This window comes from Paraburkholderia hayleyella (assembly GCF_009455685.1).
Lineage (GTDB): Bacteria > Pseudomonadota > Gammaproteobacteria > Burkholderiales > Burkholderiaceae > Paraburkholderia > Paraburkholderia hayleyella.
Genome location: NZ_QPES01000002.1, coordinates 519,044 through 576,714, shown reverse-complemented (window position 1 = coordinate 576,714; position 57,671 = coordinate 519,044). Strand labels below are relative to the sequence as shown.

Annotated in this window: 51 protein-coding genes, 1 tRNA gene and 2 pseudogenes (2 of these 54 running past the window's edge); 46 read left to right on the top strand and 8 right to left on the bottom strand. The window is 58.0% G+C overall.

Features of this window, described 5'->3' with window-relative positions:
- Positions 1–7: the 3' portion of a methylglyoxal synthase gene (locus GH657_RS16895; RefSeq protein WP_153102173.1), read on the top strand. It extends 383 nt beyond the left edge of the window; only the last 7 of its 390 coding nucleotides appear in the window; the start codon falls outside the window, past its left edge; it ends in the stop codon at positions 5–7.
- 93 nt (positions 8–100) lie between these two features.
- Positions 101–1,075 (top strand): quinone oxidoreductase family protein, encoded by a 975-nt coding sequence (locus GH657_RS16890; RefSeq protein WP_153102172.1) that lies wholly within the window; start codon positions 101–103, stop codon positions 1,073–1,075.
- Positions 1,076–1,108: 33 nt separating this feature from the next.
- Here the strand turns inward: GH657_RS16890 and GH657_RS16885 are convergent, their stop codons facing one another.
- The gene (locus tag GH657_RS16885; protein WP_174770014.1) at positions 1,109–1,789 is read right to left on the bottom strand and encodes an ankyrin repeat domain-containing protein; all 681 of its coding nucleotides are present in this window, start codon (positions 1,787–1,789) and stop codon (positions 1,109–1,111) included.
- 241 nt (positions 1,790–2,030) lie between these two features.
- On the opposite strand from GH657_RS16885, the gene GH657_RS16880 reads away from it, so the two are divergent.
- From GH657_RS16880 to GH657_RS16815, 14 genes and pseudogenes are all read left to right on the top strand, one after another.
- On the top strand, positions 2,031–3,626 hold the full coding sequence (locus tag GH657_RS16880; RefSeq protein ID WP_153102170.1) for a hypothetical protein: 1,596 nt from the start codon (positions 2,031–2,033) through the stop codon (positions 3,624–3,626).
- A gap of 100 nt (positions 3,627–3,726) precedes the next feature.
- A pseudogene (locus tag GH657_RS16875) lies at positions 3,727–3,979 on the top strand (IS5/IS1182 family transposase); the annotation flags it as partial.
- Positions 3,980–4,449: 470 nt separating this feature from the next.
- Entirely contained in the window at positions 4,450–5,880 is a 1,431-nt protein-coding gene (locus GH657_RS16870; RefSeq protein ID WP_153102169.1) for a hypothetical protein, read from the top strand.
- A gap of 315 nt (positions 5,881–6,195) precedes the next feature.
- Positions 6,196–7,821, top strand: a complete 1,626-nt coding sequence (locus GH657_RS16865; RefSeq protein ID WP_153102168.1) for a hypothetical protein — start codon at positions 6,196–6,198, stop codon at positions 7,819–7,821.
- A gap of 454 nt (positions 7,822–8,275) precedes the next feature.
- Positions 8,276–8,368, top strand: a complete 93-nt coding sequence (kdpF, locus tag GH657_RS16860; protein WP_153102433.1) for a K(+)-transporting ATPase subunit F — start codon at positions 8,276–8,278, stop codon at positions 8,366–8,368.
- Entirely contained in the window at positions 8,365–10,149 is a 1,785-nt protein-coding gene (gene kdpA, locus GH657_RS16855) for a potassium-transporting ATPase subunit KdpA (RefSeq protein ID WP_153102167.1), read from the top strand. Before kdpF ends, kdpA begins: the two co-directional genes overlap by 4 nt.
- 91 nt (positions 10,150–10,240) lie before the next feature.
- Positions 10,241–12,339, top strand: a pseudogene (kdpB, locus tag GH657_RS16850) (potassium-transporting ATPase subunit KdpB).
- 67 nt (positions 12,340–12,406) lie between these two features.
- The gene (gene kdpC / locus GH657_RS16845; RefSeq protein ID WP_153102166.1) at positions 12,407–12,991 is read left to right on the top strand and encodes a potassium-transporting ATPase subunit KdpC; all 585 of its coding nucleotides are present in this window, start codon (positions 12,407–12,409) and stop codon (positions 12,989–12,991) included.
- Positions 12,992–13,137: 146 nt separating this feature from the next.
- Positions 13,138–16,062, top strand: coding sequence for a DUF4118 domain-containing protein (locus GH657_RS16840; protein ID WP_153102165.1), 2,925 nt, complete (start codon positions 13,138–13,140; stop codon positions 16,060–16,062).
- Positions 16,059–16,787 (top strand): two-component system response regulator KdpE, encoded by a 729-nt coding sequence (kdpE, locus tag GH657_RS16835; RefSeq protein ID WP_153102164.1) that lies wholly within the window; start codon positions 16,059–16,061, stop codon positions 16,785–16,787. Before GH657_RS16840 ends, kdpE begins: the two co-directional genes overlap by 4 nt.
- Positions 16,788–17,032: 245 nt before the next feature.
- The gene (gene sugE / locus GH657_RS16830; protein WP_153102163.1) at positions 17,033–17,353 is read left to right on the top strand and encodes a quaternary ammonium compound efflux SMR transporter SugE; all 321 of its coding nucleotides are present in this window, start codon (positions 17,033–17,035) and stop codon (positions 17,351–17,353) included.
- A 202-nt stretch (positions 17,354–17,555) separates the two neighbouring features.
- Positions 17,556–18,167 (top strand): DUF4126 domain-containing protein, encoded by a 612-nt coding sequence (locus tag GH657_RS16825; protein WP_153102162.1) that lies wholly within the window; start codon positions 17,556–17,558, stop codon positions 18,165–18,167.
- Positions 18,168–18,316: 149 nt separating this feature from the next.
- Positions 18,317–20,905, top strand: a complete 2,589-nt coding sequence (locus GH657_RS16820) for an ABC transporter permease (protein ID WP_153102431.1) — start codon at positions 18,317–18,319, stop codon at positions 20,903–20,905.
- Positions 20,906–20,954: 49 nt separating this feature from the next.
- On the top strand, positions 20,955–21,584 hold the full coding sequence (locus GH657_RS16815) for a DUF924 family protein (RefSeq protein WP_153102161.1): 630 nt from the start codon (positions 20,955–20,957) through the stop codon (positions 21,582–21,584).
- A gap of 45 nt (positions 21,585–21,629) precedes the next feature.
- On the opposite strand, the gene GH657_RS16810 is transcribed toward GH657_RS16815, so the two are convergent.
- The 6 genes from GH657_RS16810 to GH657_RS16785 all read right to left on the bottom strand — a co-directional run bounded on the left by GH657_RS16810 (position 21,630) and on the right by GH657_RS16785 (position 25,427).
- On the bottom strand, positions 21,630–22,214 hold the full coding sequence (locus GH657_RS16810; protein WP_153102160.1) for an LOG family protein: 585 nt from the start codon (positions 22,212–22,214) through the stop codon (positions 21,630–21,632).
- Complete coding sequence (locus GH657_RS16805) at positions 22,211–22,966, bottom strand: TetR/AcrR family transcriptional regulator (RefSeq protein ID WP_153102429.1); 756 nt, start codon at positions 22,964–22,966, stop codon at positions 22,211–22,213. The genes GH657_RS16810 and GH657_RS16805 overlap by 4 nt, the downstream gene beginning before the upstream one ends.
- A 209-nt stretch (positions 22,967–23,175) precedes the next feature.
- Positions 23,176–23,703 (bottom strand): RDD family protein, encoded by a 528-nt coding sequence (locus GH657_RS16800; protein WP_281349418.1) that lies wholly within the window; start codon positions 23,701–23,703, stop codon positions 23,176–23,178.
- Positions 23,704–23,709: 6 nt separating this feature from the next.
- Positions 23,710–24,429 (bottom strand): DUF3106 domain-containing protein, encoded by a 720-nt coding sequence (locus GH657_RS16795; RefSeq protein ID WP_153102159.1) that lies wholly within the window; start codon positions 24,427–24,429, stop codon positions 23,710–23,712.
- 21 nt (positions 24,430–24,450) lie between these two features.
- Positions 24,451–24,867, bottom strand: a complete 417-nt coding sequence (locus GH657_RS16790; RefSeq protein WP_153102158.1) for a DUF3619 family protein — start codon at positions 24,865–24,867, stop codon at positions 24,451–24,453.
- Positions 24,864–25,427: an RNA polymerase sigma factor gene (locus GH657_RS16785; protein ID WP_153102157.1), complete on the bottom strand. Its 564-nt coding sequence runs from the start codon at positions 25,425–25,427 to the stop codon at positions 24,864–24,866. The genes GH657_RS16790 and GH657_RS16785 overlap by 4 nt, the downstream gene beginning before the upstream one ends.
- 322 nt (positions 25,428–25,749) lie before the next feature.
- Here GH657_RS16785 and GH657_RS16780 point away from each other — a divergent pair, with 322 nt between their 5' ends.
- The 6 genes from GH657_RS16780 to GH657_RS16755 all read left to right on the top strand — a co-directional run bounded on the left by GH657_RS16780 (position 25,750) and on the right by GH657_RS16755 (position 32,986).
- On the top strand, positions 25,750–27,633 hold the full coding sequence (locus GH657_RS16780) for an acetolactate synthase 3 catalytic subunit (protein WP_425495764.1): 1,884 nt from the start codon (positions 25,750–25,752) through the stop codon (positions 27,631–27,633).
- Positions 27,634–27,722: 89 nt separating this feature from the next.
- A complete protein-coding gene (gene ilvN / locus GH657_RS16775; RefSeq protein ID WP_153102155.1) occupies positions 27,723–28,214 on the top strand; it encodes an acetolactate synthase small subunit in 492 nt (163 codons plus the stop codon).
- 124 nt (positions 28,215–28,338) lie between these two features.
- On the top strand, positions 28,339–29,355 hold the full coding sequence (gene ilvC / locus GH657_RS16770) for a ketol-acid reductoisomerase (protein ID WP_153102154.1): 1,017 nt from the start codon (positions 28,339–28,341) through the stop codon (positions 29,353–29,355).
- Between the two features lie 192 nt (positions 29,356–29,547).
- Positions 29,548–30,186 carry a phosphatidylserine decarboxylase gene (locus tag GH657_RS16765; protein WP_153102153.1) on the top strand — a complete coding sequence of 213 codons (639 nt, stop codon included), beginning with the start codon at positions 29,548–29,550 and terminating at the stop codon, positions 30,184–30,186.
- 20 nt (positions 30,187–30,206) lie between these two features.
- Positions 30,207–31,076 carry a CDP-diacylglycerol--serine O-phosphatidyltransferase gene (gene pssA / locus GH657_RS16760; RefSeq protein WP_153102152.1) on the top strand — a complete coding sequence of 290 codons (870 nt, stop codon included), beginning with the start codon at positions 30,207–30,209 and terminating at the stop codon, positions 31,074–31,076.
- A 365-nt stretch (positions 31,077–31,441) separates the two neighbouring features.
- Entirely contained in the window at positions 31,442–32,986 is a 1,545-nt protein-coding gene (locus GH657_RS16755) for a 2-isopropylmalate synthase (protein WP_153102151.1), read from the top strand.
- Between the two features lie 130 nt (positions 32,987–33,116).
- On the opposite strand, the gene GH657_RS16750 is transcribed toward GH657_RS16755, so the two are convergent.
- Positions 33,117–33,674 (bottom strand): hypothetical protein, encoded by a 558-nt coding sequence (locus tag GH657_RS16750; RefSeq protein WP_153102150.1) that lies wholly within the window; start codon positions 33,672–33,674, stop codon positions 33,117–33,119.
- Positions 33,675–33,961: 287 nt separating this feature from the next.
- Between GH657_RS16750 and GH657_RS16745 the strand changes: the two genes are divergently transcribed.
- From GH657_RS16745 to GH657_RS16630, 24 genes are all read left to right on the top strand, one after another.
- A complete protein-coding gene (locus GH657_RS16745; protein WP_246174236.1) occupies positions 33,962–35,197 on the top strand; it encodes a branched-chain amino acid ABC transporter substrate-binding protein in 1,236 nt (411 codons plus the stop codon).
- 166 nt (positions 35,198–35,363) lie between these two features.
- Complete coding sequence (gene rpsO, locus GH657_RS16740; RefSeq protein WP_153102149.1) at positions 35,364–35,645, top strand: 30S ribosomal protein S15; 282 nt, start codon at positions 35,364–35,366, stop codon at positions 35,643–35,645.
- Between the two features lie 311 nt (positions 35,646–35,956).
- Entirely contained in the window at positions 35,957–38,104 is a 2,148-nt protein-coding gene (gene pnp, locus GH657_RS16735; RefSeq protein WP_153102148.1) for a polyribonucleotide nucleotidyltransferase, read from the top strand.
- Between the two features lie 122 nt (positions 38,105–38,226).
- Positions 38,227–39,240 carry an NAD(P)H-quinone oxidoreductase gene (locus GH657_RS16730; protein ID WP_153102147.1) on the top strand — a complete coding sequence of 338 codons (1,014 nt, stop codon included), beginning with the start codon at positions 38,227–38,229 and terminating at the stop codon, positions 39,238–39,240.
- Positions 39,241–39,377: 137 nt separating this feature from the next.
- Entirely contained in the window at positions 39,378–40,157 is a 780-nt protein-coding gene (gene tpiA / locus GH657_RS16725; RefSeq protein ID WP_153102146.1) for a triose-phosphate isomerase, read from the top strand.
- A gap of 90 nt (positions 40,158–40,247) precedes the next feature.
- The gene (secG, locus tag GH657_RS16720; RefSeq protein ID WP_153102145.1) at positions 40,248–40,616 is read left to right on the top strand and encodes a preprotein translocase subunit SecG; all 369 of its coding nucleotides are present in this window, start codon (positions 40,248–40,250) and stop codon (positions 40,614–40,616) included.
- A 110-nt stretch (positions 40,617–40,726) separates the two neighbouring features.
- A tRNA-Leu gene (locus tag GH657_RS16715) sits at positions 40,727–40,811 on the top strand.
- Between the two features lie 159 nt (positions 40,812–40,970).
- Positions 40,971–41,330 carry an NADH-quinone oxidoreductase subunit A gene (locus GH657_RS16710; protein ID WP_153102144.1) on the top strand — a complete coding sequence of 120 codons (360 nt, stop codon included), beginning with the start codon at positions 40,971–40,973 and terminating at the stop codon, positions 41,328–41,330.
- 64 nt (positions 41,331–41,394) lie between these two features.
- The gene (locus GH657_RS16705; protein ID WP_153102143.1) at positions 41,395–41,874 is read left to right on the top strand and encodes a NuoB/complex I 20 kDa subunit family protein; all 480 of its coding nucleotides are present in this window, start codon (positions 41,395–41,397) and stop codon (positions 41,872–41,874) included.
- Positions 41,875–41,906: 32 nt separating this feature from the next.
- Positions 41,907–42,509 (top strand): NADH-quinone oxidoreductase subunit C, encoded by a 603-nt coding sequence (locus GH657_RS16700; protein ID WP_153102142.1) that lies wholly within the window; start codon positions 41,907–41,909, stop codon positions 42,507–42,509.
- 9 nt (positions 42,510–42,518) lie between these two features.
- Positions 42,519–43,772, top strand: a complete 1,254-nt coding sequence (locus GH657_RS16695; protein ID WP_153102141.1) for an NADH-quinone oxidoreductase subunit D — start codon at positions 42,519–42,521, stop codon at positions 43,770–43,772.
- A 146-nt stretch (positions 43,773–43,918) separates the two neighbouring features.
- Positions 43,919–44,404, top strand: a complete 486-nt coding sequence (nuoE, locus tag GH657_RS16690; RefSeq protein WP_153102140.1) for an NADH-quinone oxidoreductase subunit NuoE — start codon at positions 43,919–43,921, stop codon at positions 44,402–44,404.
- Positions 44,401–45,729, top strand: a complete 1,329-nt coding sequence (gene nuoF, locus GH657_RS16685) for an NADH-quinone oxidoreductase subunit NuoF (protein ID WP_153102139.1) — start codon at positions 44,401–44,403, stop codon at positions 45,727–45,729. Before nuoE ends, nuoF begins: the two co-directional genes overlap by 4 nt.
- Before the next feature lie 132 nt (positions 45,730–45,861).
- Positions 45,862–48,201 carry an NADH-quinone oxidoreductase subunit NuoG gene (gene nuoG, locus GH657_RS16680; protein WP_153102138.1) on the top strand — a complete coding sequence of 780 codons (2,340 nt, stop codon included), beginning with the start codon at positions 45,862–45,864 and terminating at the stop codon, positions 48,199–48,201.
- Positions 48,202–49,266, top strand: coding sequence for an NADH-quinone oxidoreductase subunit NuoH (gene nuoH / locus GH657_RS16675; RefSeq protein WP_153102137.1), 1,065 nt, complete (start codon positions 48,202–48,204; stop codon positions 49,264–49,266).
- Positions 49,267–49,281: 15 nt separating this feature from the next.
- The gene (nuoI, locus tag GH657_RS16670) at positions 49,282–49,770 is read left to right on the top strand and encodes an NADH-quinone oxidoreductase subunit NuoI (RefSeq protein ID WP_153102136.1); all 489 of its coding nucleotides are present in this window, start codon (positions 49,282–49,284) and stop codon (positions 49,768–49,770) included.
- A 145-nt stretch (positions 49,771–49,915) separates the two neighbouring features.
- Positions 49,916–50,572, top strand: coding sequence for an NADH-quinone oxidoreductase subunit J (locus tag GH657_RS16665; protein WP_153102135.1), 657 nt, complete (start codon positions 49,916–49,918; stop codon positions 50,570–50,572).
- Positions 50,573–50,589: 17 nt separating this feature from the next.
- Positions 50,590–50,895: an NADH-quinone oxidoreductase subunit NuoK gene (gene nuoK, locus GH657_RS16660; protein ID WP_153102134.1), complete on the top strand. Its 306-nt coding sequence runs from the start codon at positions 50,590–50,592 to the stop codon at positions 50,893–50,895.
- Positions 50,896–50,912: 17 nt separating this feature from the next.
- Positions 50,913–52,973: an NADH-quinone oxidoreductase subunit L gene (gene nuoL / locus GH657_RS16655; RefSeq protein WP_153102133.1), complete on the top strand. Its 2,061-nt coding sequence runs from the start codon at positions 50,913–50,915 to the stop codon at positions 52,971–52,973.
- A gap of 15 nt (positions 52,974–52,988) precedes the next feature.
- On the top strand, positions 52,989–54,479 hold the full coding sequence (locus tag GH657_RS16650) for an NADH-quinone oxidoreductase subunit M (protein ID WP_153102132.1): 1,491 nt from the start codon (positions 52,989–52,991) through the stop codon (positions 54,477–54,479).
- A gap of 25 nt (positions 54,480–54,504) precedes the next feature.
- Positions 54,505–55,986 carry an NADH-quinone oxidoreductase subunit NuoN gene (gene nuoN, locus GH657_RS16645; RefSeq protein WP_153102131.1) on the top strand — a complete coding sequence of 494 codons (1,482 nt, stop codon included), beginning with the start codon at positions 54,505–54,507 and terminating at the stop codon, positions 55,984–55,986.
- On the top strand, positions 55,986–56,282 hold the full coding sequence (locus GH657_RS16640) for a DUF2818 family protein (RefSeq protein WP_153102130.1): 297 nt from the start codon (positions 55,986–55,988) through the stop codon (positions 56,280–56,282). The genes nuoN and GH657_RS16640 overlap by 1 nt, the downstream gene beginning before the upstream one ends.
- Positions 56,283–56,381: 99 nt before the next feature.
- Positions 56,382–56,966 (top strand): NUDIX domain-containing protein, encoded by a 585-nt coding sequence (locus GH657_RS16635; protein WP_153102129.1) that lies wholly within the window; start codon positions 56,382–56,384, stop codon positions 56,964–56,966.
- 294 nt (positions 56,967–57,260) lie between these two features.
- Positions 57,261–57,671, top strand: the 5' end (the start) of a protein-coding gene (locus GH657_RS16630) for an acyl-CoA dehydrogenase family protein (protein WP_153102128.1). Its footprint extends 786 nt past the window's final position; the window shows 411 of its 1,197 coding nt (coding positions 1–411); it begins with the start codon at positions 57,261–57,263; its stop codon lies off the right edge, out of view.

Below are 57,671 nucleotides of genomic sequence, written 5' to 3'. Positions count from 1 at the left end.
CGCCTGACATCGCGTCTCATGCGGCTGGATGACCGCGCAATCCGCGCAACCTGCGCAATCAGGATAAACAGGATAAACAGGATAAACAGGAGAAACAGGTATGACGAAAGCAATCCGTTTTGACAAAACCGGGGGTCCGGAAGTGATGAAGTGGGTCGATGTCGCCGTAGGTGAACCGGCCGCTGGCGAGATCCGGATTCGCCAGCGCGCGGTGGGCCTGAACTATATCGACGTGTACTTCCGCACGGGGCTGTATCCCCTGCCGTTGCCAGGCGGGCTGGGAATGGAAGCTGCAGGCGAGGTGAGCGCGGTCGGCGAGGGCGTGACGGCGCTGAAGGTGGGCGACCGCGTCGCCTATGTCGCGCGCCCACCGGGCGCTTACGCCGAGGAGCGGGTGCTGCCTGCGGCCCAGGTGGTGCGCGTGCCCGACGGCCTGAGCGACGAGCAGGCGGCTTCGGTGATGCTGCAAGGCTTGACCGCGCAGTATCTGCTGCGCCGCACGTACCGCGTGCAGGCGGGCGACACGATCGTGATTCATGCCGCAGCGGGCGGCGTCGGGCTGCTGGTGTGCCAGTGGGCGAAGGCGCTCGGCGCGACGGTGATCGGCACGGTCGGCAACGACGAAAAAGCGGCGCTGGCTCATGCCCATGGCTGCGATTATCCCGTGGTCTATACCCGCGAAAACCTGGCCAAACGGGTGCGTGAGATTACCCAGGGCGCGGGCGTGCCGGTGGTCTATGACTCGGTAGGCAAGGATACGTATTTCGCCTCGCTCGATTGCCTCGCGCCGCTGGGCATGTTCGTCAGCTTTGGCAATGCCTCAGGGCCGCTGCCACCGCTTGATTCTTCCGAGCTTGCCGGACGCGGCTCGCTCTTTTTCACGCGGCCGACGCTCTTCACGTATATGAGCCGGCGCGAGGATTACGAAGCCATGTCGGCGGAGTTGTTCGAGGTCTTGCTCTCGGGCAAGGTGAAAACCAGCATTAACCAGCGTTATGCGCTGGCGGACGTGAGTCAGGCTCATATCGATCTGGAGGCGCGCCGCACGACAGGCTCGACGGTGCTGTTGCCATAGGCGCGGCCCGGCTGTGGTGTGCCGCGCTGAACGCTAGTGGGAGCCGGGTGAGTGAGGGCCCGGCTGCGTCTGCGTGATGGGCGCTTCAGGCAGGAGCCGGAGCGCCTCGAGGTTAAGCCAGGGGCCGGTGATGCTCCGGTTGCACTGTTTTTCTGAATTTTCCAGCAGGGCGATCAATTTTTCCGCTCGAATGTCTTTTGCATAATCGAGCGCGGTTTTACCTGCGTTGTCGCGTAAAAAAAGATTCGCGCCGCGATAGATGAGCTTCCATGTCAGATATAAATTTCCTCTGATTACCGCGTAATGCATGGCGGTTTTGAGTTCATTGTCCTGGGCGTCAAGCAGCGCGTGGTTGTGGCAAATCAACAGGTCGACCAGTCGAAGATTTTCCCCTTGGTGCAAGACAACGAGATGGAGCGGGCTCCGGCCTTGCGGGTCGATTTGGGGCCGCGCGTTGTGCAATACCGTCCCTGTTTCGTGAGCGGCACCCTGCATGGGGTTCTCGTCGCTGGATTGGCTCTGGATGTGATTATCTGGCTGTATTTCAGCGGTTATAGAAGCTGAAAAATTCTGTTGAGAATAAGCATGATTGCGCGGCATTTCGTTGGCCGGCGAAATTTTGTTTTTTTTATTCTGATATAAATCCGTTGGCAGATGATTTTTTATTGAGATTAAAGAATTTTTTTTCATGTGAAACAGGTGAATAAGCGCCATGGCCGCTATTCTGGACAAGGCGCGTAGGTTGCGGTGAGGATCCTGCGATTTTCGTGATTTTGAAGCTAGGTAACACGTAGTGGAAAAGAGTTCCATTTGATTTTATGGTGCCGGCCAGAATGATTTTGATTCATTGGCCGCGGAACTTTTTTGCCGTGCTAGTTACATATTGCACTCTTTCGGGCTAGTTAAGAAAAAGAGACAAAATTTAAAATCGGTATGTTCAACTCCAACATCTACCATGCTAAATATAATTTTCTGGTTTAAAAAGTGTTTCCAGGGTGACGCGAGTTCCAGTGATAATTTAAATAAAAAAATAAAGCAGGTCAATCAGGATGGCAAGCAGAGAGCAAGGGTCGAAGAAAATAAATTAAATAATCTTCCATTTCATTTGCAAAAGATAATCCTTGGCGAGGTGCTGATCGATCCAGGAGCGGACTGTGAAGAATATTTTTTTAAGAATCTCGCTGAATTTAAATTGCTGTCTAAAAAATTTAATTCTGAATTCAGTAAAAATTTATGGGATGCGAGTGCCAAAGATCAGGTTTGGCATGCGGCGAGTGCTCCCGGTGTAGCGGGAAAATTGAGCGAACAATGCATTGACAGAGAGCTGCGGAAAGGTTTGCCTGAGGCAGAGTTAAGAAAAAATCTTCTGAAAATCATGAAGTTTTTTCCTCATATCAGGATTCGGCTGTCTCCGAAGATGTTAAATCGGCATAGGAAAATTTTGCTGGATTTAATGCTAAATGAAGCCTTTCTGGAGCAGAATAAATTCGAGCTAATAGCCTCGGACGAGCCAGGAGTTATATCATCTATAATCCAGAAGTTGATGAGCTCGAAAACGTTGGTGGAGAGCGGGCGTTTGATCGGTCTTAATCTAACCAGCACCTTACCTCTGGAAAGTCCGGACCTACCGATTCTGAATCCTGTCTGTCTGCTATCTCATAAAAACTTGAGCCCCCTTAATCTGAACAGCGACTCTCCTCTAGGACGTGCGCGCCTACCGATTCTGGATCCTGTCTGGCTGTTATCGCACAAAAATTTGAAAACCCTTAATCTGAAACAGATCGAGTTACGCAAATCCAGTCGAGAACTCGAAGTTCAACCGGATCAGCCCATCGGTTTAGAGAACGTGGATTTATTAGATTGCGTCATGGTGCAAGATGTGGCGACCTGTTTTGCGAAATGTGAAGCGCTCGTTAGTTTTAAGATTTCACGGGTGGTTGTTAGTGAGGTTCTTTTCCTGGGATTAGCTGAAATGAAGAATTTGAAAACTTTATTTATGACTGGATGTTTTTTTAATTGGATAGATTATCAAGTGTGTCATCAAGTGAATCATGGTTTCAGTAGCTTGAATTTTCTGAATGTCAATGCTAGCCTTTTTTGCGCTCGTGCCATGAACGTAATGTTTCGTGGTGCCGCCTTGAAGCATATAAATGCATTGATTTTCAGGGTATTTGATAATAACCCGGGCGATGTAAAAACGTCAGAGGCGTTATTTAATGAAAAGTCAGAGGCGTTATTTAATGAAAATATTGTCGCCATCCTGGCTGATGATGGCTTGAAGTATCTGGAATTTTTTCATATGTTTGGGATCAAAATAACGCAGTCTTGCCTGAGTGGATTAAGTAAATTGAAGCATTTTGAGAAATTAATATCGACCGTGCCGGATACGATTGAAGTCGATGAGATTAAAGGATTTATCGAAAAATCTGAAAACTTAAAAAGTTTGATGATTAATTATTATAAAGATTTGGATCCGGCCAGCCGGACGGAATTATTTAGCTGGTCGACTAGGCTCAGGCCGGGTTTTGAACTGTATTTTTATGGACATTGAGCGATGTCCTCCATATCCTGGCGGCATGACAAGACGAAAAATCAGTAACGAGTTATGGGCCGCCCTGGAGCCGTTGATGCCGGCGTTCACGCCATCGCCCAAGGGCTACGACTTCGCCCGCTGCAGGGCAGTACCTGAAACAGCGTGGGATCACGGCATGCATTGCCCGGCGTGACGTCGAGAGCAAAGAACGGCTGGGCTGGCATCGTTAGGTGGTTGAGGGCGCGCATGCCTGGTTTGCCGGTTTCGGCAAGCTGCGCATGCGCTTAGAGCGGCGTCTCGATATTCATGCGACGTTGCTCTCCCTTGAACCCTGCATGGGGTTCTCGTCGCTGGATTGGCTCTGGATGTGATTGTCTGGCTGTATTTCAGCGGTTATAGAAGCTGAAAAATTCTGTTGAGAATAAGCATGATTGCGCGGCATTTCGTTGGCCGGCGAAATTTTGTTTTTTTATTCTGATATAAACCCGTTGGCAGATGATTTTTTCTTGAGATTAAAGAATTTTTTGCATGTGAAACAGGTGAATAAGCGCCATGGCCGCTATTCTGGACGAGGCGCGTAGGTTGCGATGAGAATCCTGCGATTTTCGTGATGCTGAAGCTAGGTAACGCGTAGTGGGAAAGAGTTCCATTTGATTTTATGGTGCCGGCCAGAATGATTTTGATTCATTGGCCGCGGAACTTTTTTGCCGTGCTAGTTACATATTGCACTCTTTTCGGCTAGTTGAGAAAAAGAGACAAAATTTAAAATCAATATATCCAATATCCAATACCTGCCATGCCAAATATAAAGTTCTCGTTTAAAAAGTGTTTCCAGGGCGATGTGAATTCCAGTGATGATTTAAATAAAAAAATAAAGCAGGTCAATCAGGGTGACGAGCAGAGAGCAAGGGTCGAAGAAAATAAATTAAATAATCTTCCATTTAATTTGCAAAAAATAATCATTGGCGAGGTGTTGCTCGATCCAGGAGCGGATCGTGAAGAATATTTTTTTAAGAATCTCGCTGAATTTAAATTGCTGTCTAAAAAATTTAATTATGAATTCAGTAAAAATTTATGGGATGCGAGTGCTAAAGATCAGGTTTGGCATGCAACGAGTGCCCCCGGTGTAGTGGGAAAATTGAGCGAACAATGCATTAATAGAGAGCTGCAGAAAGGTTTGCCTGAGGCAGAGTTAAGAAAAAATATTCTGAAAATCATGAGGTTTTTTCCTCATGTCAGGATTCAGCTGTCTCCGGATAAGTCAATGCATCATAATAAAATTATGCTGGATTTAATGCTAAATGAAGTCTTTCTGGAGCAGAATAAATTCGAACTAATAGCCTCGGGCAGGCCAGAAGTTATATCGTCTATAATCCAGAAATTGATGAGCTCGAAAACGTTGGTGGAGAGCGGGCGTTTGATCGGTCTTAATCTAACCAGCACCTCACCTCTGGAAAGTCCAGCCCTACCGATTCTGAATCCTGTCTGGCTGCTATCGCACAAAAATTTGAAAACCCTTAATCTGAAACGAATCGAGTTATGCAAACCCAGTCGAGAACTCGAAGTTCAACCGGATCAGCCCATTGTTTTAGAGGACGTGGATTTATTAGATTGCTTCATGATGCAAGATGAGGCGACCTGTTTTGCGAAATGTGAAGCGCTCATTAGTTTTAAGATTTCAGAGGTGAATGTTAGTGATATTCTTCTTCTGGGATTGGCTGGAATGAAGAATTTGAAAACTTTGTTTATGAATAAATGTTTTTTAGGTCAGGACGATTATCGCGTGCGTGATGGTTTCAGCAGCTTGAATGTTCTGAGTCTCAAGAATAGCATTTTTCACGGTAATGCCATAGACGTAATGTTTCGTGGGGCGGCCTTGACGGATATAGATGCATCGATTCACACGGTGTTTGATGGTCGCAGGGATATAAAAATGTCAGGTGAGTTGTTTAGTAGAAGTATTATCACCATCCTGGCTGATGGTGGCTTGAAATGTCTGAAAAATTTTGATGCGTTGGGGATGAAAATAACGCAGCCTTGTCTGAATGGATTAAGTGAACTGAAGCATCTTAAAAATTTAAGGCTAGGTAAACCGGATACGGTTGGAATTGATGGGCTTAAAGAATTTATCGAAAAATCTGAAGAATTAAAACAGTTGGTAATGAATGATTGTCAAGATTTGGATCTGTCCAGCCGGACGGAATTAGTTAGTTGGTCGACCAGGCTCAGGCCGGGTTTTAAACTGGATTTTTATCCGCGGATGGACAGTTAGAGTTGCTAACCCAACCGGGACATTGAGCGATGTCCTCCGTATCCTGGCGGCATGACAAGACAAAAAATCAGTAACGAGTTATGCGTCGCCCTGGAGCCGTTGATACCGGCGTTCACGCCATCGCCCAAATAAGTGCGATGGCGCGGCATTTTGTCGGCCGACGGAATTTTACTTTTTTTACCCTGATATAAACCCGTTGGCAGATGATTTTTTGAGGCGAAAGAACTTTTTTGCCGTGCCGGTTACATATTGTGCTCCTTCTGGCTAGTTGAAGAAAAAAGACAAAATTTAAAACCAGTATATTAAAAATTCATCATGCTAAATATAAATTACTCGTCTAAAAAACGGTACCTGGATGGTGCGAATTTCAATGATGATTCAAATAAAAAGATAAGACAGGTCGATCAAGAGGGCGAGCAGGAGGCAAGGGTCGAAGAAAATAAATCAAGGGACCTTCCATTTAATTTGCAAAAGATAATCATTGGCGAGTCATTGGCCAACCCAGGAGAAGGGTGTGAAAAATATTTTTTCGAGAAGCTCGAAAAATTTAAATTTCTGTCTAAAAAATTTAATGCTGAATTCAGTAAAAATTTATGGGATGCGAGTGCTGAAGATCAGGTTTGGCATGCAGCGAGTGCCCCCGGTATAGCGGAAAAGTTGAGTGAAAAATGCATTAAAAGAGAGTTGCAGAAAAATTTGCCCGAGGCCGGGTTAAGAAAAAATATTCTGAAAATCATGAGGTTTTTTCCTCATGTCAGGGTGCGGCTGAATTCGAATATGTTAGAGCGGCATAGTCAAATCTTGCTGGATTTAATGCTAAATGAAGTCTTTCTGGAGCAGAATAAATTCGAGTTGATAGCCTTGGGCACGCCAGAATTCATATCGTCTTTAATCCAGCGGCTGATGAGCTCGAAAACTCTGGTGGAGAGCGGGCGTTTGATCGGTCTTGAGCTAGACACCCTCGATCCGGAAAGCCAGCCCCTACCGATTCTGGATCCTGTCTGGCTGCTATCTAACAAAAACTTGAAAACTCTTGAACTGAAAAACATCGAATTACGCAAATCCAGTCTGGAGTTTGAGGTTCAGCCGGATCAGCCTATCGCTTTAGAAGACGTGAATTTATTAGATTGCTTCCTGGAGAAAAATGCGGCGACCTGTTTTGCGAAATGTGAAGCGCTCGTCAATTTTAAGATTTCAGGGGTGAGTGTTAGTAATATTCTTTTTCTGGGATTGGCTGGAATGAAGAATTTGAAAACTCTGTTTATGAACGAATGTGTTTTTGATCCGCTAGATTATCAAGTGTGTCATCGAGTGAGTCATGGTTTCAGAAATTTGAATTTTCTGAATGTCGGAAATAGTATTTTCTGCACTCGTGCCATGAGCTTGATGTTTCATGGTGTCGTCTTGAAGGAGGTATGTGCATCCGGAGCCGAGCTGGTTGATGAGAGCGCGGATGAGGCAACAATGTCAGATGAGCTATTTAATAGTAATATTGTTGCCATTCTGACTCGTGGTGGCTTGAAATACCTGAAAATTTTTCATGTGTCTGGGATCGAAATAACGCAGTCTTGCCTGAATGAATTAAGTAAGCTGGAGCATCTTGAAAAATTAATCTCGGATCTGGCGGATTCAGTTGGAGCCGCTGAGCTTAAAACGTTTATCGAAAAATCTAAGAAATTAAACTTGTTGAAAATTTCTAGTTACGAATATTTAAATCGGGTCCGCCGGACGGAATTAACTGACTGGTTGGCCGGGTTCAGGCCGGGTTTTTCACTGATATTGCAATCGTCGATGGACAGTTCGTCGGACGTATCGGATATATCCGATGTGCCTGATATGCCTGATATGCCTGATGTTCCCAATGCGCCGCTGGTTTTAGAGAATGAAATCTGGGCGGACCTGGAGGATCCGGTAGACCTTGGGAAGCTGGACGGACGCTAAGACATGACAGCCCAAAGCGTTCATCAGGAAAGCTTTGGGCTTACTTGGGACGGGTTTGCACGAGCCCCCTGATTTTCCGTGATTGGCGTCGTGGATGGATGATTAATGGGCCTGGGTAAGTAACGGATAACGGATATATGTCATGCGTTCCAGCAAGGCGAATTCTTGACGTTTCACCAGCGGTTTCATCAGCGGACGATCGGTAGACACCACGGACACCATGAGCGCGCGCCGTTTACACGATTTTTATATCCCCTCCTGAATCTTTAATCCGGCTTTTACACGCATCGGCATACCGTTGTGGCTGTTCATCCTGTCCCTGTTCATTACCCGGAGAACCCATGATGGATCTGCTGTATGTCGGAGGGCTCGTGCTCTTTGCTGCGCTGAGCTATGGCCTGATTGCCGCTTGCGCGAGGTTAAGACCCTCGCGCCCAAGCCCTGGGGCGCGCTCATGAACTGGATTCTCTGGTTGGCCGGCGCCACGGCGATGCTGCTGTTTGGCTATCTCGTCTACGCGCTGCTGCGCGCGGAGGACATCGAATGATCGCCAGCCATGTTCTGCAAGTGGTCGTTTTCATGGTGCTGCTTCTGGCCTGCGCGGTGCCGCTGTCGGGCTATATCACGCGCGTGATGGACGGTAGCGCGCGTGTCGTCCGTTTTTGCGGCGCGCTCGAACGTGTGCTGTACCGCATGGCGGGCGTCGATCCTGGCGCCGAAATGAGCTGGAGATCCTATGCCCTGGCCACGCTCGCGTTCAATGTGCTGGGCGTACTGGTGCTGTATGGCCTCTTGCGCCTGCAAGGCGCTCTGCCGGGCAATCCGCAGCATCTGGGGGCGATGAGCCCGGATGGCGCGTTCAATACCGCGGTGAGCTTCGTCAGCAATACCAACTGGCAGGATTATTCGCCCGAGCAAACTGTGGGCTATCTCGCGCAGATGCTCGGCTTCACGGTGCAGAACTTTCTTTCGGCCGCGACCGGCATCGTCGTCGTGATCGCCCTGATCCGGGGCTTTGCGCGCCATACGGCGCAGACCCTCGGCAACTTCTGGGTGGACCTCACGCGCGTGACGCTGTATGTGCTGCTGCCGCTGGCTAGCCTGATCGCGGTGCTGCTGATCGGGCAGGGTGTGATCCAGAACTTCCACGCGTATCAAACCGTACCGACCTTGCAGGCCACGCATTACCTTGCCGCGCAACCCGATGCGCCGGGCCAGCCGACGCTGCAGGCCATGACGGTGACGCAGCAGACCCTGGCGCTGGGCCCGGTCGCCTCGCAGGAAGCGATCAAGATGCTCGGTACTAACGGTGGCGGGTTTTTCAATGCCAACTCGGCGCATCCGTTCGAGAACCCCACGCCGTTTTCCAACTTCCTGCAGATGTTTGCGATTTTGCTGATTCCGGCCGCGTTGTGTCTTGTGTTTGGCCGCATGATTGCCGACCGGCGTCAGGGGGTGGCGCTGCTGGCGGTGATGACGCTGCTGTTCGCGGCCTGCGTGACAGGCGAGATCGCCGCCGAGCAAAGCGGTAACCCCGTATTCACCGCGCTGCATGTCGACCAGCACGCGAGCGCCTTGCAACCCGGCGGCAACATGGAAGGCAAGGAGGCACGCTTTGGCATCACGCAGTCGGGCCTGTTCACGGTGACGACCACCGCGGCCTCATGCGGCGCGGTCAATACCCTGCACGATTCGCTCACGCCGCTCGGAGGCTTGTATCCGCTGCTGTTGATGCAACTGGGTGAGGTGGTGTTTGGCGGCGTGGGTTCGGGGCTCTACGGCATGCTGGTGTTCGCGCTGCTGGCGGTGTTCGTCGCAGGTTTGATGATTGGCCGCACGCCCGAATACGTCGGCAAGAAGATCGAAGCCTATGAGATGAAGATGGTGTCGCTGGTGGTGCTGCTGACGCCGCTGCTGGTATTGCTGGCGACCTCGCTGGCGGTGCTGACCGAGGCGGGCCGTGCGGGGCTCGGCAATCCGGGGCCGCATGGTTTTTCGGAGATTCTGTACGCCTTCAGCTCGGCGGCCAATAACAACGGCAGCGCGTTTGGCGGGTTGTCGGTGAACACGCCGTTTTACAACGTGTTGACGGCGATAGCGATGTGGTTTGGCCGCTTCGGCACGATTGTGCTGGTGCTAGCGCTCGCGGGCGCGCTGGCCGCGAAGCCGCGTATCGGCGTCACGGGCGGCACGCTGCCTACTCATGGGCCGCTCTTTGTCGCGTTGCTGCTGGGCGTGGTGCTGCTGGTCGGGGCGCTGACTTATGTGCCAGCGCTCGCGCTCGGTCCGGGCGTCGAACACCTGATGCTGCTGGCGCATGGGTCGTGACCTCGCATGAGGCGATGACTGATGAAGCCCCGTTCCCCTATCCCTATCGGGCACACCTGAACACCTGGAACACTTCTGGACTCGACACAAGATGACCGATTCCCTCGTCAAGCCACACCTGCCCGGCATTTTCGAGCGCACGCTCGTGCGTCCGGCGCTCGTCGCGGCTTTTAAAAAACTCACCCCGCGCACGCAGGTGCGCAACCCGGTGATGTTCTGTGTGTACGTCGGCAGCATTCTGACCACGGTGCTGTGGTTCGCCGCGCTCGCGGGTCAGGCCGAAGCCCCTGCGGGTTTCATTCTCGCGGTATCGCTCTGGCTCTGGTTCACCGTGCTGTTCGCCAATTTCGCGGAGGCGCTGGCCGAAGGCCGCTCGAAAGCCCAGGCGGCCGCGTTGCGCGGCGCCAAACAGAACGTGCTGGCGAAAAAGCTCGAGGCGCCGCAGCGTGAGGCGGCGGTACGCGTGCTGGCAGCGGCGGATCTGCGCCGCGGCGACGTGGTCCTGATCGAAACCGGCGATACCGTCCCCGCCGATGGCGAGGTGATCGAAGGCGTGGCCTCGGTCGACGAATCCGCCATCACGGGCGAATCGGCACCGGTGATTCGTGAATCAGGCGGCGATTTCTCGGCGGTGACGGGCGGCACGCGGGTGCTTTCGGACTGGCTCGTGGTGCGGGTCACCGCCAATCCGGGCGAGGCTTTTCTCGACCGGATGATCGCCATGGTCGAAGGGGCGAAGCGGCAGAAAACACCCAACGAAATCGCGCTGACGATCTTGCTGGTGGCGCTAACGATGGTGCTGCTGCTGGCTACCGCGACCTTGCTGCCGTTTTCGCTGTTCGCCGTGCAGGCGGCGGGCGCGGGGCAGGTGGTCACGATTACCGCGCTGGTGGCATTGCTGGTGTGCCTGATTCCGACGACGATCGGTGGCTTGCTCTCGGCGATCGGCGTGGCGGGCATGAGCCGCATGATGCAAGCCAATGTGATCGCCACCTCGGGCCGGGCCGTCGAAGCCGCGGGCGATGTCGATGTGCTGCTGCTCGACAAGACCGGCACGATCACGCTCGGCAACCGCCAGGCCTGTGCCTTCGTGCCCGCGCCCCAGGTGTCTGAGGCGACGCTGGCGGATGCGGCGCAACTGGCTTCGCTGGCCGATGAAACCCCCGAAGGCCGCAGTATTGTGGTGCTGGCCAAGCAACGTTTCGCGCTGCGGCAACGGGATATGGCCGCGTTGCAGGCCCGCTTTCTGGCGTTCAGCGCACAGACGCGTATGAGCGGCGTCGATTTGCCCGGACGTGAAATTCGCAAAGGCGCGGCCGATGCCGTGAAGCAATACGTCGAAGGCGAGGGGGCTGCGGCCGTTTTCCGCCTGAAGTGAACGAAGCCGTGGCGAGCATCGCGCGCCGGGGCAGCACGCCACTGGTGGTGGCCGAGCGGCAGGGCGGCACGACGCAGGTGCTCGGCGTGATCGAGCTGAAAGACGTGGTGAAAGGCGGCATCCGCGAGCGCTTTGCCGAGCTGCGCCAGATGGGTATCCAGACCATCATGGTGACCGGCGATAACCGCCTGACCGCCGCCGCGATTGCCGCCGAAGCCGGAGTCGATGATTTTCTCGCCGAAGCCACGCCGCAAGCCAAGCTGGAAGCGATCCGCGCGCACCAGGCGGCAGGCCGCCTGGTGGCGATGACCGGCGACGGCACCAACGATGCCCCCGCGCTGGCCCAGGCCGATGTCGCGGTGGCGATGAACACCGGCACTCAGGCCGCGCGCGAGGCGGGCAACATGGTCGATCTGGATTCGAATCCGACCAAGCTGATCGAGATCGTCGAGATCGGCAAGCAGATGCTGATGACGCGCGGTTCGCTGACGACGTTCTCGATTGCCAACGACCTCGCCAAATATTTCGCGGTGATTCCCGCGGCGTTCGCGGCGACTTACCCGCAACTGAATGCGCTCAATGTGATGCATCTGGCGACCCCGGCTTCAGCGATCTTGTCGGCGGTGATTTTTAACGCGCTGATTATCGTGCTGCTGATTCCGCTTGCGCTCAAAGGGGTGCGTTACCGCGCGCTCGGGGCGGCGCGCCTGTTGCGGCGCAATCTGCTGGTGTATGGCCTCGGCGGGATCGTGGTGCCGTTTCTCGGCATCAAGCTGGTGGACTTGCTGCTGGTTGCACTGGGATGGGTTTGAGCAGGAAGGCTCGCTTGGGCCGGGTGGTTTCTCCCCTCACTGAAACGGAAAAACGGAAACGCGAATCATGAAACAGGCTCTTCGCCCCTTGTTGGTCATTTTTATTGCGCTGACTGTTGTGACGGGGCTGGCGTATCCCGCTGTCATCACGCTGATCGGCCAGACGGCGTTCCCGCACCAGGCGAACGGCAGCTTGCTGGAGCGCGATGGCCAGATCGTGGGCTCGGCGCTGATCGGCCAGCAGTTCGACGCGCCGCAGTACTTCTGGGGCCGGCTCTCGGCGACCAGCCCGATGCCCTATAACGCGCAGGGTTCGGGCGGGGCCAATGTCGGGCCTTTGAATCCGGCGCTGGCGCAGGCGGTGAAAGGCCGGATCGCGGCGCTCGCGGCGGCGGGCACCGATATGTCGCAGCCGGTGCCGGTCGATTTGGTCACCGCCTCGGCCAGTGGCCTCGACCCGGCGCTCAGCCCTGCTGCGGCGGCGTATCAGGTGGCGCGGGTGGCGCGCTCGCGGGGGATGACGGAGGCGGCGGTTCGTGCCCTGGTGCAGCGTGCGACGAGCCCGCGCCAGTTCGGCGTGCTGGGTGAGCCCACGGTCAATGTGTTGCGCCTGAACCTGGCGCTCGATGCGGCGGCGGGTGGCGGGACTTGAAGGCAGCGGCTGAACGGGCCCCAAGCCTGGAAACCGGCTCGCGCCCGTGGTTTAAGCCAGCGGTGGCGCGCATCGTGTCACCATGAGCCCTTCCCTGAGCGCTTCGCCACCGCTTCGCTACTGTTTCGCTACTGTTTCGTTACCTTATGCCCCGTCCTGATCCGGATGCCTTGCTCGACCAGTTGCAACGCGACGAAGAAAAACGTCAGCGCGGGCGGCTGAAGATTTTCTTTGGCGCGTCGGCGGGCGTGGGTAAAACCTGCGCGATGCTGCAGGCTGCGCGGCGGCTGCGCGATGAGGGCGCCGATGTCGTGATCGGCATCGCTGAAACCCATGGCCGCAGCGAAACCGCCGCGCTGCTCGAGGGGCTCGAACTGCTGCCGCCGCTGCGTCTCGCTTATCGTGGCCGCACGCTGGACGAGTTCGACCTCGATGCCGCGCTCGTGCGCTCACCACGCCTCATCGCGGTGGATGAACTGGCGCATTCGAACGTTCCGGGCACGCGGCACCTGAAGCGCTGGCAGGACGTACAGGAGCTGCTGGACGCGGGCATCGATGTCTACACCACTGTCAATGTCCAGCATCTGGAGAGCCTGAACGATATCGTCGGGCAGATCACGGGCATTCGCGTCTGGGAAACGGTACCCGACCGTGTCTTCGATCTCGCCGACGAAGTCACGCTGGTCGATCTGCCAGCCGAGGAACTATTGCAGCGCTTGCGCGATGGCAAGGTGTATCTGCCGCACCAGGCCGAGCGCGCGGTGCGCCACTTTTTCCGCAAAGGCAACCTGATCGCCTTGCGCGAACTGGCGCTGCGCCGCACGGCGGATCGGGTGGATGCGCAGATGCGCGAGTACCGCGCGGACCGTTCGATTTCACAGATCTGGCAGGCGCGCGAGCGCTTGCTGGTGTGCGTCGGGCCTGGGCCGGAAGCCCCCGCCCTCGTGCGGGCGGCGGCACGGCTGGCGGCGAGCCTGAAAGCCGACTGGCTCGCGGTGTATGTCGAAACCCCCCGTTTGCAGCGTTTGCCCGCCGCCCGCCGCGCCTACACGCTCGACGCGTTGCGCCTCGCGGCCGAACTGGGCGCGGAAACCACGACGCTCGCGGGCCCGGATGCATTGACCACGCTGGCCGGTTATGCACGCGTGCGCAATGTCTCGAAGCTGGTTGCCGGTGGCGCGCCGCGCACGGGCTTGAAACGCTGGCTGCGCCGACCGTTGGGCGAGCGTCTGGCGCAAGGCGCGCTCGCGCTGGATTTGATCCTGATTCATCCGGACGCGGCGCGCGACGGCGCTACAGACCGCCGCACGGGCTTTGCCGCGGGCGCGCAGACGTGGCGCGAGGCGCTCGCGGCGGCCCGCGAGCCGCGCTCCACGCCGCGCGCCTATGCATGGGCCGCAGGCATCTGCACGGCGCTGACGCTGCTGGCGAGCCAACTGGATGAGCGCATCGACCTGACGAACCTGGTGATGCTGTATTTGCTCGGCGTGATCTTCGCGGCGGTGAAACTGGGGCGCGGGCCTAGTGTGGCGCTCTCATTCATGAGCGTGGCTGCCTTCGATTATTTCTTCGTGCCGCCGCGCCTGTCGCTGTCGGTGTCCGATACGCAATATCTGCTGACCTTTCTGGGCATGCTGCTCACCGCGCTGGTCATCAGCCATCTCACCTCCAGCCTGCGCCGCGAGGCGAGCGTGGCGCGCCGCCGCGAAGCGCGCACTGGGGTGATGTATGCGATGGCGGGTGAGCTGGCCTCGGCGCTCAGCATCGAGCAGATCGTGGCGACGGGCAGCCGTCACGTCAGCGAAGTCTTTGGCGCAAGGGTGGCGCTGTTGCTGCCCGATCACGCGGAGCGCTTGCAGCCCATGCCAGGTGCCGCCGATGCGCCGCAGACCCTCGCTGGCGCCAGTCTGGATCTCGATGTCGGGCAATGGGTGTACGACCAGCAAAAGCCGGCGGGCTGCGGTACCGATACGCTGCCCGCGGCGGTGGCGCTCTACTTGCCGCTGAAAGCGCCGATGCGCACGCGTGGCGTGCTGGCATTGCAGTGGCTCGAGGATGACCGGGGTGGCAGGGGCAATAGGGGTGACAGGGGTGATAGGGGCAATAGAAGCGATAGAGGCCGGAGCGAGACCAGCCTCAACGCCGCACGGGAGACGCCGGAGCAGCGCCGGATGCTCGATGCGTTCGCGGCGCAGATCGCGCTGGCGCTTGAACGGGTGCATTACGTCGAGGTCGCCCGCGATGCGCTCGTCAATATGGAATCCGAGCGTTTGCGCAATGCCTTGCTCTCGGCGATTTCGCACGATCTGCGCACGCCGCTGACGACCATCGTGGGTTTTTCCTCGATGCTGGCGCATGCTCAAATCCACGCCGATGCCGATGCCGATGCCGATGCCGATGCCGATGCCGATGCGGTACAGCCGGGCGGCTTGCCGGATGGTGAGTTAGCCCTGGCGATTCACGAAGAAGCCCTGCGCATGACAGGCATCGTCACCAATCTGCTGGATATGGCGCGGCTCGAAGCACACGGAATGCGTCTGAATTGCCAATGGTCGCTGCTCGAAGAGACCGTGGGCGCGGCATTGCGCGCTTGCCGCCGGGTGCTGGCGGGGCATCCGGTGCAAGTCGCGCTGCCTGCGGCTTTGCCGCTGCTGCAACTCGACGCGGTGCTGATGGAGCGGCTGCTGTCGAACCTGCTCGAAAATGCCGCCAAATACACCCCTGCCGATGCGCCACTCATCATCGGCGCGCAATGCATCGACGTGGAAGGCAAGCCGTTTGTGCGCGTCATGCTCGATGACGCGGGGCCGGGTTTGCCGGGTGGCATGGAAACTCGTATTTTCGAAAAATTCACGCGAGGCGCGAAAGAGCTGGCGCAACCCGGCGTGGGCCTGGGCCTGGCGATTTGCCGGGCGATTGTCGAGGCGCATGGTGGCGCGATTGGCGCGTTCAACCGGCTGTCACCGCAGGGCGTGGTGGAGGGCGCGCGTTTCTGGTTCACGCTGCCGGTTGGAATACCGCCGCCGGTTCCAGATGGCTCCGATGGATTCGAAGAAGAGGCCTTGTCATGAGCGCGCCGCATGCCACGCACGCCACCCATTTCACGATTGTGCTGATCGAAGACGAAAAACAGATTCGCCGTTTTGTGCGACTTTCACTCGAAGCCGAGGGCATGACGGTGCATGAGGCGCAGACCGGCAAGCAAGGATTGGTCGAAGCCGCAACGCGCCAGCCGGATCTGGTGATTGTCGATTTGGGCTTGCCGGATATCGAGGGGCTCGAGGTGATCCGCGCGCTGCGCGGCTGGAGCGAAGTGCCGATTATCGTGCTGTCGGCGCGCACGCAGGAAAGCGAGAAGGTGGCCGCGCTCGACGCTGGAGCCGACGATTATCTGAGCAAGCCGTTTGGCGTGTCGGAGCTGCTGGCGCGAATTCGCGCGCAATTGCGCCGTCGCCGTGCGGCGGGGGCAAACGATACGCCGCTGGTGCGCTTTGGCGCGGTGCAGGTTGACCAGATACGGCGCGTGGTGAGCCGCGACGGCGTGACGGTGCATCTGACACCGCTTGAGTACCGGCTGCTGGCGCTGCTGCTGCGTCATGCAGGCCGGGTGCTGACGCACCGGCAATTGCTGCGTGAGGTCTGGGGCCCGTCACACGTCGAGAGCTATCACTATTTGCGGATTTACATGGCGCATTTGCGGCAAAAGCTGGAACGCGACCCGGCGCAACCGGAACATATCGTCACCGAAACCGGGGTGGGCTACCGCCTGACGGGAGTGATCGAGGGTAACGGTTGAGTGGCTGAGTGGCTGAGTGGCTGAGTGGCTGAGCGACTGGGCGGCTGAGCGACTGGGCGGCGGACGGCGGGCGGCGGACGGCGGGCGGCGGGCGGCGGGCGGCGGGCGGCGGAATGCTGCCGGTATGCGTTCTGCCTTAAGCCACAGCCCAGCCTGTAAGGGTTTGCTATGATGGCGGCGCGCCAGGACGACCTGGCGTATGCGCTTTCACGGGGACGACCCCATCCGGTACAGGGAGTTGCCTCATGTCATGGATTTTTCTTTTCATTGCGGGTCTGCTTGAAGTGGCGTGGGCTGCGGGCCTGAAAGCGTCCGATGGTTTTACCCGGCTCTGGCCCTCGGTGTTTACGCTGGTCACGGCGGCGGGCAGTTTCGTCCTGCTGGCGCTGGCGATGCGGCAACTGCCGCTGGGTACGGCTTATGCCATCTGGACGGGTATCGGCGCGGTGGGCGCTTTCATTGTGGGCATCGTCGTGCTGGGTGAGGCGCTCACGCTCGCGCGGGTGGCGAGTGCCGCGCTGATCGTCATCGGGCTGATTGGCCTCAAGCTTTCCAGCGGCCACTGACGGCGGCCGCCGCGCCACGCGCGCCAGCCGCTGCCAGAGTCGGAGCATGAGCGCTGACTATAATAAAACCGCTTGGCCGCTCGAAAATGTCGAATAACACGCCCCGCGCCCCGGATCTCGCGCGGGTTTCGCTTGAGCGCGGCATCCGTGCCGCGTCTGAAGATGATGAGCCCAACCCCACGCAACGCGCCAGGAGGCGGCCATGCTCGAATCTCTCTCTCTTGCCGCAGGTCTTTCCTGGGGTAGCGGTTTGCGTCTTTATCTCACGGTGCTGCTGGCCGGCGGGTTAGAGCGCCTGGGCTGGATCCACTTGCCCGACACGCTTTCCGTGCTGGGCTCGCCCTGGGTGATGGGCACGGCAGCCGTGCTGGGCGCCATTGAGTTTTTTGCCGACAAGATTCCCGCGCTCGATTCATTCTGGGACGCGATTCATACCTTTATCCGGATTCCGGCCGGTGCGGTGCTGGCCGTGGGCGCACTCGGCCACGCCGATCCGGCGCTGCTCACGATAGCCGGGCTGGCGGGCGGTACGCTCGCAGGTACCGCGCATATGGCCAAAGCGGGGACGCGGGCACTGATCAATCTGTCGCCCGAGCCTGTGTCGAACGTTGTGACTTCCACGGCTGAAGACGGTCTGGTTTTTGGCGGCCTGTTGCTGGCGCTCTTTGTGCCCGTGCTGTTTCTGATCTTTCTGCTGGGGTTCTTGCTGCTGGCGGCATGGGCTTTGCCGCGTTTGTGGCGTGGCGTGCAGGGCGGTTTTCGTGCCATGGGGGCCCGCATGGTGTCGCGGCTAGCCAGGAGCCGACACGATTGAGCGCGGAACAAGAGACGAAAGCAGGTAAAAAGGCCAGCGAGGCCGAAGCGATCGGCGCGGTTGCAACGGTTGCAACGGTTGCAACGGTTGCAACGGTTTCGGCGGCGCGCGGTCTCGGCGCGTTGGCGCTACTGCGGCAAGCTGCGCGCATGACGCAGCGCGACTGGCGCGCGGGCGAGCTAACCATGCTGTTGCTGGCGTTGTTGCTCGCGGTGGCGGCGCTTTCCAGCGTGGGATTTCTGGCCGACCGGCTGAATCAAGGGCTCGAGCGCGATGCCCGCCAGATGATCGGCGCGGATTTCATCGTGCAGGCCGATCATCCTGTTCCCGCAGTATTCCGTGACAAGGCACAAGCGCTAGGATTGAGGAGCGCCACCACCGCGATTTTCCCAAGCATGGTGCGCGCGCTGACGCTGCCCGCCCTGGCGGTTCCGTCTTCTTCCGCTTCTTCTGCTTCTTCCGCGGTACAGCCCGCTTCGCAACCATTTTCACAACCGTCTTCACAACCCGCCGCCCAACCGGTTACCCGCCTCGCGGCGCTCAAGGCCGTTTCCCCCGGCTACCCGCTGCGCGGTGCGCTGCGTATTGCGGACGGCCCGAATCTTCCAGATCGTCCCGCGCTGTCCATTCCCGCGCCAGGGACGGTCTGGGCCGATGCCGCGCTGCTCGATGCCTTGAAGCTGCAGGTCGGCGATAAGGTGCAAATCGGCCAGCATGCGTTTACGATTGGCGCGCTCATCACGCGCGAGATGGACCGGGGGTTTGCCTTCGTCAATTTTTCTCCACGTCTGATGCTGCGCGCCGACGATCTGCCTGCGACGGGCCTCATCACCTATGGCAGCCGCGTCACTTACCGGCTGCTGGTTGCGGGCCCAGACCTGGCGCTGGCGCAGTATGCCGCCTGGGCGCATGCCGAGGTGGATGGCGGCAAGCTGCGTGGGGTCGCGCTCGAATCCTTGCAGGACGGCCAGCCGCAAGTGCGCCAGACGCTTGAGCGTGCCCGCCACTTTCTCACGCTAGTCGCGCTGCTGACGGCGCTCCTGGCTTCGGTCGCCATCGCCATGGCCGCGCATCGCTACATGCGGCGTCATCTGGATGGCTGCGCGGTGATGCGCTGTCTTGGCATGAGCCAGGCCGCCTTGCGCACGCTGTTTGCCCTTGAGTTTCTCGCGCTCGGTTTAATCGGCGGCTTGGCGGGGGTGATGCTGGGTTTTGCCGGGCATCTCGTGCTGCTGCGCTGGCTCGGCAGCCTGATTGATGTCGCCTTGCCCGCTGCCCGCCTCTGGCCCGCGCTTCAGGGGGTCGTAACAGGGCTGGTGTTGCTGCTCGGCTTTGCTCTGCCGCCGCTGGTGCCGCTCACGCGTGTTTCGCCGCTGCGGGTGCTGCGCCGCGAGTGGGGCGAGGCAGGGCGGACCGCCTGGCTTGCCTATGGCCTGGGCATTGCGCTATTTGCCGCGCTGCTAGTGCTGGCCGCCGGCGAAATCCGCCTGGGGGGCATTGTCGCCGGTGGGTTTGCCGTGGGCTTGCTGCTCTTTGCGGGCGTGGCGCAGCTGGCGCTCTGGGTGGCGGCGCGTCTGGCACGCAGCCCGCGCCTGCATACCAGTTTCGGCTGGCGCTATGCGCTGGCATCGCTGGAGCGGCGGCGTGGTGCGAGCGCGCTGCAAATTACCGCGCTCGGCATCGGCCTGATGTGCCTGTTATTGATTGCCATGACGCGTAACGATCTGATCGAGGGTTGGCGTCAAGCCTCGCCGCCCGATGCGCCAAACCAGTTTCTGATTGATATCCAGCCTGACCAGCGCGAGGCGCTGACGCGCTATCTGGCTGACCAGGGCGTACCGGGCGTGGTGCTGTCACCGATGGTGCGGGCGCGGCTGGTGGCAATCAACGGCCACGCGGTCAATCCGGATAGTTACAAGACCAGCCAGGCCCGCCGCCTGGTGGACCGCGAATTTAGCCTGTCCTACACCACGCATCTGCCGGACGATAACCGTATCGCTGCCGGAACGTGGTTTGGCACGAATCCGCAAGCGCAGATTTCACTCGAACAGGGTCTGGCGAAAACGCTGGAACTCAAGCTGGGCGACCAGTTGCGTTTCGATGTCGCGGGGCAGACGCTGGAAGCGCCGGTGACCAGCCTGCGCAAGCTCGACTGGGGTTCGTTCAAGGCGAACTTCTTTGTGCTGATGCCACCCGAGGTGCTGCAGGCGTATCCGGCGACATTCATGAGCGCGTTTCATTTGCCCGCGAGGCAGCGCGCCACGATCGACAGGCTGATCGACACCTGGCCGAACCTCACCGCGATCGACACGGCACCGATTCTCACGCAGGTGCAGCAGATGCTGGCGCAGGTGATTGGCGCGGTGCAGTTCCTGTTTGTCTTCACGCTCGCGGCGGGCCTGCTGGTGCTGTATGCCGCGCTCGCCGGAAGCCGTGACGAGCGCATGCGCGAATCCGCCTTGTTGCGGGCGCTGGGGGCCTCGCATCGCCAGGTACGGGCGGTGCAGGTTGCGGAATTCATCGCGGTGGGCGCATTGGCCGGGCTGCTGGCCGCGCTCGGGGCGCAGGCCATTGGCTGGGTGCTGGCCACTTACGTGTTCGATTTTCACCTGGCGTTCAACCTGTGGCTGCTGCCGGTGGGCATGGCCGCGGGTGTCGGCTGCGCGGGGCTGGGTGGCTGGCTGAGCTTGCGTCATGTGCTGCGGCGTTCGGCCTGGCGCTCGTTGCGCGAGGGGTAAGGCGCGATGGGGTGGGGTGTTTGAGATTGCAACGGGAGGTGAGCGCGAAATGAAACAACGCTTGATGGACTACCGCACGGAGGCCGATTACGCTGCCCTCGATGTGCGTGCGAAAGCGGTTCTCGATTGCTGGTTTGGCGCGCCGGATTCAGCGGACTATGGCCAGCGCCGTAAGGCCTGGTTCGCCCGCGATGACGCTTTCGATGCGATGCTGCGCGAGCGCTTTGGCGCGCTGATCGAAGCGGGCCGCGCGGGGGCGCTGGATGCATGGTGCGCCACGCCGCTGGGGACGCTGGCGTTGATCATTGTGCTCGACCAGTTCTCGCGCAATTGCCATCGCGGCACGCCGCACGCGTTTTCGGCTGATCCGAAAGCACTGGAGATCGCCCGCGATCTGGTGGCGAGCGGCGCCGACCGGTGCTTGCCGAGCGCGCATCACCGCGCGTTTGCGTATCTGCCGTTTGAACACGATGAAACCCTGGCCAGCCAGCGCGAAGCGCTGCGCTTGTTCAAGGCGCTCGAAGCCGAGCCCGGTGGTGAAGGCTATTACGCATTTGCGTTGCAGCACGCGGTGATCGTCGAGCGCTTTGGACGCTTCCCGCATCGCAATGCGGTGCTGTCGCGCCCATCGACCGAAGAAGAAAGCGCGTTTTTGCGTGAACCGGGTTCGTCGTTTTGACGGAGGGGTTGGGTTTTTGCCGCGATGCGGATTTTCAGGCCGTGCTCACATCGCTTGACGATGCGCGCTCCGTTGATCGGGGGCGGGTGGCTGATAGCGCTGCAACCTGTCGAGCAGCGCGAGCGGCTCGTGTTCGATGACCAGCGTGTCGAGCCAGGCTTGCTGCATGAAGCCTTCGCGCACTGTGTGCTGTAACAGCGCCAGCAGCGGGTCGTAAAAGCCATCGAGGTTGAGCAGCGCGACGGGCTTGTGGTGATAGCCGAGTTTGGCCCACGTAAAAGCTTCAAATAGCTCTTCGAGGGTTCCGACGCCGCCCGGCATGGCGACGAACGCATCGGACAAATCCGCCATTTTCTTTTTGCGCTGGTGCATGTCCGGCACGATCAGCAACTCGGAGAGGCCGGTGTGCGCGACTTCCCGGCTGACGAGCAATTCGGGAATCACGCCTGTCGCATGGCCGCCGTGGGCCAACGCGGCATCGGCCAGCACGCCCATCAGGCCGACCTTGCCGCCGCCAAAAACCAGCCCGATGCCGGCTTGCGCCAGCGCCTGACCCAAGCCGCGCGCCGCATCGGCATACAGCGGGCGTGCTCCGGTGGCGGAGCCGCAATATACACAGACTGATTTCATGAACGAAGCACCTTGCTGGCAGGACGTGGCGAAGCGCTGTTCTGCGTCTTGCTGGTGTTGTTTTCACGCGGTGGCAGGTAATCGGCATACTCGCGCCGGGGCAGCTTGCCCGAGACCAGATCGTCGAAGAGCTGGCGCGAGCAGCCGCGCAAATATGGCGCCATCAACGAGATGATCTGCATGCTGACCTGATGCAGCTCAGCGCGAATGGTTTCGGGTTCGTTGTATTTGCGCGGATTCATGACGAACTGATAGGACAGCCAATAAGTAGCAATGACGCCGATGTTGGTGGAGATTACCTGAATTTCAGCGGGTGTGGCTTCCATTTCGTTGTCGGCCATTAACTGCTCGCAGAACTGTCTGGCAAACCGGACCTTATGGCTGATGATCTGCTTGAACTGTGTTTCGAGGGTGCGGTTGCGCGCGAGCAGGTCATTCAGATCGCGGTACAGAAAGCGGTAGCGCCAGGTGAACTCGACCATGTATTGCAGATAGGCCCACATTTCGTCGATGGTGGCGCGCCGTCCTTCGGGAAAACGCAGGCGCTTGCCGATCTCCTGCTCGAACTGGCTGAAGATGCTGTTGATGATGTCGTCTTTATTGCGGAAGTGGTAATACAGGTTGCCCGGACTGATTTCCATTTCTTCGGCAATGGTCGTCGTGGTGACGTTGGGTTCACCGATTTCATTGAACAGTTTCAATGACAGTTCGAGAATCCGTTCACGAGTGCGGCGGGGAGGTTTGGCTTCCATGTCATCCGGTTCTGGTGGCATCGGCTGAATACACTGCGGCAGGTTGCGGCGCGAGTCATCCGGAGCGGTAAGTATTTTTGAGATTATCGTCTAATTATAAGCCGATGATCGCTGGACTTCGCCAGAATAATCTGTTCCGGGTTGTGGCGATTGCTTCAGCAAGCGCGGCAAAAGGAGTGGGAGTGCCGTTGCGAAAGGGGCTGTGCGATTTAGCGCGGCAGCAAGACGATGCGTGTTCTGGCCAGGCGATCGTGCAGAAACTGCTTGTCGGGGCCGATGCAGGCTGTAGCGGCCCAACTGGCGAACCATCCGGCGCTCACTGCCAGGGTATGGGAGAGGTCGAGTCCGAAGAGCGGATGCAGCGCCAGCGGCGGCAAGAACCAGAGCCAGGCCAGCGCGTAGCGCAGCAGGGCGCGAGGAGCTGACAGCGGTCGGCCCGCGGCGCTTAGCACGCGCAGCCGCCAGGTTTTCATCGGCAAGGTTTGGCCGCCATGGCTCCAGCACCAGACGAAATAAACTCCGACCACAAGACCAATCCATCCTGCGAGCAGGTTGCGGTGCGTCAGGCCATCGCGTTGCTGCGTCAGTGTGCTGAAAAGGTAGCCGGCAAGAAACACAATGCCAAACAGAATCACGCCTTCGTACATCAGGGCGGCGAGCCGTCGGCGAAGCGTTGGCGTGGGCAGCGCGTCAAGTGATGCTGAAACGGGCGAAGACGCAGAGTGCGAGGTAGGCACGGCGCGTCAGGAGCCGTTATAGAGCGAAGGGGCCTCGGAGGGCGACACGGGGATGGGGGCCGGAGCAGAACTGTTGCTGGCTGCGAGCGCCGCCGCGGCCGCCGCCGCGCTCGCAGCAGAGGCACTCGCGTTTGCGGCATGCTGGCGCGCATTGACCAGACGGTCGATATCCCGAAGCTCGGGTTTGCCGCTGGGCGGCGCGCTGACAATGGTCGGACGGCGTTTGCGCTCGAGCGCGGCCAGCCGTTCTTTTTGTGCTTCGGGGAGTTCCTGATAAGCCTTCCACGCGTTCTGGCGGTCGGCGCGCGGTAACTCTTTCGCGGCTTGGTAATTTTCGCGCGCCACACGATGTTGCTCAGGTGACATGCGAATCCATTCGGTCATTCGGGCATGCAGTCTTTTTTGTGCTTCGGAGCTCATCTTCGGGTAACGCGAGGCGATTTTCAACCATTTGCGTTTGCGCTCGGTGCTGAAGCTATCCCATTGCGCAGCAAAAGGGGCCAGTGCCAGATGTTCCGCGGCGCTCAGGCGCGCCCATGACAGCGGGTTGCTGCCTGGCAGGTCCGGAAGCGCGGCCACCAGCGAGGGCGTGGTGGCTACGGCAGCGGTACCGGTTGCTGCGGCCTTTGGGCTGTCGGGATAAAAGCGGGGAAAGGTTGCGGCAAACGCCACAATTGCCGCGATTGCACATCCAAAAACAATGGCAAGGCTGCGCTTGTAGCTCACCGGGTCATTCCTTTGCTTTGATTAGCGTTGGTGCGACAGATACGCGTTGAAGCCGTGATCAAGATAGGCGTTGAGCGGCAAATCGTCGCTCAGCATGGCGGCGTCAATGTCTGCGAGTTCGGCGCTGCGTTGCTGGTCTTCCCAATAGGCGATGCTGACGAGGCCCAGCACCAGCGCGACGAGCGGCCAGGCGAGCGCGAGGCGGCGCAGCGGCGACGGACGGTGTTGCGGGCGCGTGAACTGCGCGCCTGACGTTGCCAGGGCAGGGACGAACGAAGGGGCGCAAACGGTTTCGGGTTTTTTGCGGGCGACAGCCAGATGACGGGCGGCCGCGAGCCGGCTGAGCGTGGCAGGCGCAAGGCGGGTGGCGCTTTCATCAAGGGCGCGGCGTACCTGCCGGGAAAATTCAAGTTCTTTTGTTTCGGGAGAGGGGCTCATAGCGTGATTCCTTTGGCCTTGAGCGTGTGCGCCAGCGTGTGGGTGGCCCGCGAACAGTGTGTTTTGACACTTCCTTCGGAACAGCCCATCGCGGCGGCAGTCTCGGCGACATCCATATCTTCCCAGTAACGCATGAGAAACGCCTCCCGTTGACGTACCGGTAACTTTTGAATCTCGTCGTCGATCAGTTGTAAAACCTGCTCGCGCTCGAGCTGTTGCTCACTGCTTTCGGCGCCGCGCGTGCCCGCCTGGGTTTCGAATGTTTCCAGCAGATCGAATTCATCATCTTCGGAGTGGCCGAACGATGAAAAAAGGCTCACCCATGTATTGCGTACTTTCTGCCGACGAAAATAATCGTGCATCGTATTTTGCAAGATACGCTGAAATACGGGCGGTAATTCAGCGGCAGGCCGGTCGCCATATTTTTCGGCGAGTTTGATCATCGCGTCTTGCACGATATCGAGCGCGGCGTCGTTATCCCTTACGGCATAAACGGCCTGCTTGAACGCGCGCCTTTCGACGCCTGCCAGAAAATCAGCGAGTTCTTTGTCTGATGCCATCCAATGGGCGGCGCAGCGAGCGTGCGCGGAGTGGGTCGTAAGCAGGTCGCAAAAGAGCCGAAACGGTTTTGCAACACATTTCTCAAATCCGAATCGAGAAAATCAGGGAAGTCCATAAAACGAGGCGGATGCTAACAAATTTTCATACAAACCGGTGCTGGCTCGCATCAGACGGGATTAATCGAAGCACGAACTGTTGCATTGCGGAAAATTTTCTTGACCGCCTGAAGCGCAGCGGATATCGTCTTTGGTTCGCAACATAAGTGCTTTGTCTCAATTGAGGTGCAGCCCACAAAGCTCACCTTTGAACTGGACGCGCCGCTTGAACCTGGGTCATAAGCCTGGTAGAGAGCACCCAATCAATTTTTTGCCGAAAATTCGAAAGGTAAAGATGAATCTCCCTAGCGCGGAATTTCCCATGGCGGAAACTGCTTCCTCATCCTCATCCTCCCAGTCTTTCCAGGCTTCACCTGCAAACGGTTCGAGCGCTGGTTCGAGCGATTCAATCGGCGCCACTGTGCTCATGAAGGCACTGGCTGACGAAGACGTCGAATTCATCTGGGGCTATCCTGGCGGCTCGGTTCTGTATATCTACGACGAGCTTTACAAGCAGGACAAATTCCAGCACATCCTGGTCCGGCACGAACAGGCGGCGGTTCATGCCGCCGATGCCTATGCCCGCTCTACCGGCAAGGTCGGCGTGTGTCTCGTGACCTCTGGGCCTGGCGTGACCAATGCGGTCACCGGCATTGCCACGGCATATATGGATTCGATTCCGATGGTCGTGATCAGCGGCCAGGTGCCGACTGCCGCGATCGGTCAGGATGCGTTCCAGGAGTGCGATACGGTGGGCATTACACGTCCGTGCGTGAAGCACAATTTCCTGGTCAAGGACGTGCGTGAGCTGGCGGCCACCGTCAAAAAAGCGTTTTATATCGCCCGTACCGGCCGTCCTGGCCCGGTATTGATCGACATCCCCAAAGACGTTTCCAAAAAGCCGTGCGAATACGAGCCGGTGCACAGTGTGTCGCTGCGCTCCTATAACCCGGTGACCAAAGGCCATTCGGGGCAGATTCGCAAGGCGGTTGCGTTGCTGCTGTCGGCGAAACGGCCTTATATCTACACCGGCGGCGGCATTATTCTGGCTGACGCCTCGCGCGAGTTAAACCAGTTCGCCGATCTGCTGGGCTATCCGGTCACCAATACGCTGATGGGCCTGGGCGGCTATCGCGCGAGCGACAAAAAATTCCTCGGCATGCTCGGCATGCACGGCACCTATGAAGCCAATATGGCGATGCAGCATTGCGATGTGCTGATCGCCATCGGTGCGCGCTTTGATGACCGCGTGATTGGCGACCCTGCGCACTTTGCTTCCCGGCCACGCAAGATCATTCATGTTGATATTGATCCTTCGTCTATTTCCAAGCGCGTGAAGGTCGATATTCCGATCGTCGGCGACGTGAAAGAAGTGCTCAAGGAACTGATCGAGCAGCTGCAGGGTGCCAAGCCAGGCCCGGACACCGCGGCGCTTGCGCAATGGTGGCAAGAAATCGAAACCTGGCGCGCGAAAGACTGCCTGAAGTACGACCGCGAAAGCGAGATCATCAAGCCGCAACATGTGGTCGAAAAACTCTGGGAGCTGACGGGTGGCAACGCGTTTGTCTGCTCGGACGTGGGCCAGCACCAGATGTGGGCGGCGCAGTTTTACCGTTTCGATCAGCCGCGCCGCTGGATCAACTCGGGTGGCCTCGGCACGATGGGTTTTGGCTTGCCCGCCGCGATGGGCGTGAAGATGGCGCATCCGGACGACGAGGTGGTTTGCATCACGGGCGAAGGCTCGATCCAGATGTGTATTCAGGAACTATCCACCTGCAAGCAGTACGACACGCCGGTCAAGATCATCTCGCTGAACAACCGCTATCTGGGCATGGTGCGCCAGTGGCAGCAGATCGAATACAGCAAACGCTATTCCCATTCGTATATGGATGCGCTGCCGGATTTCGTGAAGCTGGCTGAAGCCTATGGTCACGTTGGCATGCGTATCGAAAAAAGCGCGGATGTCGAACCGGCACTGAAAGAAGCGCTGCGCCTGAAAGATCGCACCGTGTTTCTCGATTTCCAGACCGATCCGACCGAAAACGTCTGGCCAATGGTTCAGGCTGGCAAGGGCATCACGGAGATGCTCCTCGGCTCGGAAGATCTATAGCGCGTCCGCCGCGTTCTGGCTGAAAACGTCAGACGTGCGCGGTACAACGGCGCATACATCGATACATCGACATCTGGACTGGAATACCCATGAGACATATTATTTCCGTTTTGCTGGAAAACGAGCCGGGCGCGCTATCGCGCGTGGTGGGTCTTTTTTCGGCGCGCGGCTACAACATTGAAACCTTGACGGTGGCGCCGACCGAAGACCATTCGCTGTCGCGCATGACCATCGTGTCTATTGGCTCGGACGACGTGATCGAACAGATCACGAAACATCTGAATCGCCTGATCGAGGTGGTAAAAGTGGTTGACCTGACCGAAGGCGCCCACATCGAACGCGAGCTGATGCTGATCAAGGTAAGGGCGGTTGGCAAGGAGCGCGAAGAGATGAAGCGGATGTCGGATATTTTCCGCGGCCGCATCATCGACGTCACCGAAAAAACCTACACCATCGAGTTAACGGGAGCAAGCAACAAGCTGGATGCCTTTATCGAAGGGCTCGACGCGGCGGCGATTCTCGAAACGGTCCGCACGGGCAGTTCGGGTATCGGACGGGGCGAGCGCATTTTGAAGGTGTAGTGCCCTTATCAAACCTGTCACTTGCCGCAGCGGGGGATCCGTTTGGGCCGGTAGACCGGTAGACCGGTGGTCCGGTAATTTTTTCGCACGATTTAAATTTTATTGATTACCTGAAGGAATAAACATGAAAGTTTTCTACGACAAGGACGCCGACCTTTCCCTCATCAAAGGCAAGCAGGTCACGATCATCGGTTACGGTTCGCAAGGCCACGCGCACGCGCTGAACCTGAAAGACAGCGGTGTGAATGTCACAGTGGGCTTGCGCAAAAACGGCGCCTCATGGAGCAAGGCTGCAAATGCGGGCTTGCAGGTCAAGGAAGTGGCTGAGGCGGTGAAGAGCGCTGATATCGTGATGATGCTGTTGCCCGACGAGCAGATTGCCGAGGTTTACAAAAACGAGGTACACGCGAATATCAAGCAGGGTGCAACGCTTGCGTTCGCACACGGCTTTAACGTGCATTACGGTCAGGTCGTGCCGCGCGCGGATCTCGACGTCATCATGATCGCGCCGAAGGCGCCGGGTCACACGGTGCGTGGCACGTATTCGCAAGGTGGCGGCGTGCCGCACCTGATCGCCGTGGCACAGGACAAGTCGGGCGCTGCACGCGACATCGCGCTGTCCTACGCGACCGCCAACGGCGGTGGCCGTGCGGGCATCATCGAAACCAATTTCCGCGAAGAAACCGAAACCGACCTGTTCGGCGAACAGGCCGTGTTGTGTGGCGGTACGGTCGATCTGATCAAGGCCGGGTTCGAAACGCTGGTGGAAGCCGGTTATGCCCCTGAAATGGCGTACTTCGAATGCCTGCATGAAATGAAGCTGATTGTCGATCTGATTTATGAAGGCGGTATCGCCAACATGAACTATTCGATTTCGAATAACGCGGAATACGGCGAATACGTCACGGGCCCGCGCATCATCACTGACGAAACCAAAAAAGTGATGAAGGATGTACTGAAAGACATTCAAACAGGCGAGTACGCCAAGAGCTTTATTCTTGAAAACCGCGCGGGCGCGCCGACCTTGCAGTCGCGCCGTCGCCTTACAGCTGAACACCAGATCGAGCAGGTTGGCTCGAAACTGCGTGCGATGATGCCGTGGATTGCGAAAAACAAGCTGGTTGACCAGTCGAAGAACTAAGCGTCGCCAGGTGGTGTGGCAGTGGCAGCGGTTGTCTGCCCGGCGCGACCCGATGGCTCACGGGTCACGCTGCTCACTGCTGCTTTTGCCGCCGGATTACGCTGATGGACGCGAGGAAGCCGTCCAGGTGCGCTTAAGCCCTGGACGGCTTTTGTTATCCTGTGGGTTTTATAAAAAAGACTGAAACTATCCATGAATTATCCTCATCCGATCATCGCGCGTGAAGGCTGGCCGTTCATCGCTATTGCCGCTGTTGTCGCTTTGCTGGTTCATGCTGTCGCGGGGTTTGGCGTGGCATGGCTGTTCTGGTTGCTGCTGGCATTTGTGGTCCAGTTTTTTCGTGATCCACCCCGCCCCATTCCTTCCCAGGCGAACGCCGTCCTCAGCCCTGCCGATGGCCGCATCGTTGCCGTCGAAACCAGCCACGATCCTTATGCAAACCGTGAAGCACTCAAGATCAGCGTGTTCATGAATGTCTTCAATGTGCATTCGCAGCGTTCGCCGGTGGATGGCGCGATTTCGAAGGTGGAATATTTTCCCGGTGCGTATCTGAATGCGGCGGTTGACAAAGCCTCGCTCGAAAACGAGCGCAATGCGGTCGTCATTGAGATGGCGGATGGCACGACCGTCACGTCGGTGCAGATCGCCGGGCTGATTGCTCGCCGGATCCTGTGTTATGTGCGCTCGGGCGAGCCGCTGACACGTGGACAGCGTTATGGCTTTATCCGTTTTGGCTCGCGCGTCGATGTCTATTTGCCTGTGGGCAGCCGTCCGCGGGTCTCGATTGGCGAGAAGGTTTCCGCTTCGTCCACCATTCTTGCTGAACTGTAAAGCGGCACAAGGAGGTTTCGATGGCCGCACTCAAACCGCGTCGTCCCCGTAATAGCCGCACGCCCTTGCCACGGCCGTTTCGGCGTAACCAGCCGATGGTGCAAGAGCCGGGAGCAGAAAGCCGCCGGGCGGCGCGGCAGCAGCTTTTGCGCAAACGTGGCATTTATTTGCTGCCGAATGCATTTACGACTGCCGCGTTATTTTGTGGCTTCTTCGCTGTGGTTCAGGCGATGAACGTGCGCTTTGAGATGGCGGCGATAGCGATTTTCGTCGCCATGGTGCTCGATGGCATGGATGGCCGGGTGGCACGCATGACCAACACCCAAAGCGCGTTTGGCGAACAGTTCGACAGCTTGTCGGACATGGTGTCGTTTGGCGTTGCGCCCGCGCTGGTGATGTACGAGTGGATTCTGAAAGACCTCGGCCGTTGGGGCTGGCTGGCGGCGTTTGTCTACTGTTCGGGCGCGGCGCTTCGGCTGGCACGCTTCAATACCAATATTGGCGTGGTCGACAAGCGTTTCTTCCAGGGGATGCCGAGCCCTGCGGCGGCGGCGTTGATCGCGGGTTTTGTCTGGCTGGCGACCGATAACCGGGTGCCGCTCAAGCTGGTATGGCTGCCGTGGGTGGCTTTTGCCTTGACGGTCTACGCGGGTGTCACGATGGTCTCGAATGCGCCGTTTTATAGTGGCAAGGCGCTCGATGTCCGCCATCGCGTGCCGTTTGCGACGATTTTGCTGGTGGTGGTGGCCTTCGTGCTGGTGTCGTCCGATCCTCCGCTGATGCTGTTTGGTCTTTTTGTGCTGTATGGTTTTTCCGGCTATGTTTTCTGGGGCTACCAGGCCGTGCGCGGGCGTGCCAATCCAGCGCGCTCGGCTGAGCGGCCTTCCTGAAATCGCGTTCAAGTCACACCTGGCTGGCACATTGCAACGCAGCGCTAACGGCTTTCCGGCGGGCACGGCTTGAAGCTCGCCGCAGCGCTTGCATACCCCCTCGCGCGCACTAATTGCGCGTTTGATGGAATGTCGCTATAGTCGCCGACATGTTTATTTTCAAGCCCCCCCTCCTTTCGCTTCTAGCTGGTGCGCTGCTATGCGCGCTAGCCCTGGCGCGCCTACCGCGCTAACCGTTTCGCCCCCCGTCTGCCTCGTTCGTTTTGTGTGGCGTCGCCAGCGGTGGCGCAAACACCCGAATGCCCTGTTTTGATCCCCTCGTTATTCAATATTCAATTACTGGTTAATCCCCTCAGGAGCCCGAGATGGCAGACAAACTGATCATATTCGACACGACATTGCGCGATGGTGAGCAATCCCCCGGCGCATCCATGACAAAAGACGAAAAAATCCGGATTGCACGGCAGCTCGAAAGGCTGAAAGTCGATGTGATCGAAGCCGGTTTTGCAGCGAGTTCGAATGGCGATTTCGATGCCATTCACACGATTGCCTCGATGATCAAGGATAGCCGCCTGTGTTCTCTCGCGCGGGCCAATGACAAGGATATCCAGCGCGCGGCCGACGCGCTCAAGCCCGCCGGGCAGTTCCGGATTCATACGTTCATTGCCACCTCGGCGCTGCATATGGAAAAGAAGCTGCGCATGACACCGGAGCAGGTTCTGGAGCAGGCTAAGCTGGCCGTGCGTTTCGCCCGTAAATTCACCGACGATATCGAGTTTTCTCCTGAAGATGGTAGCCGTTCGGACATGGATTTCCTGTGCCGGGTGCTGGAAGGGGTGATCGCCGAGGGCGCGACCACGATCAACATTACCGATACCGTTGGCTATGGCGTGCCAGAGCTGTACGGCAATCTGGTGAAAACCTTGCGTGAGCGCGTTCCGAATTCGGATAAGGCCGTGTTCTCGGTGCATTGCCACAATGATCTGGGCATGGCCGTGGCCAATTCGCTGGCAGGGGTGCAAATCGGCGGGGCGCGCCAGGTCGAATGCACGATCAATGGCCTGGGTGAGCGTGCTGGCAATACCTCGCTCGAAGAAATCGTCATGGCTGTGAAGACGCGCAAGGATTACTACGGCCTCGATCTCGGCGTCGACACGACGCAGATCGTGCCGGCATCCAAGCTTGTGTCGCAAATCACGGGGTTTGTGGTGCAGCCGAACAAGGCGGTGGTGGGCGCGAATGCTTTTGCACACGCTTCGGGCATCCACCAGGACGGTGTGCTGAAGGCGCGTGACACCTACGAAATCATGCGTGCCGAAGACGTGGGCTGGAGCGCCAACAAGATCGTGCTGGGCAAACTGTCGGGCCGCAATGCGTTCCGCCAGCGCTTGCAGGAGTTGGGCATTGCGCTTGAAAGCGAGGCGGAACTCAATGCCGCTTTTGGCCGCTTCAAGGAGCTGGCCGATCGCAAGGCGGAAATTTTCGACGAAGACATTCTGTCGATCGTTTCAGAAGAGTCCGTCGAAGCGCAGGAGCGTGAGCATTACAAGTTTGTTTCGCTGGCGCAGCATTCCGAAACCGGTGAGCAGCCGCACGCTCGTGTGGTTTTCTCGGTTGAAGGCAAGGAAGTGACCGGTGAAGGGCGTGGCAATGGTCCGGTCGACGCGACGCTCAATGCTATTGAATCGGAAGTCGGAAGTGGCTCGGAACTGCTGCTGTATTCGGTGAATGCGATCACGACCGGTACGGAGGCGCAAGGCGAGGTGACCGTGCGCTTGTCGAAGAGTGGCCGCATCGTCAATGGCGTGGGGACGGATCCGGATATCGTGGCCGCGTCGGCGAAGGCTTATTTGTCGGCGCTGAACCGGCTGCATTCGCATGCGGACAGGCTGAACCCACAACGGGCCTGACCGGTGTGTGGCGCGGCAAGACGCAGCGCCACAGGCTCTCTTTCATGCAACGAAGCCCCATGCTGAATGCAGCATGGGGCTTCGTGTTGTTTACCGCGGGGAATGCGCAAACGGATGCAAGGGCGATGAATTAAAACAGCCCGGGGTGATCCGGATCATGCAGCGGATCGGGCGTTTTCTGCGTGAGGCGCAGTATGCCCTGATCGTCGAAATAGAAGTTATACATCAGGTACCAGACGTTGTCTTCGAGATAACGGTAGGTCCAGACTTCGCGCTTCATTAAAGGGAAGTACGAGGTTTCGACAGGGCGGCCAAAATTGACCAGCACGTCATCGCGCGTCCATTTACCGATTTCGGCGCGATAGAACTCGCTGGGTTGCAGCACCTGACGCACGTTCAGGATTTTGCCGGAGGCGTCGACATCTGCCGCGGTGGTGGTTTCACCCATGGGTTGGGTGGGCCACATCAGGCGCTTGCCGCCGTTCGGCAGATCATAGGTTTCGCGCGGGGCACCAAGCGAGGCGATGATCGTCGACTGATCCATGCCCGGCTGAAATTTTTGCCATGGCTGGGCGCAGCCCGCAAGAGCGAGCGCCCCCAGGCAGGCTAATGCGAGGCGGCGAACAGGCTCGCGTGGCAGGACAAGTGCGATGCGTGACGCAAGCACCGATGAGAGACGGGTCAGCATGAGTGGCTCCGATAGCAGTTAAGACAAGTAGGGTTGGACTCGCTCGCCATTTTGACATGCGCGATTCGGTGTGGGCTGATTGCGCTTGATCGGCTCGCGTGCGCGGGCCCGTTGTTCAGGCCTGCTGGAGCCCGCACGGACTATTTCGACCCTTCGGGCGAACCGGGGCGTCATGGCGCAACGGTGATCCGCTATGATCCGCGTCTCATTATTGTTTGGCTGGAGTAGCGATGGCGATGACATGGCGGCAGGTGGCACGCGTCGGGTTGATGGGGTTGATGGGGTTGATGGTCCTGAGCATGAGCCAGGTGCACGCTGACACGGTGCTGCCGGGGCGGGCGCCCGTCCGGCTCGCGTTGATCGAAGGCATGTCGGGGCCGTTTGCCAATGCGGGTGCGGCGATGGAGCGCAATCTGCGTTTTGGCATTGAACGCGTGAATGCACGGGGTGGGGTGAAGCTGGCGGACGGCATGCATCCGCTAGCGTTGCTGACGCTGGACAGCAAAGGCAGTGCGGAAGAAGCGCTAGTGCAACTCCGCGCGGCCGAGGATCAGCACATTGGCTTCATCTTGCAAGGCAACAGTTCAGCGGTGGCGGCCGCGTTGCTGGGAGCCATCGGGCGGCAAAACACGCGTGAGCCGCAACGGCGCATGCTCTTTCTGAATTACGCCGCGGTCGATCCCGCCTTGACGGGGGCGTCCTGTAGCTTTTGGCATTTTCGTTTCGATGCGCACGCCGGTATGCGCACGGACGCGTTAGTGAGCGTGCTTCAACGTGACCACTCGGTTAAACGGGTTTATCTCTTGAACCAGGCGTATACCTTTGGCCGTGACGTGAGCGCGCTGACACGGGCAGCACTGGCGAGCCGCCGCCCCGATATAGCGATTGTCGGCGACGAGTTTCATCCAGTGGGCCGGGTGAAGGATTTCACGCCCTATCTTGCCAAGATCCGCGCCAGCAAAGCGGATGCTGTGGTGACCGGCAACTGGGGCAATGATCTGGCGCTTTTGGTCAAGGCCGCACGTGAGCAGGGGCTGACGGCGAAGTTCTATACCTTTTATGGCAATAGTCTGGGGGCGCCTGCGGCACTGGGCGAGGCGGGTGTACAACGGGTGCTTGCGGTCGCGGAGTGGCATCCGAATGTCGCGGGCAAGGATTCAGAGGCGTGGTATGCCGCGTTTCGCCAGCGCTTTCCGGCCGCGGCCGATGATTACCCGGTGTTGCGCCTGGATGTCCTGGTGCAGATGCTGGCACGGGCCATGGAACGTGCCGGGAGCGCTCAACCTGAGGCGGTCGCCCGGATGCTGGAGGACATGAGATTCGATAACGGTTTTCATCGGTCGTGGATGCGTGCAGCTGACCACCAGCTGATCCAGCCCCTTTATGTCATGGAGATGGACCGGCGTGGTACGCCCGGTGTGCGCTTCGACAACGAGGGCTCGGGTTACGGGTTTCGTACGGTGCTGGCGCTGAGTCCCGAACAGGCCACGCCACCCGTAACCTGCCGCATGGTGCGTCCCTGATCCGGTGCGTGGGCAGTACGCGGGCGGGCAGGCCCCTGTGCTACAATCGCACTTTGTTGTAACGCTGCAGTGTAGTAATGAAACCGCAATGCGGAAATCGTAATGCGTATGTCCACGGCACGGCCTTTCTTCCGTGACCGCCTGTCTAGTTTCCAAGGAAATAAACATGTCTGCTGTTGAAACCAAAGTTGAAACCAAAAAATCCGATGTTGTTGCGCAATTTGCCCGCGCAGCTAACGACACCGGTTCTCCCGAAGTGCAGGTCGCGCTGCTGACGACCCGTATCAACGAGCTCACTGCCCACTTCAAGACTCATTCGAAAGATCACCATAGCCGCCGCGGTTTGCTGCGCATGGTGAGCCGCCGTCGCAAGCTGCTTGATTACCTGAAGGGCAAGGACGCTGACCGTTATCGTGCACTGATCGGAAAGCTGGGTCTGCGCAAGTAATCGGATGGTCTTTCAGCAAGATGCCTGTGTCAGTTCAACTGATACAGGCATTTTGTTTTTAAACGGTGCGCAAGTCCGGGGGCATGCATCATGAATCGCCCATCGGGCGTGTTGGCTTGAATGATGGATTACTAAAAATAACACCGGTTTGCAGGGTGGAGGCTTGTGTCATTCCAGCGGTTCGTGCGCGCGTTTCATGCGGTTTGCGTGGTCCGCTGGAATGGCATAACACTCCTCTCCCGTGCCGCGCCGGTCATGGTGTTGCCGCGCCGCTGCTGGTCTGCGCGGCATAACAAAATCAAGGAGTGACAATGTCAATGTTCAATAAGGTCGTCAAAGAATTTAAATGGGGGCAGCATACTGTTCGCCTCGAAACAGGCGAAATCGCCCGCCAGGCAAGCGGCGCTGTGCTCGTGGATATTGAAGATACCGTGGTGCTGGCGACCGTGGTTGGTGCACGTACAGCAAAGCCCGGCCAGGACTTTTTCCCACTGACGGTCGACTACCTCGAAAAAACTTATTCCGCAGGCAAGATTCCTGGCGGTTTCTTTCGCCGTGAAGGCCGTCCTTCGGAAGGCGAGACGCTGATTTCGCGCCTGATTGACCGTCCGCTGCGGCCGCTTTTTCCTGAAGGCTTCTATAACGAAGTTCAGGTGGTGGTGCATGTGCTGTCGATCAATCCGGAAATCCCCGCTGATATTCCGGCGCTGATCGGCGCCTCGGCGGCGCTCGCGGTTTCCGGCCTGCCATTTAATGGCCCGGTGGGTGCAGCGCGTGTGGCCTACATCGATAACGAATACGTGCTGAATCCGACACGCGCGCAAATCAAGGCCTCGCGCCTTGATCTCGTGGTTGCGGGTACGGAGCGCGCGGTGCTGATGGTCGAATCGGAAGCTGACCAGTTGCCAGAAGACGTGATGCTGGGCGCGGTGGTGTTTGGTCACGAGCAGATGCAAACGGCGATCGACGCCATTCATGAGCTGGTCCGTGAAGGCGGCAAGCCTGAGTGGGACTGGCAGCCTGCGCCGAAAAACGAAGCGCTGATCTCACGTGTCAGCGCGCTGGCTGAGGCGAATCTGCTGGCTGCGTATCAGATGCGCGACAAGCAGGCCCGTTCGACCCGGCTGAAGGAAATCTACGCGGCGACGTCGGCCAGCCTTGAGGATGAAGCCGCTGCCGCAGGCACGGTGGCTGCCGACAAGGCCACCGTTGGCAATGTGCTGTTCGATATCGAAGCGAAAATCGTTCGCAGCCAGATTCTGAGCGGTGAGCCGCGTATTGACGGCCGCGATACCCGCACGGTTCGCCCGATCGAAATTCGTACAGGCGTGTTGCCGCGCGCACACGGTTCGGTGCTGTTTACACGTGGCGAAACACAGGCGCTAGTTGTGGCCACGCTTGGCACGCGCGGCGATGAGCAGATTATTGACGCGCTCGAAGGTGAGTACCGCGACCGCTTCATGCTGCACTACAACATGCCTCCGTTCGCCACGGGCGAAACCGGACGGGTTGGTTCGCCCAAGCGCCGCGAGATCGGTCATGGTCGTCTCGCCAAGCGTTCGCTGGTGCCGTGTCTGCCAGGCGCAGATGAGTTCGGCTATTCGATCCGGGTGGTTTCGGAAATCACCGAATCGAACGGCTCGTCGTCGATGGCTTCGGTGTGCGGCGGTTGCCTCGCGCTGATGGATGCAGGCGTGCCGATGAAGGCGCACGTCGCGGGCATTGCCATGGGCCTGATTCTGGAAGGCAACAAGTTTGCCGTTCTGACCGATATTCTGGGCGACGAGGATCACCTTGGCGACATGGATTTCAAGGTCGCGGGCACGGCTGCGGGGATTACCGCGCTGCAAATGGATATCAAAATCCAGGGCATCACGAAAGAAATCATGCAGGTTGCCCTGGCGCAGGCGAAAGAAGGTCGCATGCATATTCTGGGCAAGATGACATCAGCGGTGTCGGGTGCCAATACCCAGCTTTCGGAATTCGCGCCACGCATGATTACCGTAAAGATCAATCCGGAAAAAATCCGCGACGTGATCGGCAAGGGTGGTTCGGTGATCCGCACACTGACTGAAGAAACCGGTACGACGATCGATATTTCGGAAGATGGCCTGGTGACAATCGCTAGCACGAATAGCGAGGGGATGGCCGAAGCCAAACGCCGTATCGAAGCAATCACGATGGATGTCGAAGTCGGCAAGGTTTATGAGGGCACGGTCCTTAAGCTGCTGGATTTCGGTGCGATCGTGAACATCTTGCCGGGCAAGGACGGTCTGTTGCACATCTCCGAGATCGCCAATGAGCGCATCAAGGATCTGAACGACTATCTGAAGGAAGGCCAGCGAGTCAAGGTCAAGGTCATTCAGACGGATGAGAAAGGCCGGGTACGCTTGTCGGCCAAGGCGCTGCTCAATGATGCGGCGCCAGGCGCGGCACCTGTGGAACCCACGCCGCTGTAAGGCATTGGCAGGAGGGATGACGGCCGATAGCGTGGTTCACGCGTCGGCCGTTTTTCCTGATAGGCGGGTAAAAAGAATCTCATGTACTGCTTGAGTCAGTGCAAACCTGGAGGGCCGGGCAGATGAAAGCGATTGAAATTACCGAATTCGGCGCACCTGATGTGTTGCGGCTGGTTGAGCGCCCGATACCGGTGCCTGGGGCTGGAGAGGTCTTGATCCGGGTCGCGGCGTCGGGGGTGAATCGTCCGGATGTGTTTCAGCGCAAAGGCGCCTATGCACCGCCACCGGGAGCGTCTGATTTGCCGGGGCTGGAAGTCGCGGGTGAGATTGTGGGCGGGGCGATCGACGGGCCCAATCCGTTTGGACTCAAGCTGGGTGATCGTGTTTGCGCCTTGCTCGCGGGCGGGGGCTATGCCGGGTACGCTGTGGCGCCGCTGATGCAATGTTTGCCCGTGCCTGCAGGTTTGACGGAGATTGAGGCCGCCTCGCTACCCGAGACGTTCTTCACTGTCTGGAGCAATGTGTTTGACCGTGCGCAGCTTGGTGCGGGCGAAGGCGGCGCTGATGAGATTTTGCTGGTGCAAGGGGGCTCGAGCGGGATTGGCGTGAGCGCGATCCAGATTGCGCGGGCCTTGGGCTTTCGGGTTTTCGCCACGGCGGGCACGGACGAAAAATGCCGCGCTTGCGAGCAGCTTGGCGCAGAGCGGGCGATCAACTACAAGACGGAAGATTTCGTTGAGGTCATCAAATCGCTGACGCATGGCCGTGGTGTTGATGTGATCCTCGACATGGTGGCGGGCAGCTATGTACCGCGCGAGCTGTCGGTGCTGGCCGACGGTGGCCGCCTGGTGGTGATTGCCTTGCTGGGTGGCGCGACGGCTGAGCTTAATCTGGGCGAAATTTTACGTCGCCGCCTGACGCTGACGGGTTCGACGTTACGTCCGCGTTCGGTGGCATTCAAGGCGGGTATCGCGGCGCAGTTGAAGGCGCGCGTGTGGCCTTGTCTGGAAGATGGCCGGATCAAGCCGGTGGTGTACCAGGTGTTCCCTGCGAGCCAGGCTGCCGCTGCGCATGCATTGATGGAAAGCAGCACGCATGTGGGTAAGATTGTGCTGGATTGGCGCACGTTAGTTTGACCCGGTTGGCGTGTCCGCAGTAAAATTGCGCGCTTTGCCCGCCAACGGCATTCAAAGATTTTGATGGGTTCCGCGGTTGGGTCCCGGTTTGCCAAGCCGTCACGAGCCAGGCCGTCACGACAAGATAAAGCGAAGCCATGTTGAAACAACGAGTAAGACTGGTAGTGGGTAACTGGAAAATGCATGGCCGGCTAGCGGGCAATGCAGCGCTTTTGCAAATGACGGCGCAAGGTGCGGCGGCGTTGTCGGGTTCGGTGCAGGTTGGGTTGTGCGTGCCTTGTCCTTATCTTGCGCAGGCGCAGTCGCTGTTAGAGGGCAGTCGTGTTGCGTGGGGCGTGCAGGATATTTCGGCCTATACCACGGGGGCTTATACGGGGGAAGTCGCGGCAGAAATGGCGCTTGAGTTCGGCGCGTCGCTGGCGATCGTTGGGCATTCTGAGCGCCGGGCTTATCACCGCGAAAGTATCGAGCTGGTGGCGCTCAAGACAGGGCAAGCGCTGGCTGCGGGATTAACGCCGATTGTCTGCGTGGGTGAAACGCTTGCAGAGCGTGAGGCTGGCCTGACGCAACAGGTGGTCGGGGCGCAACTGGGCGGTGTGCTGGACAAGTTATCCGTTGAGGCGGCTGCACGAATCGTTGTGGCGTATGAGCCCGTTTGGGCGATTGGCACGGGTAAAAGTGCCACGGCTGTAGAGGCGCAAGAGGTTCATGCGTTTTTGCGGGGCCTTTTGCGGGCAAAAGATCCGATAGTGGCGCGAGTGCCGCTGCTATACGGTGGAAGTGTGAAGCCAGAAAATGCGCGTGAATTATTCCTTCAGGCGGATATTGATGGCGGCTTGATCGGCGGTGCTTCCTTGAAGGGCGAAGAATTTCTGGCGATCTGCAAGGCGGCTGATAGGGCAGGTGCTGAACAGTAAGTTCGTTGCTCGGGCAAGCCTGCCTAACAAACATGCCATCGGTGCGCGCATTTTGCGCTGCACGGCTAAATATTGATTCAGGTGAATGCAATGCTGTATTTGAAAACATTGATTGTTGTAGTCCAGTTGCTATCGGCGCTGGGTGTAATTGGCCTCGTGCTGTTACAGCATGGCAAGGGCGCTGATATGGGGGCTGCCTTCGGTAGCGGTGCGTCTGGCAGCCTGTTTGGTGCAACGGGATCGGCCAACTTTTTGTCGCATACCACGGCAGTGCTGGCGGCGATATTTTTTGTCACTACGTTGACGCTGACCTATCTTGGTGCGTATCGGGCCAAGCCTTCTGCCGGTGTGCTGGGTGAAACGGCTGCGATCACTGCTCCAGTGGCCCAGGCTTCCGCGGCAGCCGGCGTATCGGCACCATTGGCTGCTTCGACACCGGGCCAGAACGTACCAAAATAATTTTTTTGTTTTAAGCACTTTTGTGCATTGAACAACCTTATTTTCCGAGTTATAATTCAAAGCTTGAAGCGATTCGTGGGTTTTGTGAGTTATCCCCGCATTGCAGCCGTGCCGACGTGGTGAAATTGGTAGACACGCTATCTTGAGGGGGTAGTGGCGTAAGCTGTGCGAGTTCGAGTCTCGCCGTCGGCACCAATGTTGTTTAATGCCAGCCGCTTGCTTCGCTTCGGCTGGCATTTTTACTTCTGCCCTGTGTCTTGCCGCTGGCTTGCGGTGCCAGGCAGATCGAAGTAATTTGCGCTGGGCGTGTGTTTTTCCCTGGCGGTTTTTAGAACCAACCGATTGAGGATAGTCTTGAACCTCGCAGCCTATTTCCCCGTCTTGCTGTTCCTTATCGTGGGCACCGGTTTGGGCATAGCGCTGGTCAGCATTGGCAAGATCCTCGGTCCCAGCAACCCTGACAGTCAAAAGAACGCACCCTACGAGTGCGGCTTCGAAGCGTTTGAAGACGCGCGCATGAAGTTCGATGTGCGTTACTATCTCGTCGCCATTCTGTTCATCATTTTCGATCTTGAAACCGCGTTTCTGTTTCCGTGGGGCGTGGCTTTGCGCGATATCGGCTGGCCCGGCTTCATCGCAATGATGATTTTTCTGCTCGAATTCCTGCTGGGCTTTGCCTATATCTGGAAAAAAGGTGGCCTCGACTGGGAGTGATGGGTTTATTGCCGGTTTGCGGGGCAGCCAGGGCTAGAGCTGTCCGTCTGGAGTGGAAAGCAAAATGAGTATCGAAGGGGTCTTGAAGGAAGGGTTTGTCACCACGACGGCTGACAAGCTAATCAACTGGACGCGCACCGGTTCGTTATGGCCGGTGACGTTTGGTCTCGCGTGCTGCGCGGTTGAGATGATGCATGCGGGCGCAGCCCGCTACGATCTTGATCGTTTTGGTGTGGTGTTTCGCCCTAGTCCGCGTCAGTCCGACGTGATGATCGTGGCGGGTACGCTCTGTAACAAGATGGCGCCTGCGTTGCGCAAGGTCTATGACCAGATGGCGGAGCCGCGCTGGGTGATCTCGATGGGCTCGTGTGCGAATGGGGGCGGGTACTACCACTATTCGTATTCGGTGGTGCGTGGTTGTGACCGCATTGTGCCGGTTGATGTCTATGTGCCGGGTTGTCCGCCCACCGCAGAAGCACTTGTTTATGGTGTGATCCAGTTGCAAGCCAAGATCCGCCGTACAAGCACTATCGCTCGTCAATAAGACTCGAGCCTCTTCCTCCCTCTCCCCACACTATGGCAAGCAAACTCGAGATCCTTAAAGCGAACCTGGATGCGGCACTGGGCAGTGTCCTGGTTAGCATCACTGAAGCAATCGGTGAGCTCACGATCGTTGTCAAACCCGCTAATTATCTTGAGGTGGCGACGCGCTTGCGTGATGATCGCCAGTTCGGCTTTGAGCAACTCGTTGATTTATGCGGCGTCGATTACCAAACGTATGGCGATCGCCTGTGCGAAGGCCCGCGTTTCGCTGCGGTGCTACATCTGCTGTCGGTGACAAACAACTGGCGTGTGCGGGTGCGAGTGTTCGCCCCGGATGACGACATGCCCGTGATTCCATCGGTTGTTGATATCTGGAGTTCGGCCAACTGGTACGAGCGCGAAGCGTTTGATCTATACGGCCTTGTCTTTGATGGGCATCCGGATTTGCGCCGAATTCTGACTGACTACGGTTTCGTGGGTCATCCTTTCCGCAAAGATTTCCCCATTTCCGGATACGTAGAAATGCGTTACGACCCGGAAGAAAAGCGTGTTGTTTATCAGCCTGTGACGATCGAGCCCCGCGAGATCACGCCCCGCGTGATTCGGGAGGACCGGTATGGCGGCCTGAAACACTAGGAGAACGCCATGGCAGAAATCAAAAACTACACGCTCAACTTTGGCCCGCAACACCCGGCTGCGCACGGTGTGCTGCGCCTGGTGCTCGAGCTTGACGGTGAAGTCATCCAGCGTGCCGATCCCCATATCGGCCTGTTGCATCGTGCAACCGAAAAACTCGCTGAAACAAAAACTTTCCTCCAGTCCGTGCCGTATATGGACCGTCTCGATTACGTGTCGATGATGGTCAACGAGCACGGCTATGTGATGGCGATCGAAAAACTGCTCGGCATCGACGTGCCGGTGCGTGCCCAGTACATCCGGGTGCTATTCGACGAAATTACGCGCGTGCTGAACCACCTGATGTGGATTGGCTCGCACGCGCTCGACGTCGGTGCGATGGCGGTTTTTCTGTATGCCTTCCGCGAGCGTGAAGACCTGATGGACGTGTACGAAGCGGTGTCCGGCGCCCGGATGCACGCGGCTTACTATCGTCCGGGCGGTGTTTATCGTGATTTGCCGGATGCGATGCCGCAATACAAGGCATCCAAAATTCACAATGCAAAAGCATTGTCGAAGATGAATGAAAACCGTCAGGGCTCGCTCCTTGATTTCATCGAAGATTTTTTTATCCGGTTTCCGGGTTGCGTCGATGAGTATGAAACCTTGCTCACCGATAACCGGATCTGGAAGCAGCGTCTGGTAGGAATCGGCGTTGTCAGCCCTGAGCGTGCGTTGCAGCTTGGCATGACGGGCGCGATGCTGCGTGGTTCCGGGATTGAATGGGATTTGCGCAAGAAGCAGCCTTACGAAGTCTATGGCGAGCTTGATTTCGATATTCCGGTGGGCGTGAATGGCGATTGCTATGACCGCTATCTGGTCCGTGTTGAAGAGATGCGTCAGTCCACCCGCATCGCCAGGCAGTGCATCGACTGGCTGCGTAAAAATCCCGGCCCGGTGATGATCGATAACCACAAGGTGGCGCCGCCGTCGCGTGTCGGGATGAAGTCGAACATGGAAGATCTGATTCACCACTTCAAGCTCTTTACCGAAGGCTTCCACGTGCCAGAAGGCGAGACGTATGCCGCGGTTGAGCATCCGAAGGGCGAGTTCGGTATCTATCTGATTTCGGATGGGGCGAACAAGCCCTATCGCCTGAAGATCCGCGCGCCTGGCTACGCTCACCTGTCCACGCTGGATGAGATGGCGCGCGGCCACATGATCGCCGATGCCGTGACCATTATCGGTACGCAAGACATCGTGTTTGGCGAGATAGATCGTTAGGTCGTTAAGTCGTTAGGTATAGCGCTGCAATATGGGTAAGGGCACACGCATGAGCGTGTTGCCAGGCAAAGGAACGCCGGGTCTGTCGCACATGCGGTTGGCGACAGGTTTTCGTTCGGTAGGAATTGAAAGAGTCGTGTCTGAAAATGATCTCAGCTGAAGGCCTGAAAGAAATTGATCGTGCGGTAGCGAAATATCCCGCCGAGCAAAAGCAATCCGCCGTGATGTCCGCGTTGGCCGTGGCTCAGGAAGAGCACGGCTGGCTGTCGCCGGAAATCATGGAGTTCGTCGCGGATTACCTCGGCATGCCGGCAGTCGCCGTGCAGGAAGTCGCCACGTTCTACACGATGTATGAGACCTCTCCGGTCGGCAAGTACAAGATCACGCTCTGTACCAATTTGCCTTGTCAGCTAGGCCCCGACGGCGGCTCGGATAGTGCGGCTGATTATCTGAAACAAAAGCTCGGCATCGGTTTTGGCGAAACCACCGCGGATGGCCGGTTTACGCTGAAAGAAGGCGAGTGCATGGGCTCTTGTGGCGATGCGCCGGTGTTGCTGGTGAATAACCACCGGATGTGCAGCTTTATGAGCCGCGAGAAGATCGACCAGCTGCTCAAGGAGCTTTCGAAATGACGTCTTTGCACGATCGTCACATCAAACCATTGATTCTCGCCGGCCTTAACGGCGACAACTGGCATCTCGAAGACTACGTGGCGCGCGGCGGTTATGTTCAGTTGCGCCGCATTCTCGAAGAAAAAATTTCACCGGAACAGGTTATCGCCGACGTGAAGGCTTCGGGCTTGCGCGGACGTGGCGGTGCAGGGTTTCCGACCGGCTTGAAGTGGAGCTTCATGCCGCGCCAGTTTCCTGGGCAAAAGTATCTCGTTTGCAATTCGGACGAAGGCGAGCCCGGCACGTTCAAGGATCGTGACATCCTGCGCTGGAACCCCCACTCGCTGATCGAAGGGATGGCCATTGGCGCTTACGCGATGGGCATCACGGTTGGTTACAACTATATTCACGGCGAAATCTGGGACGTTTACAAGCGTTTTGAAGAGGCGCTTGAAGAGGCGCGCAAGGCGGGCTTCCTTGGCGATAACATCATGGGCTCCAGCTTTTCGTTTGAGCTGCACGCACACCATGGGTATGGCGCCTATATCTGCGGCGAAGAAACCGCATTGCTTGAGTCGCTTGAGGGTAAAAAAGGCCAGCCGCGCTTCAAGCCGCCGTTCCCGGCCAGCTTCGGTGCTTTTGGCAAGCCCACCACGATCAACAATACCGAAACATTTGCGGCGGTGCCTTTCCTGCTGCAGATCGGTCCGCAAAACTATCTCGAACTCGGCAAGCCGAATAACGGCGGCACGAAGATTTTTTCGATTTCCGGCGATATCGAGCGTCCAGGCAACTACGAAGTGCCGCTTGGCACGCCATTTTCGGCGCTGATGGATCTGGCCGGCGGGATGCGCGGCGGCGGCAAGATCAAGGCCGTGATTCCTGGCGGTTCGTCCGCACCGGTCCTCCCGGGGGAGGTGATGATGCAGACCGACCTCGATTACGACTCGATTGCGAAAGCGGGTTCGATGCTGGGTTCTGGCGCAGTGATCGTGATGGACGACACACGCTGCATGGTGCGTTCGTTGTTGCGCCTGTCGTATTTCTATTACGAAGAATCATGCGGCCAATGCACGCCCTGCCGGGAAGGCACGGGTTGGCTGTACCGCGTCGTACACCGGATCGAACATGGTCAGGGCCGTCCGGAAGACCTGGATTTGCTGAACTCGGTGGCCGAAAACATCATGGGCCGTACGATCTGCGCGCTGGGCGATGCGGCGGCGATGCCCGTGCGCGGCATGCTCAAGCATTTCTGGAATGAATTCGAATATCACGTTGCCAACAAGCGATGCTTGACCGGCGCTCATGCCGGTGCGGTACACGCGCCCGAAGTCGCTGCCGCATAGAGGCCGGTGCGTGGCGTGTGCCGCGGGTTCATCGCTGCACGCAGGCAACGCTTGAGCGGATTCAGCGAGCGGCGAGTGGTGAGCGAACAGGCGATTGATTGAGTGATATCAGGTTAAGGAAGATTGACCATCATGGTTGAACTGGAAATAGACGGCAAGAAGGTTGAGGTGGCCGAAGGCAGCATGGTGATCCAGGCTGCGCACAAGATCGACACCTACATTCCGCATTTCTGCTACCACAAGAAGCTGTCGATTGCGGCCAATTGCCGGATGTGCCTTGTCGAAGTCGAGAAGATGCCGAAGGCTGTGCCGGCCTGCGCGACCCCCGTGTCCGCGGGCATGATTGTGCGCACCAAGTCGGACAAGGCGGTGAAGGCGCAGCAATCGGTGATGGAATTTTTGCTGATCAACCATCCGCTTGATTGTCCGATTTGCGATCAGGGCGGTGAATGCCAGTTGCAAGATCTGGCTGTGGGCTACGGCAAATCTTCCTCGCGTTATAACGAAGAAAAACGCGTGGTCTTCCACAAAAATGTCGGCCCGCTGATTTCGATGGAAGAAATGACGCGTTGCATCCATTGCACGCGTTGTGTGCGTTTTGGCCAGGAAGTCGCGGGTGTCATGGAGCTTGGCATGCTGGGCCGTGGCGAGCACTCTGAAATTACGTCGTTCGTCGGCAAAACAGTTGATTCGGAACTGTCGGGCAACATGATCGACCTGTGCCCGGTAGGCGCGCTGACCAGCAAGCCGTTCCGTTACAGCGCCCGGACGTGGGAGCTGTCGCGCCGCAAGTCGGTCAGCCCGCATGATTCGGTTGGCGCCAATCTCGTGGTGCAGGTGAAGAACAACCGCGTGATGCGTGTTCTGCCCTATGAGAACGAAACGATCAACGAATGCTGGATCTCCGATAAAGACCGCTTCTCATATGAAGCGCTCAATAGCGCCGAGCGTCTGACGCAACCGATGCTCAAGCAGGACGGCAAGTGGATCGAGACCGACTGGCAGACAGCGCTCGAATATGTTGTCAAGGGCTTTAACGGCATCAAGGGCGATCACGGCGCGAATGCACTGGCGCTGCTTGCCAGCCCGCATAGCACCGTTGAAGAGCTTTTCTTGCTGAAAAAGCTGGCGCAAGCCGTAGGTACGCCGAACGTCGATTTCCGTCTGCGTCAAAGCGATTTTTCCGCACCCCTGAAAGGTGCGCCGTGGCTTGGAATGAAGATCGCTGAACTGTCCACGCTCGATGCCGCGCTGATCGTCGGCTCGCATCTGCGCCGCGATCATCCGCTGTTTGCCGCGCGTTTGCGCCAGGCCGCGAGGGATGGCGCGAAGCTTGCCATGCTCCAGGCAAGCGCCGATAACGCGCTGATTCCCCAGGCACAACGTCTGGTGGCTGCTCCCTCTGCGTGGCTCGACGAACTCGCCGGTATTGCCGTGGCCGTTGCACAAGCCAGGAGTGTTGCCGCGCCGCAAGCTTTTGCCGACATCGAGCCATCCGATGCGGCCAAACAGGTTGCGGCTGCGCTGGCTTCGGGCGAGCGCCGGGCCGTACTGCTTGGCAACGATGCCGTGCGTCATCCTGAATTCAGCCGTATTCACGCTGCGGCTCAATGGATTGCCGAAAATACGGGTGCAAAACTGGGCTTCCTGACCGAGGCGGCTAATACCGTGGGGGCTTACCTCGCAGGCGCGACGCCGGCTGATGGCGGTCTGAACGCCCAGGAAGCCTTCGCGCAGCCGCGCAAGGGCTACGTGCTGCTCAACCTCGAGCCCGAGTACGACACCGCTCATCCCGCTCAGGCTGTCGCCGCGCTGAATCAGGCTGAAATGGTGGTGGTGCTGTCGGCCTTCCGGAGCGGTATGGATTACGCCGATGTTTTGCTGCCGGTCGCGCCGTTTACCGAAACCGCGGGCACGTTTGTCAATGCGGAAGGGACGTTGCAAACGTTCAACGGCGTGGTGCGGCCATTGGGCGAAACACGTCCGGGCTGGAAGGTGTTACGTGTGCTGGGCAACCTGCTGGGTGTGCCGGGCTTCGAGTTCGACACCGCAGAAGAAGTTCGCAGCGCGGCATTGGATGGCGGCAATTTCGACGCGGCCAGGCTGTCTTCGAACAAGACTGATGCCGTCCCCGCACGCAGCACGGCATCCAGAATGGCAGAAGGCTCATTTGAGCGGATCGCCGATGTGCCGATTTATCACGCCGATGCGTTAGTGCGGCGTGCCGAGTCGCTGCATCTGACAGCGGCGGCCCGGATAGCGAATACCGCAGGCTTGCCAGCCGCGTTATTCGACCGCTTGGGTTTGAAAGATGGCGACGCGGTTCGCGTGCGCCAGGGTGAGCGTTCGGTGCAGTTGCCCGCCGTGCGCGACGTCAATCTTGCGCAGACGGCCGTCCGCGTATCGGCGGCGACGTCCGCGGGTGCAGCGCTGGGCAGCCTGTTCGGTGAACTGGTGGTGGAGAAGGCGTAAATGAGCTTGTTCGAGACGATCAATTCGGGCGGCGCGCAGCTTCTCGGTGTGGCGTGGCCGACGGTGTGGGCGCTGGTGCGCATCCTGGTGGTGGCCGTCGTGATTTTGCTATGCGTGGCTTACCTGATTCTGTGGGAGCGCAAGCTGATTGGCTGGATGCACGTGCGCCTTGGGCCGAACCGCGTGGGCCCGGCAGGTTTGCTGCAGCCGATTGCGGACGTGCTGAAGCTGTTGCTAAAGGAAGTCATTCAGCCAACCAAGGCGAGCCGCTGGATTTATCTGGTTGCGCCGATCATGACCGTGGTGCCGGCTTTTGCAGTTTGGGCGGTGATCCCGTTCCAGGCGGGGGCGGTGCTTGGCGATATTAATGCGGGGCTGCTGTACGCGATGGCGATTTCGTCGATTGGTGTGTATGGCGTGATTCTCGCGGGTTGGGCCTCCAATTCGAAATACGCGTTTCTGGGTGCAATGCGGGCCGCGGCGCAGATGATTTCATATGAAATTGCGATGGGCTTCGCGCTGGTCGTCGTACTGATGACGGCAGGCAGTCTGAATCTGTCGGAAATCGTTGGCTCCCAGGAACGAGGTGTTTTTGCCAGCTATGGCCTGACTTTCCTCTCATGGAACTGGTTGCCGCTGTTGCCGATGTTCGTGGTGTATTTCATTTCAGGCATTGCTGAAACGAACCGTCACCCGTTCGACGTGGTCGAGGGCGAATCAGAAATCGTCGCGGGTCACATGATTGATTACTCCGGCATGGCGTTCGCGCTGTTCTTCCTTGCCGAATACATCAACATGATCGTGATCTCGGCGCTGACCGCAACGCTGTTTCTCGGTGGCTGGAGTGCGCCGTTCGGTTTCCTGTCGTTCATCCCGGGCATCGTCTGGCTGGTTGCGAAGGTTTTCTTCCTGTTATCGGTATTCATCTGGGCGCGTGCGACGTTTCCCCGTTACCGCTATGACCAGATCATGCGTCTGGGCTGGAAAGTGTTTATCCCCGTATGCGTGGTGTGGCTGGTGGTGGTCGGCTTCTGGATCATGTCGCCATTGAATATCTGGAAATAAAGGGCGGATGAACCCATGACCGCAATTCAAAACTTTTTTAAAGCCTTCTTTCTGACCGAGCTGCTCAAAGGTCTTGCACTCACTGGGCGTTATACGTTCCAGCGCAAGATCACGGTGCAGTTTCCGGAAGAAAAAACGCCGATATCGGCACGCTTTCGTGGCTTGCATGCACTGCGCCGCTACGAAAACGGCGAAGAGCGCTGCATCGCATGCAAGCTGTGCGAGGCCGTGTGCCCTGCGATGGCGATCACGATCGAATCGGAGACCCGTGCGGACAATACCCGCCGCACCACGCGCTACGACATTGATCTCACGAAATGCATCTTTTGCGGTTTTTGTGAAGAAAGCTGTCCCGTTGATTCGATTGTTGAGACACATATTCTCGAATACCACGGTGAAAAACGCGGTGACCTGTATTTCACCAAGGACATGCTGCTGGCCGTGGGCGACCGCTATGAAAGCGAAATCGCTGCGAGCAAGGCCGCGGACGCGCCGTATCGTTAAGCGCCCAAGCCGCCTGGATGTGCCCCGCTGGGGTGCTCTCCCAGGCCTTGAGCCGGATACCGCGGTTGACCACCTGGCAGGCCGTAAGCCTCAGCCTGTACTGAAGAACAATGCCTGACGATGGCCTAACGATGAACCGGTAATCATGGAATTCACGACCGTACTGTTCTACATCTTCGCGCTTCTCCTGATTGTTTCAGGGCTGAAGGTGATCACTTCCCGCAATCCGGTGGCATCCGCACTGTTTCTCGTGCTTGCGTTTTTCAACGCGGCGGCGATCTGGATGCTGCTTGAAGCCGAGTTTCTGGCGATCCTGCTGGTGCTGGTCTATGTCGGCGCGGTGATGGTGCTGTTCCTGTTCGTCGTGATGATGCTGGATATCGATCTCGACGTCCTGCACCGCGATTTCAGGCGCTTCGTGCCGATGGCGACGGTTGTCGGCGCGATCATCGTGATCGAAACGGCATTGATCCTGTGGCACGGCTATGGCGCAACAACGGCTGCGCTGCATGACACTGCGGCCGGGGCCCAGGCCGGCTGGTCCAATACACGCCTGATCGGCAAGGTGATTTACACCGATTACATCTTTGCCTTTGAAATCGCCGGCCTCGTGTTGCTGGTGGCGATCATCGCAGCCATCTCGCTGACCACGCGTCAGGCGAAAGACAACAAGCGCCAGAAGGTGAGCGACCAGGTGCGGGTGCGCCGTCAGGATCGCGTGCGTCTCGTCAAGATGGCCGCGGAAAAAAGCGATCCACCTGCTGCAGCGGCTGACGATTCAGCGTCTGGCAAAAATAGCTGAGTGGACAGGAGAAAAACATGTTGACCCTTGCTCATTACCTCGTCCTCGGCGCGATCCTGTTTGCGATCAGCATCGTCGGCATCTTTCTTAACCGCCGCAACATCATCATCATCCTGATGGCGATTGAACTGATGCTGCTTGCGGTGAATACCAATTTTGTCGCGTTCTCGCACTACCTCGGCGATGTGCACGGCCAGATTTTCGTGTTCTTCGTGCTGACCGTCGCAGCCGCGGAAGCGGCGATCGGTCTCGCCATTCTGGTGACCCTGTTCCGTAGCCTCGACACGATCAATGTCGAGGATCTCGATCAGCTCAAAGGTTAAATTCAGGCAAAGCTGTTATGTCAACGACACTCAATGAAAACCTGCTGCTGGCGGTCCCGCTGGCACCGCTTGCTGGTTCACTGATCGCGGGGTTGTTCGGGAAAGCGGTTGGGCGGGCAGGAGCCCATTCGGTCACTATCCTCGGTGTGACGATTTCCTTCATTCTCTCGGCCATCGTCTTTTTTGATGTGCTTCATGGCGCGAGCTTCAATGCGACGGTGTACGAGTGGATGACCGTCGGCAAGATGAAGTTCGAAGTGGGCTTCCTGGTGGATTCGCTGACTGCCATGATGATGTGCGTCGTGACCTTCGTGTCGCTGATGGTGCACATCTACACGATCGGCTATATGGCCGAAGAAGACGGCTATCAGCGCTTTTTCTCCTATATTTCGCTGTTCACGTTCTCGATGCTGATGCTCGTGATGAGCAACAACTTCATGCAGCTTTTCTTTGGCTGGGAAGCGGTGGCGCTGGTGTCATATCTGCTGATCGGCTTTTATTTCACACGTGAAAGCGCCATCTACGCCAACCTGAAGGCGTTTCTCGTGAACCGCGTAGGGGATCTCGGCTTTTTGCTGGGTATTGGTTTGTTGTTCGCGCATGCGGGCTCGATGAATTACAGCGACGTATTTGCACAGCGCACCGAACTTGCCGCCATGACCTTCCCGGGGACTGACTGGGGTCTGCTGACCGTGGCCTGTATCTGCCTGTTCGCGGGCGCGATGGGTAAATCGGCCCAGTTTCCGCTGCATGTCTGGCTGCCAGACTCGATGGAAGGCCCGACGCCTATTTCAGCGCTGATTCACGCCGCAACGATGGTGACCGCCGGTATTTTCATGGTGACGCGGATGTCGCCGCTGTTTGAGCTGTCGGATACCGCGCTGTCGTTCGTCACGGTGATCGGGGCGATTACTGCGCTGTTCATGGGCTTTCTTGGCATCGTGCAAAACGATATCAAACGCGTGATCGCCTATTCGACGCTGTCGCAGCTTGGCTACATGACGGTCGCGCTGGGTGTGTCGGCCTATCCGGCCGCAACATTTCACCTGATGACGCACGCGTTTTTTAAGGCGCTGCTGTTTCTTGGCGCAGGCTCGGTCATCATCGGCATGCACCACGACCAGGATATGCGCAATATGGGCGGGCTGCGCAAGTACATGCCCATCACGTGGATTACCTCGCTGATTGGTTCCCTGGCGCTGATTGGCACACCGTTTTTCTCTGGGTTTTACTCGAAAGATTCCATCATCGATGCCGTCAAGCTATCGCATTTGCCGGGTTCGGGCTTTGCCTATTTCGCGGTGATCGCCAGCGTCTTCGTGACGGCGCTATATTCGTTCCGGATGTATTTCCTCGTGTTTCATGGCGAGGAGCGTTTTCGCCATCCGCCGGTCAAGAGCAGCGCGCCGGCTGCGGCTCATGGCGATGAATCTCATGGACATGCCGACGCTCATCACGGTCATCAAGGCCATGGCGTGCACGTGCCGCATGAAACGCGGTGGATGGTCTGGCTGCCGCTGGTGGTGCTGGCGATTCCCTCGGTGCTGATTGGCGCGATTGCTATCGAGCCGATGCTGTTTGGTGGTTTTTTCCAGCATGGCGTGGCGTTCGACAAGGTGATCTTCATCGGCGAGAACCATCCGCCCATTCATGAAATGGCCGAAGAGTTTCACGGCTGGATGGCGATGGGCCTGCATTCGGTTTCCACCGCACCGCTTTGGCTTGCGGTAGCTGGCGTGGTAGTCGCGTGGTTCCTGTATCTGAAACGGCCTGATTTGCCGGCCGTGATCCGCCGTGCGTGTTCGCCGGTCTACACACTGCTGGAAAACAACTACTACCTCGACAAGCTCAACGAAGTCGTATTTGTCAAAGGCGCGGTTGCCATCGGCCGCGGCCTGTGGAAAGAGGGCGATGTGGTGGTGATCGACGGCATCGTCAATGGCAGCGCGCGGTTCATTGGCTGGTTCGCCGGCGTGATCCGCTTTCTTCAAACCGGTTACATCTATCACTACGCGTTCGCCATGATTATCGGCATGCTGGGGCTCCTGACCCTGTTTGTAACGCTCGGCGGCAAATAAGGCGAGGGACACTTAATGCACGCTTATCCGATTCTCAGTATTGCCATCTGGCTGCCGATCCTCTCTGGCTTGCTGGTTCTGGCCATTGGATCCGACAAAAACCCTGCGCCCGCACGATGGCTGGCGCTGGTGGGCTCGATTCTCAGTTTTCTTGTCACGCTTCCGCTCATTACGCATTTCGATGCCAGCACGGCGGCCCTTCAGTTCGTTGAAAACGCTAACTGGATCGAACGTTTTAATATCCGCTATCACCTGGGCATCGATGGCATTTCGATGTGGTTTGTCGTATTGACCGCGTTGATTACCGTGATTGTCGTTGTCGCGGCGTGGGAAGTGATTACGAAGAATGTGGCGCAATATCTGGCCGCGTTCCTGATTTTGTCGGGGATCATGGTCGGCGTATTTAGCGCCGCCGACGGCATGCTGTTTTATGTGTTCTTCGAAGCCACGCTGATTCCGATGTACATCATCATTGGTGTCTGGGGCGGGGCGAACCGGGTGTATGCCGCGTTCAAGTTCTTCCTCTACACATTGATGGGCTCGCTCTTGATGCTGGTCGCGCTGCTGTATCTGTACACACAGACCGGCACCTTCGATCTCGCCACCTGGCAGAGCCTGCAAATCGGCATGTCGCCGCAAATCCTGCTGTTCATCGCGTTCTTCATGGCTTTCGCCGTGAAAATACCGATGTGGCCCGTGCATACCTGGTTGCCAGACGCTCACGTGGAAGCGCCAACAGGCGGCTCCGTCGTGCTGGCCGCGATCATGCTGAAGCTGGGTGCGTATGGGTTCCTGCGCTTTTCCTTGCCGATCACGCCAGATGCGAGCCATTTTCTTGCGCCTGTCGTCATTACGCTGTCGCTGGTCGCGGTGATTTACATCGGTCTGGTGGCGCTGGTGCAAGCCGACATGAAAAAGCTTGTCGCGTATTCGTCGATTGCACACATGGGTTTTGTGACGCTCGGCTTTTTCATCTTTAACCAGTTGGGTGTCGAAGGCGCGATCGTGCAGATGATCTCGCACGGTTTTGTATCGGGCGCGATGTTTCTGTGTATCGGTGTGCTGTATGACCGCATGCATTCGCGTCAAATCGCCGATTACGGCGGTGTCGTGAACAAGATGCCGAAGTTCGCCGCGCTGGTGATGCTGTTTTCGATGGCCAATTGCGGCTTGCCAGGCACTTCCGGTTTCGTTGGCGAGTTCATGGTGATTCTGGCCGCGGTGCAATACAACTTCTGGATTGCAGGAGGCGCCGCGCTCACGCTGATTCTGGGCGGTGCCTACACACTCTGGATGTACAAGCGCGTGTACTTTGGTCCCGTGACGAACGACAAGGTCAAGAACCTGAGCGATATCAACTGCCGCGAGTTTGCCATGCTGGCGGTGCTGGCCGCGTTGACGCTCTTCATGGGGCTGTATCCGAAGCCTTTCACCGATGTGATGCACGTTTCCGTGGACAATCTCCTCTCCCACGTCGCGCAGTCCAAGCTGCCGTTGTCACAGTAATGCAGAGCGGAGCTATTTAAAGATCATGCAAAACGCCCCTATGAGTGCTCTGTTGCCCGACGCGCTGGTCATGCTTGCGGTTGTCGTCGCATGGCTTAACGACACGTTCGCGGGCCAGGCTGGCCGACGCACTACCTGCACCACCTATTTCATTGCACTGGTGTCAACGGTTGTGGCCGGCATCTGGTTCGCGCTGAATGCGTTCGATCCGCAAACGCATTATTTCTTCTCCCGCATGTACGTGGTCGATTCGTTTGCCAGTGCGATGAAGGCCGTGGTGTCGCTGGGTTACGCGGTCTCGATTGTGTACTCGCGCAAATATCTCGAAGATCGTGGCCTCTTTCGCGGCGAGTTCTTTTTGCTCGGCATGTTCTCGCTGCTCGGGCAACTGGTGATGATTTCCGGCAATAACTTCCTGACGCTTTATCTCGGCCTGGAGTTGATGTCGCTGTCGCTTTATGCCGCCATTGCCTTGCGCCGCGATGCACCACAATCGAACGAAGCCGCGATGAAGTATTACGTCCTCGGCGCGCTCGCTTCCGGGTTTTTGCTGTACGGCATTTCGATGCTGTACGGTGCGACGGGCTCGCTTGATCTCAACGACGTGCTGAAGGCGGTAGCCTCGGGGCATATCGACGATGCAGTATTGCTCTTCGGCGTGATTTTTATCGTGGCCGGCGTGGCGTTCAAGCTGGGCGCGGTGCCGTTCCATATGTGGGTGCCCGACGTGTATCAGGGTGCGCCGACGGCCATGACGCTGATGGTGGGCGGTGGTCCAAAGGTAGCGGCATTCGCGTGGGGGCTGCGCTTTCTGGTGATGGGCTTGTTGCCGCTGGCTGTGGACTGGCAGGAAATGCTGGTGATTCTCGCCGCGCTGTCGCTGATCGTCGGCAATATCACGGGTATCGTCCAGCGCAACATCAAGCGGATGCTGGCGTATTCCGCGATCTCGAACATGGGCTTTGTGCTGCTTGGCTTGCTCGCTGGCGTGGTCGATGACAATGCCCGTGGCGCAGCGGGCGCGTATAGCTCGGCGATGTTTTATAGCATCGTGTACCTGATGACGACATTAGGTACCTTCGGCGTCGTGATGCTGCTGGCACGCGGTGATTTCGAGGCCGATACGATTGATGATTTCAAGGGCCTCAACCAGCGTAGTCCGGTTTTTGCTTTCGTGATGATGGTGATGATGTTCTCGCTCGCTGGGATTCCCCCTGCGGTTGGGTTCTACGCCAAGCTGGCCGTGCTTGAGGCCACCATGAGTGCGGGCTTGACCTGGCTGGCGGTGCTGGCTGTACTGACTTCGCTGTGTGGCGCGTTCTTTTATCTGCGGATCGTCAAACTCATGTATTTCGATGCGCCTGCCGATACCACGCCGATTCAGGCTGATGCCTGCAAGCGCACCCTGCTGGCGCTTAATGGCGTGGCGATACTGGTACTTGGGATTATTCCTGGCCCGCTGATGACAGTCTGTCTCCAGGCTATCTCACACTCGTTGCCGCTCTGATGTCGGCGGCAGGCTGGTTTATCGTGCTGTTGGCGCTTGTGGGCGCCAACCTGCCGTTTCTGAACCAACGGCTCTTTGCTGTTGTGCCCCTGAAAACGCCGAAGAAAAACACATGGTTGCGGCTTGCCGAGATGATCGTGCTGTATTTCATCGTCGGCGCGCTGGGCTTTATGCTTGAAGCGCGTGCGGGCAATCGCTTTGAGCAAGGCTGGCAGTTTTACGCGATCACGTTCAGCCTTTTTGTCGTGTTTGCGTTTCCGGGTTTTACTTTTCAGTATCTCGTCAAACATCGCTGACGGCCGCTCGCGCCGTCACGCTTTGCGTTTGTTGCGCTCATTGCGCCGCTTATTGTCCCGCTTATTGTCCCGATTACTTTCTTTGCTTCCAGGTGGTCCATGGCTGATCTGCCCAATCATGATGTCACGCTCAAAGAGACATGCCTGGATAGCACCACGCTTCATCAAGGCGCATTTCTGACGCTCAAATGCGATACGGTCCGTTTGCCGGATGGGCAGTCCGCCACACGCGAATACGTCCAGCATCCTGGCGCGGTGATGGTGATCCCGCTCTTCGACGATGGTCGTGTATTGCTGGAAAGCCAGTATCGCTATCCGGTTGCTCAGGTGATGGTGGAATACCCGGCAGGCAAGCTCGATCCGAACGAAGACGTGTTGGCCTGTGCGCGGCGTGAGCTGCTGGAAGAAACAGGTTATAGCGCCCGCGAATATTTCTACCTCACCCGGATTCACCCGGTTATTTCGTATTCGACGGAATTCATTGATATCTACCTTGCGCGGGGTTTAAGCGCGGGCGAGCAAAAGCTCGATGACGGCGAGTTTCTTGAGCTGTTTACCGCGAGCGTGGCCGATGTCGCTGAATGGGTGCGCTGCGGCAAGATCACCGATGTGAAAACGATCATCGGAACGTTCTGGCTGGAAAAAGTCCTTTCGGGTGAATGGCCGCTCGTGCCAGCCCATTAAGGCGGAGACAACTGGGCAGGATGGCGGGCTATGGCGCGCCATCCTGCCCAGCGCCACACGGCTATTTTTTAGTACGACCGTTCATAAATTTCCCTGTTCCGCGCTACACTTGCGCGCAAGCCCTGATTCCCGGTATGGCAACGTCTGGACATGCCATCGTTTCAGGCTGATGAAGGCTCCGGAAGGCCACGAATTCATGCTGTCGCCGGTTTTCGCCGCGTTGTACAAGCCCTGAGAGCGTTGCTTGCAAGGGGTACCTCCTGGCGGTGCAGGCTGACAGCCAGGAGACATTGCATGGACCTGAATTATTCTCTCGCCGACGATGCGTTTCGCGCTGACATTCGCGCCTGGCTCGAAGCCAATCTGCCGCATACGCTGCGCGACAAAGTTCTCAAACACAAACGCTTGAAGCGCGATGATTACGCGCTCTGGCACCAGCGTCTTGGCACGCGCGGCTGGTCCGCGCCTGCCTGGCCGCGCGAGTATGGCGGCCCTGGATGGAGTGCCACGCAGCGGCATATCTGGGAAGACGAGTGCGCGAGGATCGGTGCCCCGCTTGTGTTGCCCTTTGGGGTGTCGATGGTGGCGCCGGTGCTGATGAAATACGGCAGTGAAGCGCAAAAACGGCATTACTTGCCGCGCATTCTCGATGGCACCGACTGGTGGTGCCAGGGTTATTCGGAACCGGGGGCAGGCTCGGATCTG

Excerpts from the sequence above, each read along its gene's own strand:
- GH657_RS16730 (WP_153102147.1), top strand. The coding sequence starts at position 38,227 with ATGAAAGCGATTGAAATTACCGAATTCGGCGCACCTGATGTGTTGCGG.
- GH657_RS16695 (WP_153102141.1), top strand. The coding sequence starts at position 42,519 with ATGGCAGAAATCAAAAACTACACGCTCAACTTTGGCCCGCAACACCCG.
- GH657_RS16650 (WP_153102132.1), top strand. The coding sequence starts at position 52,989 with ATGCACGCTTATCCGATTCTCAGTATTGCCATCTGGCTGCCGATCCTC.
- nuoK (WP_153102134.1), top strand. The coding sequence starts at position 50,590 with ATGTTGACCCTTGCTCATTACCTCGTCCTCGGCGCGATCCTGTTTGCG.
- kdpC (WP_153102166.1), top strand. The coding sequence starts at position 12,407 with ATGAAACAGGCTCTTCGCCCCTTGTTGGTCATTTTTATTGCGCTGACT.
- kdpE (WP_153102164.1), top strand. The coding sequence starts at position 16,059 with ATGAGCGCGCCGCATGCCACGCACGCCACCCATTTCACGATTGTGCTG.
- GH657_RS16755 (WP_153102151.1), top strand. The coding sequence starts at position 31,442 with ATGGCAGACAAACTGATCATATTCGACACGACATTGCGCGATGGTGAG.
- GH657_RS16745 (WP_246174236.1), top strand. The coding sequence starts at position 33,962 with ATGGTCCTGAGCATGAGCCAGGTGCACGCTGACACGGTGCTGCCGGGG.
- GH657_RS16785 (WP_153102157.1), bottom strand. The coding sequence starts at position 25,427 with ATGGCATCAGACAAAGAACTCGCTGATTTTCTGGCAGGCGTCGAAAGG.
- tpiA (WP_153102146.1), top strand. The coding sequence starts at position 39,378 with ATGTTGAAACAACGAGTAAGACTGGTAGTGGGTAACTGGAAAATGCAT.
- GH657_RS16700 (WP_153102142.1), top strand. The coding sequence starts at position 41,907 with ATGGCAAGCAAACTCGAGATCCTTAAAGCGAACCTGGATGCGGCACTG.
- GH657_RS16890 (WP_153102172.1), top strand. The coding sequence starts at position 101 with ATGACGAAAGCAATCCGTTTTGACAAAACCGGGGGTCCGGAAGTGATG.
- GH657_RS16815 (WP_153102161.1), top strand. The coding sequence starts at position 20,955 with ATGAAACAACGCTTGATGGACTACCGCACGGAGGCCGATTACGCTGCC.
- nuoI (WP_153102136.1), top strand. The coding sequence starts at position 49,282 with ATGACCGCAATTCAAAACTTTTTTAAAGCCTTCTTTCTGACCGAGCTG.
- nuoH (WP_153102137.1), top strand. The coding sequence starts at position 48,202 with ATGAGCTTGTTCGAGACGATCAATTCGGGCGGCGCGCAGCTTCTCGGT.
- GH657_RS16820 (WP_153102431.1), top strand. The coding sequence starts at position 18,317 with ATGACGCAGCGCGACTGGCGCGCGGGCGAGCTAACCATGCTGTTGCTG.
- pssA (WP_153102152.1), top strand. The coding sequence starts at position 30,207 with ATGGCCGCACTCAAACCGCGTCGTCCCCGTAATAGCCGCACGCCCTTG.
- GH657_RS16765 (WP_153102153.1), top strand. The coding sequence starts at position 29,548 with ATGAATTATCCTCATCCGATCATCGCGCGTGAAGGCTGGCCGTTCATC.
- nuoL (WP_153102133.1), top strand. The coding sequence starts at position 50,913 with ATGTCAACGACACTCAATGAAAACCTGCTGCTGGCGGTCCCGCTGGCA.
- nuoE (WP_153102140.1), top strand. The coding sequence starts at position 43,919 with ATGATCTCAGCTGAAGGCCTGAAAGAAATTGATCGTGCGGTAGCGAAA.
- pnp (WP_153102148.1), top strand. The coding sequence starts at position 35,957 with ATGTCAATGTTCAATAAGGTCGTCAAAGAATTTAAATGGGGGCAGCAT.
- GH657_RS16635 (WP_153102129.1), top strand. The coding sequence starts at position 56,382 with ATGGCTGATCTGCCCAATCATGATGTCACGCTCAAAGAGACATGCCTG.
- GH657_RS16640 (WP_153102130.1), top strand. The coding sequence starts at position 55,986 with ATGTCGGCGGCAGGCTGGTTTATCGTGCTGTTGGCGCTTGTGGGCGCC.
- GH657_RS16880 (WP_153102170.1), top strand. The coding sequence starts at position 2,031 with ATGCTAAATATAATTTTCTGGTTTAAAAAGTGTTTCCAGGGTGACGCG.
- GH657_RS16885 (WP_174770014.1), bottom strand. The coding sequence starts at position 1,789 with ATGGCGCTTATTCACCTGTTTCACATGAAAAAAAATTCTTTAATCTCA.
- secG (WP_153102145.1), top strand. The coding sequence starts at position 40,248 with ATGCTGTATTTGAAAACATTGATTGTTGTAGTCCAGTTGCTATCGGCG.
- nuoG (WP_153102138.1), top strand. The coding sequence starts at position 45,862 with ATGGTTGAACTGGAAATAGACGGCAAGAAGGTTGAGGTGGCCGAAGGC.
- GH657_RS16865 (WP_153102168.1), top strand. The coding sequence starts at position 6,196 with ATGCTAAATATAAATTACTCGTCTAAAAAACGGTACCTGGATGGTGCG.
- ilvC (WP_153102154.1), top strand. The coding sequence starts at position 28,339 with ATGAAAGTTTTCTACGACAAGGACGCCGACCTTTCCCTCATCAAAGGC.
- GH657_RS16805 (WP_153102429.1), bottom strand. The coding sequence starts at position 22,966 with ATGGAAGCCAAACCTCCCCGCCGCACTCGTGAACGGATTCTCGAACTG.
- GH657_RS16665 (WP_153102135.1), top strand. The coding sequence starts at position 49,916 with ATGGAATTCACGACCGTACTGTTCTACATCTTCGCGCTTCTCCTGATT.
- ilvN (WP_153102155.1), top strand. The coding sequence starts at position 27,723 with ATGAGACATATTATTTCCGTTTTGCTGGAAAACGAGCCGGGCGCGCTA.
- nuoF (WP_153102139.1), top strand. The coding sequence starts at position 44,401 with ATGACGTCTTTGCACGATCGTCACATCAAACCATTGATTCTCGCCGGC.
- GH657_RS16705 (WP_153102143.1), top strand. The coding sequence starts at position 41,395 with ATGAGTATCGAAGGGGTCTTGAAGGAAGGGTTTGTCACCACGACGGCT.
- sugE (WP_153102163.1), top strand. The coding sequence starts at position 17,033 with ATGTCATGGATTTTTCTTTTCATTGCGGGTCTGCTTGAAGTGGCGTGG.
- GH657_RS16840 (WP_153102165.1), top strand. The coding sequence starts at position 13,138 with ATGCCCCGTCCTGATCCGGATGCCTTGCTCGACCAGTTGCAACGCGAC.
- nuoN (WP_153102131.1), top strand. The coding sequence starts at position 54,505 with ATGCAAAACGCCCCTATGAGTGCTCTGTTGCCCGACGCGCTGGTCATG.
- kdpA (WP_153102167.1), top strand. The coding sequence starts at position 8,365 with ATGATCGCCAGCCATGTTCTGCAAGTGGTCGTTTTCATGGTGCTGCTT.
- GH657_RS16825 (WP_153102162.1), top strand. The coding sequence starts at position 17,556 with ATGCTCGAATCTCTCTCTCTTGCCGCAGGTCTTTCCTGGGGTAGCGGT.
- kdpF (WP_153102433.1), top strand. The coding sequence starts at position 8,276 with ATGAACTGGATTCTCTGGTTGGCCGGCGCCACGGCGATGCTGCTGTTT.
- rpsO (WP_153102149.1), top strand. The coding sequence starts at position 35,364 with ATGTCTGCTGTTGAAACCAAAGTTGAAACCAAAAAATCCGATGTTGTT.
- GH657_RS16790 (WP_153102158.1), bottom strand. The coding sequence starts at position 24,867 with ATGAGCCCCTCTCCCGAAACAAAAGAACTTGAATTTTCCCGGCAGGTA.
- GH657_RS16810 (WP_153102160.1), bottom strand. The coding sequence starts at position 22,214 with ATGAAATCAGTCTGTGTATATTGCGGCTCCGCCACCGGAGCACGCCCG.
- GH657_RS16750 (WP_153102150.1), bottom strand. The coding sequence starts at position 33,674 with ATGCTGACCCGTCTCTCATCGGTGCTTGCGTCACGCATCGCACTTGTC.